At 71.0% G+C, this 57,207-nt stretch carries 47 protein-coding genes (2 of these 47 only partly in view); 17 read left to right on the forward strand and 30 right to left on the reverse strand.

Annotation, left to right across the window (positions count from 1 at the left end; translation table 11 throughout):
- Both edd and JR065_RS01005 read left to right on the forward strand, forming a co-directional pair.
- Nucleotides 1-1,607 carry the 3' portion of a phosphogluconate dehydratase gene (gene edd, locus JR065_RS01000; protein WP_206231450.1) on the forward strand. Its footprint begins 310 nt before the window's first position, so only the last 1,607 of its 1,917 coding nucleotides appear in the window; its start codon lies off the left edge, out of view; its stop codon occupies nt 1,605-1,607.
- Between the two features lie 75 nt (nt 1,608-1,682).
- A complete protein-coding gene (locus tag JR065_RS01005) occupies nt 1,683-2,342 on the forward strand; it encodes a bifunctional 4-hydroxy-2-oxoglutarate aldolase/2-dehydro-3-deoxy-phosphogluconate aldolase (protein ID WP_206231451.1) in 660 nt (219 codons plus the stop codon).
- A gap of 257 nt (nt 2,343-2,599) precedes the next feature.
- Here the strand turns inward: JR065_RS01005 and JR065_RS01010 are convergent, their stop codons facing one another.
- The 11 genes from JR065_RS01010 to JR065_RS01060 all read right to left on the reverse strand — a co-directional run bounded on the left by JR065_RS01010 (nt 2,600) and on the right by JR065_RS01060 (nt 17,109).
- Nucleotides 2,600-3,445 carry an ABC transporter permease subunit gene (locus tag JR065_RS01010; protein WP_206231452.1) on the reverse strand — a complete coding sequence of 282 codons (846 nt, stop codon included), beginning with the start codon at nt 3,443-3,445 and terminating at the stop codon, nt 2,600-2,602.
- Complete coding sequence (locus JR065_RS01015; RefSeq protein ID WP_206231453.1) at nt 3,442-4,416, reverse strand: ABC transporter permease subunit; 975 nt, start codon at nt 4,414-4,416, stop codon at nt 3,442-3,444. Before JR065_RS01015 ends, JR065_RS01010 begins: the two co-directional genes overlap by 4 nt.
- A complete protein-coding gene (locus JR065_RS01020) occupies nt 4,413-5,552 on the reverse strand; it encodes an ABC transporter ATP-binding protein (protein ID WP_206231454.1) in 1,140 nt (379 codons plus the stop codon). Before JR065_RS01020 ends, JR065_RS01015 begins: the two co-directional genes overlap by 4 nt.
- 228 nt (nt 5,553-5,780) lie before the next feature.
- The gene (locus tag JR065_RS01025) at nt 5,781-7,238 is read right to left on the reverse strand and encodes an efflux transporter outer membrane subunit (protein ID WP_429001827.1); all 1,458 of its coding nucleotides are present in this window, start codon (nt 7,236-7,238) and stop codon (nt 5,781-5,783) included.
- A gap of 76 nt (nt 7,239-7,314) precedes the next feature.
- Nucleotides 7,315-8,895 (reverse strand): MDR family MFS transporter, encoded by a 1,581-nt coding sequence (locus tag JR065_RS01030; RefSeq protein WP_206231455.1) that lies wholly within the window; start codon nt 8,893-8,895, stop codon nt 7,315-7,317.
- Nucleotides 8,892-10,112 carry an HlyD family secretion protein gene (locus JR065_RS01035; protein WP_241093273.1) on the reverse strand — a complete coding sequence of 407 codons (1,221 nt, stop codon included), beginning with the start codon at nt 10,110-10,112 and terminating at the stop codon, nt 8,892-8,894. The genes JR065_RS01030 and JR065_RS01035 overlap by 4 nt, the downstream gene beginning before the upstream one ends.
- 198 nt (nt 10,113-10,310) lie before the next feature.
- Nucleotides 10,311-11,441: a polyamine ABC transporter substrate-binding protein gene (locus tag JR065_RS01040; protein ID WP_206231457.1), complete on the reverse strand. Its 1,131-nt coding sequence runs from the start codon at nt 11,439-11,441 to the stop codon at nt 10,311-10,313.
- Between the two features lie 168 nt (nt 11,442-11,609).
- Entirely contained in the window at nt 11,610-12,752 is a 1,143-nt protein-coding gene (locus JR065_RS01045; RefSeq protein ID WP_206231458.1) for a polyamine ABC transporter substrate-binding protein, read from the reverse strand.
- Between the two features lie 72 nt (nt 12,753-12,824).
- Nucleotides 12,825-14,204 carry an aspartate aminotransferase family protein gene (locus JR065_RS01050; RefSeq protein WP_206231459.1) on the reverse strand — a complete coding sequence of 460 codons (1,380 nt, stop codon included), beginning with the start codon at nt 14,202-14,204 and terminating at the stop codon, nt 12,825-12,827.
- Between the two features lie 754 nt (nt 14,205-14,958).
- Nucleotides 14,959-16,344 carry a glutamine synthetase family protein gene (locus tag JR065_RS01055; RefSeq protein ID WP_206231460.1) on the reverse strand — a complete coding sequence of 462 codons (1,386 nt, stop codon included), beginning with the start codon at nt 16,342-16,344 and terminating at the stop codon, nt 14,959-14,961.
- A 9-nt stretch (nt 16,345-16,353) separates the two neighbouring features.
- On the reverse strand, nt 16,354-17,109 hold the full coding sequence (locus tag JR065_RS01060) for a gamma-glutamyl-gamma-aminobutyrate hydrolase family protein (RefSeq protein WP_206231461.1): 756 nt from the start codon (nt 17,107-17,109) through the stop codon (nt 16,354-16,356).
- A gap of 298 nt (nt 17,110-17,407) precedes the next feature.
- On the opposite strand from JR065_RS01060, the gene JR065_RS01065 reads away from it, so the two are divergent.
- Both JR065_RS01065 and JR065_RS01070 read left to right on the forward strand, forming a co-directional pair.
- Nucleotides 17,408-18,787 carry a glutamine synthetase family protein gene (locus tag JR065_RS01065; protein ID WP_206231462.1) on the forward strand — a complete coding sequence of 460 codons (1,380 nt, stop codon included), beginning with the start codon at nt 17,408-17,410 and terminating at the stop codon, nt 18,785-18,787.
- A gap of 153 nt (nt 18,788-18,940) precedes the next feature.
- Nucleotides 18,941-20,140, forward strand: a complete 1,200-nt coding sequence (locus JR065_RS01070) for an NAD(P)/FAD-dependent oxidoreductase (protein WP_429001828.1) — start codon at nt 18,941-18,943, stop codon at nt 20,138-20,140.
- A 27-nt stretch (nt 20,141-20,167) separates the two neighbouring features.
- Here the strand turns inward: JR065_RS01070 and JR065_RS01075 are convergent, their stop codons facing one another.
- The 6 genes from JR065_RS01075 to JR065_RS01100 all read right to left on the reverse strand — a co-directional run bounded on the left by JR065_RS01075 (nt 20,168) and on the right by JR065_RS01100 (nt 27,157).
- Complete coding sequence (locus tag JR065_RS01075) at nt 20,168-21,448, reverse strand: MFS transporter (protein ID WP_206231464.1); 1,281 nt, start codon at nt 21,446-21,448, stop codon at nt 20,168-20,170.
- On the reverse strand, nt 21,445-21,741 hold the full coding sequence (locus JR065_RS01080) for a hypothetical protein (RefSeq protein ID WP_206231465.1): 297 nt from the start codon (nt 21,739-21,741) through the stop codon (nt 21,445-21,447). Before JR065_RS01080 ends, JR065_RS01075 begins: the two co-directional genes overlap by 4 nt.
- A 296-nt stretch (nt 21,742-22,037) precedes the next feature.
- Nucleotides 22,038-22,286: a hypothetical protein gene (locus JR065_RS01085; RefSeq protein ID WP_206231466.1), complete on the reverse strand. Its 249-nt coding sequence runs from the start codon at nt 22,284-22,286 to the stop codon at nt 22,038-22,040.
- Nucleotides 22,276-24,624, reverse strand: coding sequence for an FdhF/YdeP family oxidoreductase (locus tag JR065_RS01090; protein ID WP_206231467.1), 2,349 nt, complete (start codon nt 24,622-24,624; stop codon nt 22,276-22,278). Before JR065_RS01090 ends, JR065_RS01085 begins: the two co-directional genes overlap by 11 nt.
- On the reverse strand, nt 24,621-25,469 hold the full coding sequence (gene fdhD / locus JR065_RS01095; protein WP_206231468.1) for a formate dehydrogenase accessory sulfurtransferase FdhD: 849 nt from the start codon (nt 25,467-25,469) through the stop codon (nt 24,621-24,623). Before fdhD ends, JR065_RS01090 begins: the two co-directional genes overlap by 4 nt.
- 5 nt (nt 25,470-25,474) lie before the next feature.
- The gene (locus JR065_RS01100; protein ID WP_206231469.1) at nt 25,475-27,157 is read right to left on the reverse strand and encodes an OFA family MFS transporter; all 1,683 of its coding nucleotides are present in this window, start codon (nt 27,155-27,157) and stop codon (nt 25,475-25,477) included.
- A 163-nt stretch (nt 27,158-27,320) separates the two neighbouring features.
- Here JR065_RS01100 and JR065_RS01105 point away from each other — a divergent pair, with 163 nt between their 5' ends.
- The 3 genes from JR065_RS01105 (at nt 27,321) to JR065_RS01115 (ending at nt 30,080) form a co-directional block, all read left to right on the forward strand.
- Entirely contained in the window at nt 27,321-28,394 is a 1,074-nt protein-coding gene (locus tag JR065_RS01105) for a substrate-binding domain-containing protein (protein ID WP_206231470.1), read from the forward strand.
- 408 nt (nt 28,395-28,802) lie between these two features.
- Entirely contained in the window at nt 28,803-29,393 is a 591-nt protein-coding gene (locus JR065_RS01110; protein WP_206231471.1) for a hypothetical protein, read from the forward strand.
- Between the two features lie 216 nt (nt 29,394-29,609).
- On the forward strand, nt 29,610-30,080 hold the full coding sequence (locus tag JR065_RS01115) for a DUF1203 domain-containing protein (RefSeq protein ID WP_206231472.1): 471 nt from the start codon (nt 29,610-29,612) through the stop codon (nt 30,078-30,080).
- 236 nt (nt 30,081-30,316) lie between these two features.
- Here the strand turns inward: JR065_RS01115 and JR065_RS01120 are convergent, their stop codons facing one another.
- The 3 genes from JR065_RS01120 to JR065_RS01130 form a co-directional block, all read right to left on the reverse strand.
- Nucleotides 30,317-31,237, reverse strand: a complete 921-nt coding sequence (locus JR065_RS01120; RefSeq protein ID WP_206231473.1) for an SMI1/KNR4 family protein — start codon at nt 31,235-31,237, stop codon at nt 30,317-30,319.
- A gap of 154 nt (nt 31,238-31,391) precedes the next feature.
- Nucleotides 31,392-32,894, reverse strand: a complete 1,503-nt coding sequence (locus JR065_RS01125) for an aldehyde dehydrogenase (protein WP_206231474.1) — start codon at nt 32,892-32,894, stop codon at nt 31,392-31,394.
- A gap of 94 nt (nt 32,895-32,988) precedes the next feature.
- Nucleotides 32,989-33,534 (reverse strand): cupin domain-containing protein, encoded by a 546-nt coding sequence (locus JR065_RS01130; protein ID WP_206231475.1) that lies wholly within the window; start codon nt 33,532-33,534, stop codon nt 32,989-32,991.
- 278 nt (nt 33,535-33,812) lie between these two features.
- Here JR065_RS01130 and JR065_RS01135 point away from each other — a divergent pair, with 278 nt between their 5' ends.
- The 5 genes from JR065_RS01135 (at nt 33,813) to JR065_RS01155 (ending at nt 38,702) form a co-directional block, all read left to right on the forward strand.
- Entirely contained in the window at nt 33,813-35,186 is a 1,374-nt protein-coding gene (locus tag JR065_RS01135; protein WP_206231476.1) for an aspartate aminotransferase family protein, read from the forward strand.
- A 76-nt stretch (nt 35,187-35,262) separates the two neighbouring features.
- The gene (gene ald, locus JR065_RS01140; RefSeq protein WP_206231477.1) at nt 35,263-36,375 is read left to right on the forward strand and encodes an alanine dehydrogenase; all 1,113 of its coding nucleotides are present in this window, start codon (nt 35,263-35,265) and stop codon (nt 36,373-36,375) included.
- A 23-nt stretch (nt 36,376-36,398) separates the two neighbouring features.
- Nucleotides 36,399-37,898, forward strand: a complete 1,500-nt coding sequence (locus JR065_RS01145; protein WP_241093274.1) for a CoA-acylating methylmalonate-semialdehyde dehydrogenase — start codon at nt 36,399-36,401, stop codon at nt 37,896-37,898.
- A gap of 60 nt (nt 37,899-37,958) precedes the next feature.
- Nucleotides 37,959-38,312, forward strand: coding sequence for a hypothetical protein (locus JR065_RS01150; RefSeq protein WP_206231478.1), 354 nt, complete (start codon nt 37,959-37,961; stop codon nt 38,310-38,312).
- Nucleotides 38,313-38,387: 75 nt separating this feature from the next.
- Complete coding sequence (locus JR065_RS01155; protein WP_206231479.1) at nt 38,388-38,702, forward strand: EthD family reductase; 315 nt, start codon at nt 38,388-38,390, stop codon at nt 38,700-38,702.
- A gap of 52 nt (nt 38,703-38,754) precedes the next feature.
- On the opposite strand, the gene JR065_RS01160 is transcribed toward JR065_RS01155, so the two are convergent.
- Both JR065_RS01160 and JR065_RS01165 read right to left on the reverse strand, forming a co-directional pair.
- Nucleotides 38,755-39,414 (reverse strand): hypothetical protein, encoded by a 660-nt coding sequence (locus JR065_RS01160; RefSeq protein ID WP_206231480.1) that lies wholly within the window; start codon nt 39,412-39,414, stop codon nt 38,755-38,757.
- Nucleotides 39,411-39,806, reverse strand: coding sequence for a DUF2809 domain-containing protein (locus JR065_RS01165; RefSeq protein ID WP_206231481.1), 396 nt, complete (start codon nt 39,804-39,806; stop codon nt 39,411-39,413). The genes JR065_RS01160 and JR065_RS01165 overlap by 4 nt, the downstream gene beginning before the upstream one ends.
- Before the next feature lie 205 nt (nt 39,807-40,011).
- Here JR065_RS01165 and JR065_RS01170 point away from each other — a divergent pair, with 205 nt between their 5' ends.
- From JR065_RS01170 to JR065_RS01185, 4 genes are all read left to right on the forward strand, one after another.
- Nucleotides 40,012-40,866 carry a plasmid replication/partition related protein gene (locus tag JR065_RS01170; RefSeq protein ID WP_206231482.1) on the forward strand — a complete coding sequence of 285 codons (855 nt, stop codon included), beginning with the start codon at nt 40,012-40,014 and terminating at the stop codon, nt 40,864-40,866.
- A gap of 427 nt (nt 40,867-41,293) precedes the next feature.
- Complete coding sequence (locus JR065_RS01175; protein ID WP_206231626.1) at nt 41,294-42,535, forward strand: DUF445 domain-containing protein; 1,242 nt, start codon at nt 41,294-41,296, stop codon at nt 42,533-42,535.
- A gap of 194 nt (nt 42,536-42,729) precedes the next feature.
- Nucleotides 42,730-46,842 (forward strand): CHASE domain-containing hybrid sensor histidine kinase/response regulator, encoded by a 4,113-nt coding sequence (locus JR065_RS01180; protein WP_206231483.1) that lies wholly within the window; start codon nt 42,730-42,732, stop codon nt 46,840-46,842.
- A gap of 55 nt (nt 46,843-46,897) precedes the next feature.
- Nucleotides 46,898-47,941 carry an HD domain-containing phosphohydrolase gene (locus JR065_RS01185; RefSeq protein WP_206231484.1) on the forward strand — a complete coding sequence of 348 codons (1,044 nt, stop codon included), beginning with the start codon at nt 46,898-46,900 and terminating at the stop codon, nt 47,939-47,941.
- Nucleotides 47,942-47,997: 56 nt separating this feature from the next.
- On the opposite strand, the gene JR065_RS01190 is transcribed toward JR065_RS01185, so the two are convergent.
- The 6 genes from JR065_RS01190 to JR065_RS01215 all read right to left on the reverse strand — a co-directional run bounded on the left by JR065_RS01190 (nt 47,998) and on the right by JR065_RS01215 (nt 54,940).
- The gene (locus tag JR065_RS01190; RefSeq protein ID WP_206231485.1) at nt 47,998-48,927 is read right to left on the reverse strand and encodes an IS110 family transposase; all 930 of its coding nucleotides are present in this window, start codon (nt 48,925-48,927) and stop codon (nt 47,998-48,000) included.
- Between the two features lie 302 nt (nt 48,928-49,229).
- Nucleotides 49,230-51,410 (reverse strand): bifunctional 23S rRNA (guanine(2069)-N(7))-methyltransferase RlmK/23S rRNA (guanine(2445)-N(2))-methyltransferase RlmL, encoded by a 2,181-nt coding sequence (gene rlmKL / locus JR065_RS01195; RefSeq protein WP_206231486.1) that lies wholly within the window; start codon nt 51,408-51,410, stop codon nt 49,230-49,232.
- 181 nt (nt 51,411-51,591) lie between these two features.
- Nucleotides 51,592-53,205 (reverse strand): ATP-binding cassette domain-containing protein, encoded by a 1,614-nt coding sequence (locus JR065_RS01200; RefSeq protein WP_206231487.1) that lies wholly within the window; start codon nt 53,203-53,205, stop codon nt 51,592-51,594.
- 166 nt (nt 53,206-53,371) lie between these two features.
- Nucleotides 53,372-53,881 carry a GNAT family N-acetyltransferase gene (locus tag JR065_RS01205; protein ID WP_206231488.1) on the reverse strand — a complete coding sequence of 170 codons (510 nt, stop codon included), beginning with the start codon at nt 53,879-53,881 and terminating at the stop codon, nt 53,372-53,374.
- Nucleotides 53,882-53,924: 43 nt separating this feature from the next.
- Entirely contained in the window at nt 53,925-54,452 is a 528-nt protein-coding gene (locus JR065_RS01210; RefSeq protein ID WP_206231489.1) for an alpha/beta family hydrolase, read from the reverse strand.
- A complete protein-coding gene (locus JR065_RS01215; protein ID WP_206231490.1) occupies nt 54,449-54,940 on the reverse strand; it encodes an MOSC domain-containing protein in 492 nt (163 codons plus the stop codon). The genes JR065_RS01210 and JR065_RS01215 overlap by 4 nt, the downstream gene beginning before the upstream one ends.
- A gap of 22 nt (nt 54,941-54,962) precedes the next feature.
- Between JR065_RS01215 and JR065_RS01220 the strand changes: the two genes are divergently transcribed.
- Entirely contained in the window at nt 54,963-55,535 is a 573-nt protein-coding gene (locus JR065_RS01220) for an N-acetylmuramoyl-L-alanine amidase (protein WP_206231491.1), read from the forward strand.
- Between the two features lie 9 nt (nt 55,536-55,544).
- Here JR065_RS01220 and JR065_RS01225 read toward each other — a convergent pair whose 3' ends face one another.
- Nucleotides 55,545-56,549 carry a DUF1684 domain-containing protein gene (locus JR065_RS01225; RefSeq protein ID WP_206231492.1) on the reverse strand — a complete coding sequence of 335 codons (1,005 nt, stop codon included), beginning with the start codon at nt 56,547-56,549 and terminating at the stop codon, nt 55,545-55,547.
- A 10-nt stretch (nt 56,550-56,559) separates the two neighbouring features.
- Nucleotides 56,560-57,207, reverse strand: partial view of a sulfurtransferase gene (locus JR065_RS01230; RefSeq protein ID WP_206231493.1) — the 3' portion only. 216 nt of this gene lie beyond the right edge of the window; the window shows 648 of its 864 coding nt (coding positions 217-864); the start codon falls outside the window, past its right edge; the stop codon is at nt 56,560-56,562.

Raw genomic sequence — 57,207 nt, forward strand, 5'->3', positions numbered from 1 at the left:
CGCAGGTCGCCGGCGGCGTGCCGGCGATGTGCGACGGCGTCACCCAGGGCCGCGCCGGCATGGAGCTGTCGCTGTTCTCGCGCGACATCATCGCCCAGGCCACCGCGATCGGCCTGAGCCACGACATGTTCGATACCACGATCTACCTGGGCGTGTGCGACAAGATCGTGCCCGGCCTGCTGATCGGCGCGCTGGCCTTCGGCCACCTGCCGGCGGTGTTCGTGCCGGCCGGGCCGATGACCCCGGGCATCCCCAACAAGCAGAAGGCCGAGGTGCGCGAGCGCTACGCCGCCGGCCAGGCCACGCGCGAGGAACTGCTCGCCGCCGAGTCAGCCTCGTACCACGCGCCGGGCACCTGCACGTTCTACGGCACCGCCAATTCCAACCAGGTGCTGCTCGAAGCGATGGGCGTGCAGCTGCCGGGCGCCTCGTTCGTCAACCCGGGCACGCCGCTGCGCGACGCGCTGACCCTGGAAGCCACCGAGCGCGCGCTGCGCATCACCGCGCTGGGCAGCGATTTCCGCCCGCTGGGCCGGCTGATCGACGAGCGCGCGATCGTCAACGCCGCGGTCGCGCTGATGGCCACCGGCGGCTCCACCAACCACACCATCCACTGGGTGGCGGTGGCGCGCGCGGCCGGCATCGTGCTGACCTGGGACGACCTGGACGCGCTGTCGCAGATCGTGCCGCTGCTGGCGCGCGTGTACCCCAACGGCGAGGCCGACGTGAACCACTTCGCCGCGGCCGGCGGCATCGGCTACGTGTTCCGCGAACTGATGGACGCCGGGCTGATGCACGACGACCTGCCCACCATCGTGCCCGGCGGCATGCGCGCCTACGGCGACGAGCCGTGCGTGCAGAACGGTGCGCTGGCCTACACCCCGAGCCCGGCCAAGAGCGCCGACGAGACCGTGGTGCGCCCGGCCTCGAACCCGTTCGAGGCGCAGGGCGGGCTGCGCCTGCTGCGCGGCAACCTGGGCAAGTCGCTGATCAAGCTGTCCGCGGTCAAGCCGCAGTTCCGCACCATCGAAGCGCCGGCGGTGGTGATCGACGCGCCGCAGGCCCTGAACAAGCTGCATGCCGCCGGCGTGCTGCCGCACGACTTCGTGGTGGTGCTGCGCTACCAGGGCCCGCGCGCCAACGGCATGCCCGAGCTGCATTCGCTGGCGCCGCTGATGGGCCTGCTGCAGAACCAGGGCCGGCGCGTGGCGCTGGTCACCGACGGGCGCCTGTCCGGCGCCTCGGGCAAGTTCCCGGCGGCGATCCACGTCACCCCGGAGGCGGCGCGCGGCGGCCCGATCGCGCTGGTGCGCGAAGGCGACATCGTGCGCCTGGACGGCGAAGCCGGCACGCTGGAAGTGCTGGTCGATGCCGCCGAATGGGCCGCGCGCACCCCGGCGCCGAACACCTCGCCGGCCGCCAACGACATCGGCCGCAACCTGTTCGCGGTCAACCGCCGCGTGGTCGGCCCCGCCGACCAGGGCGCGATGTCGATTTCCTGCGGCCCGCCGTCGGCCACCGGCGACGTGTGGGACTACGACGCCGAATACGAACTGGGACACAACCCGGAAGCGGCCGAGGCGCCGCATGAGGAAAAGGACGCCTAGCCCCGCGTGCCCCCGCACGGCGCCGGCGCCCGAACGCCGGCGCGACCCGACCCACACCGCGAACCCGAGACCTCCATGACCATCGCAGAACACCAGAACAAAGCCGAACAGCTCTTGCGCGCGGCCGGCATCCTGCCGGTCGTCACCGTCCACAGCCTGGACGAGGCGCGCCGCGTTTCCGCCGCGCTGCTCGAAGGCGGCCTGCCCGCGATCGAACTGACCCTGCGCACGCCGGTGGCGATGGAAGCGCTGGCCATGCTCAAGCGCGAGCTGCCGGACATCGTGATCGGCGCCGGCACCGTGCTCAGCGAGACCCAGCTGCGCCAGTCGATCGACGCCGGCGCCGATTTCATCGTCACCCCGGGCACGCCGCCGGCGCTGGCCGATGCGCTGGCGCAGGCGCCGCTGCCGGTGGTGCCGGGCGCCGCCACGCCGACCGAGCTGCTGTCGCTGATGGCGCGCGGCTTCCGCGTGTGCAAGCTGTTCCCGGCTTCGGCGGTGGGCGGGCTGGCGATGCTCAAGGGCCTGGCCGGGCCGCTGTCGGAACTGAAGCTGTGCCCCACCGGCGGCATCGGCGAGAGCACCGCGGCCGAGTACCTGGCGCAGCCGAACGTGGTCTGCATCGGCGGCTCGTGGATGGTGCCAAAGGACTGGCTGGCCAACGGGCAGTGGGACAAGGTGCGCGACAGCGCGGCCAAGGCCGCGGCGATCGTGGCGCAGGTGCGCGCGGCCTGATCGCCGCCATCGTCAGGCAAAAAGACGGCAGCGCGAGCTGCCGTTTTTTCGTCTGCTGAGAAGCTTCCGAGCGCGGTGGCCAGAGCATTGCGACCTGGGTTTCAAGCAGCGAAGCCCTGGATGGCCACTTCGTGAAGCGCGGACCTACAGCCGCGGCAGCTCCATCGTGCAAGGCCTGACGCGCCTAATGGCGCAGGCCACCCGCACGCAGCCGCTCCACCGAGGACCGGTCGCAGGCAAACGGACCAGGGAAACGCCTAGCCGCCGTTCTGCAGCGCCAGCTGGATGTCGCGCTGGCGCCGGCGTTCGGTGCGCGCCATCAGCCACCAGCCGACGAACGCGGCGATCGACACCGCCAGCACCATCAGCGTGGCCAGCGCGTTGATCTTCGGCTTCAGGCCCATCCGCACCGACGAGAACACGGTCATCGGCAGCGTGGTCGAATTGGGCCCGGCGACGAAGTTGGCGATCACCACGTCGTCCAGCGACAGCGTGAACGCGAGCAGCCAGCCGGACACCAGCGCCGGGGCGATGATCGGCAAGGTGATCAGGAAGAACACCTTGAGCCGGTTCGCGCCCAGGTCCATCGCCGCCTCCTCCAGCGAGCGGTCCAGTTCCTGCAGCCGCGAGGACACCACCACGGTGACGAAGGACAGGGTGAAGGTCACGTGCGCGGCCCAGATCGCGGTCACGCCCTTGGGCGGGATGCCGATCATGCCGCCCATCGACACCAGCATCATCATGATCGACAGGCCGATGATCACCTCCGGCATCACCAGCGGCGCGGTGACCAGCGCGCCGAACAGGCTCTTGCTGGGGAAGCGGCGGAAGCGGGTCATCACCATCGCCGCCAGCGTGCCGATCACCATCGCCGCGGTCGCGGTCCAGAACGCGACCTTCAGGCTGATCCACGCCGCCTGCAGGATCTGCCGGTCGCGCAGCAGCTCGCCGTACCACTTGGTCGAGAACCCGGCCCATACCGTGGCCAGCTTCGAGGAATTGAACGAATACACCATCAACAGCAGGATCGGCAGGTACAGGAAGGCGAAGCCGCCGCTCAGCACCGCCCAGCCGAACACGCGCCCGCCGCGTCCGCCGCTCATGTCAGCGTGCCTTCGAGCTGGCGCTGCTGGTAGCGGTTGAACACCAGGATCGGCAGCATCAGCAGCGCCAGCATCGCGATCGCCACCGCCGAGGCCGCCGGCCAGTCGCGGTTGTTGAAGAACTCGCCCCACAGCACCCGGCCGATCATCAGCGTGTCCGGCCCGCCGAGCATTTCCGGGATCACGAACTCGCCCACCGCCGGGATCATCACCAGCATGCAGCCGGCGACGATGCCCGGGCGCGACATCGGCAGGGTGATGGTCGCGAACGCCTTCCACGGCCGCGCGCCCAGGTCGTAGGCGGCCTCGAGCAGGCGGTGGTCCTGCTTGACCAGCGTGGCGTACAGCGGCAGCACCATGAACGGCAGGTAGCAGTAGACGATGCCGATGTAGGCGGCGATGGGCGTGTACAGGATCCGCAGCGGCGCGTCGATCAGCCCCAGCGCCAGCAGCGCCCGGTTGAGGACGCCGTTGCTGTCGAGGATGCCGATCCAGGCGTAGACGCGGATCAGGAACGAAGTCCACGACGGCAGCACCACCAGCATCATCGCGATGTTGCGCGCCGCCGGCGACATGCGCGCGATCACGTAGGCCATCGGATAGCCGATCAGCAGGGTCAGCGCGGTGGAGATCGCGGCGATCTTGATCGAACCCCAGTAGGCGGCGATGTACTGGTTGTCGCGCACCAGCGCCAGGTAGTTCTGCAGGGTGAACTTCAGCGTCAGCACGCCGTCGGTGTAGTCCAGCAGCGAGGTGTACGGCGGGCTGCTGATCGCCTGCTCGGCGAAGGAGATGCGCAGCACGATCAGGAACGGGATCGCGAAGAACAGCAACAGCCACAGGTACGGCGCGGCGATCACCGCCCAGCGCGCGCCGGGCAGGCGGCGCAAGCGGCGCAGGCGCTGCGGCAGGGAGCGCCGCGGCGCCACGGATGGCGCGGCAGGCGCGGCCGGGGCGGCGGGCGCGCTCATGCGGTCAGCACCACGCCGTCGTTGTCGCCCCACCACACCCACACCGCGTCGCCCCAGGTCAGGTTGTCGCTGGCCCAGCGCTGCTGGTTGGTGAAGTTGGCCATCAGCTTGACGCCGCTGGGCAGGCGCACGTGGTACACCGAATGGCTGCCGAAATAGGCGATGTCCTCGATCGTGCCCTGCGCCTTGTTGTGCGGCTGCGCCGGCGCGTCCTTGCCGATGCCCAGCTTCTCCGGGCGCACCGCGAACGACACCGGCTGGCCGGTGATGCCGGTGATGCCGTGGCCGACGTAGATGCTGTCGGCAAACGCGCCGGCGCGCAGGGTCACGTAGTCCGGCAGGTCCTCATCGATGACCGCGTCGATCAGGTTCACCGAGCCGATGAACTCGGCGGCGAAGCGGTTGGCCGGCTGCTCGTAGATCTCGTCCGGGGTGCCGACCTGCTGGATCCAGCCGGCATCCATCAGCGCGATGCGCGTGGCCATGGTCATCGCCTCCTCCTGGTCGTGGGTGACCATCACGCAAGTCACCCCGGAGGTCTCGATGATGTTGACCAGCTCCAGCTGCATCTGCGAGCGCAGCTTCTTGTCCAGCGCGCCCATCGGCTCGTCCAGCAGCAGCAGCTTGGGCCCCTTGGCCAGCGAGCGCGCCAGCGCCACGCGCTGCTGCTGGCCGCCAGACAGCTGGTGCGGCTTGCGCTTGCCGAGCTTGTCCAGCCGCACCAGTTCCAGCATCTCGCCCACGCGCCTGGCGATGGCCGCGCGCGACAGCCCGTCCTGCTTCAGCCCGAAGGCGATGTTCTGCTCCACGCTCATGTGCGGGAACAGCGCGTAGGACTGGAACATCATGTTGAGCGGGCGCTCGTACGGCGGCAGCTCGTTGAGCACCTGCCCATCGAGGGTGATGCGGCCCCGGGTCGGGGTCTCGAAGCCGGCCAGGCAGCGCAGCAGCGTGGACTTGCCGCTGCCCGAGCCGCCGAGCAGCGCGAAGATCTCGCCCTTGCGGATCTGCAGGCTGACGTCGTCGAGCGCGACGAAGCCGTCGAACTCCTTGCGCACCTCGACGATCGACAGGTAGGCCTCGCCGCCTGCGCTCGCTGCCGGGACGCGCTCCGGCCTTGCCTCGATCACTGACATGGAACTCCCCGTCGGTTGCCTGCCCGCTTGCGCAGCGGGCCGTGGCGCAGGCCTGCCGCCGCTGCCGTGCTGCCGGCGCGTGCATGCATCATGGCAAAAAGCCGGCGCCATGTGCAGCGCCGTGGCCGTGGCGGCCGCCGGCGGCGATGGCGCGGGCGCATCGGCCGCGTGCCGGGCTCGCGGGCGCGCCCGGCGCGTGCCGCGGCGCCGACGCCCGGCCGCGGTCGCTCACCGCCGCACCGGCTCGCCCCAGCCCAGTCCCAGGCTCTTCTGCAGCGCCACGTAGTTGACCAGCAACTGCACCTGCGCCTGCACCGCGCCGTCCTGCGCGGCCAGTTGCTGGCGCTGCACGTCCAGTGCGTCGATCAGCGAGGCCGCACCGGCGTCGCGGCGCTGCTGCATCAGCGCCGCCGAGCGCGTCGCCGAACCCTCGGCCTGCCGCGCCACCAGCAGCTGGCGCCGCGCCGAACCGAACCGCGACAGCGCGCCGTTGGCGTCCTGCAGCGCGGCCAGCACCTTGCCCTGGTAGGCCGCCGCGCGCGCGTCGGTGCCCGCGCGCGCCTGCTCCACGCGCGCGCCGGTGCGGCCGAAGTCGAACACCGACCAGCGCAGGAACGGCGCCACCAGCGCGGTCAGCGCGTCGGAGTCCAGATCGCCCGGCGACGTGGCGACCATGCCCAGGCTGCCGAGCAGCGTGACCTGCGGGAAGTAGGCCGACAGCGCCTGGCCGATCTGCGCGTTGGCGGCGGCCAGCTCGCGTTCGGCCTGGCGCACGTCCGGACGGCGCCGGATCAGCGCCGCGGCGTCGTCCACCGGCACCGCCGCCGGCAGCTGCGGCAGCGGCCGGGGCGTGGCCAGCAGCGCGTCCAGCGCGCCGGGCTCGCGCCCGACCATCAGCGCCAGCTGGTCCATCGCCTCCTGCGCCTGCGCCAGCAGCGGCAGGCGCTGCGCTTCCTGCTGCCGCAGCTGGGTGGCGGCGCGCTCGACCTGCAGGTCCGAATCGGCGCCGCGTTCGCGCCGTTGCCGGGTCAGCGCCAGGGTCTGCCGCGCCTTGTCCAGGTTCTGCTCGGCGATCGCCAGGCGCGCCTGCAGCCCGCGATAGTTGAGGTAGACCTGCCCGACCTCGGCGGCCAGCTGCACCTGCGCATCGGCCAGTTGCGCCTGCGCCGCCTCGGCCTCGGCCGCGGCCTGCTCGGCGGCGCGGCGGCGGCGCCCGAACAGGTCCAGTTCCCAGCTGGCGTCGAAGCCGACGTTGTACAGCTCGGCGTGGTCCAGGTCGAGGTCGCCGAAGGCCTGGCGCACCTGTTGCGCCGCCGCGTCGCCGCCGGTCTGCTGCGCGGCCTGGGTGGCGCCTTCGACCGCGCCGTCGACCGCGTTCTGCACCGACTCGGGCGGCTGCGCGTAGACGTACGCGGCGCTGGCGCCGACCTGCGGCAGCCGCTCGGCGCGGCGCTGGCGCGCCAGCGCGCGGTTGGCGCGCAGCCGCGCCTCGGCCGCGCGCAGGTCCGGGCTGTCGGCCAGCGCCTGTTCCACCAGCTGGGTCAGCGTGGGATCGCCCAGGCCATCCCACCAGCGGTTCAGCGGTGTGGCGCGGACCACCTCGGCCTCGCCGGCACGGTGCAGCGCCGGGGCCCGCAGCGCCGGCTCGGCCACCGCCGGCGGCCTGACGTAGTCCGGACCGAGCACGCAGCCGCCGAGCAGCAGCGCGCACAGCGCCGCCAGCGGCGCCCGGTGCGGGATGGACGTTCGAAACGCGGTGGCGTCAGTGCATCGCAAGGTGGGTCCCCTTCGGCAACGGCTTGAGCAGGAAGGCCAACGGGATGGTGCAAACCACGATCACCCCGAAGATCCAGAACAGGTCGCTGTAGGTCATCACCAGCGCCTGCTGCCGCACGACCTGCGCCAGGCGCGCGCCGGCCTGCGCCGCGGCCTCGCCGCCGGCGCTGCCCTGCAGCTGCGCGGCCAGCCCGCCGAGGAATTCCTGCGCGCGCACCGAGTTGGCGGTCACCGCGCTGCCGATCATCTCGGTGTGGAAGGTCATGCGCCGCTCCTGGAACGTGGAGATCAGCGCCAGGCCGACCGAACCGCCGAGATTGCGCCCGGCGTTGAACAGCCCCGACGCATCGCCCGCCAGCTCCGGCGGCACCGAGGAGATCGCGGCCTGGTTCAGCGCCATCATCGCGAATGCCAGCCCGCAGCCCTGCAGCAACTGCCCGGCCACGAAGTGCTTGCCCACGGTGTCCGCGCTCAGCGACAGGTTGACGAAGCAGGCGCCGGCGAAGCAGCACAAGCCGCCGATCACCAGGATGCGCACGTCCACCACGTCCAGCAGCTTGGGCATCATCGGCATCAGCAGCACCGTCGGCAGCCCGGCCAGCAGCAGCACGTAGCCGGCTTGCTCGGTGTTGTAGCCGGAGATCGTGGCCAGGAACTGCGGGATCATGTACATGACCCCGAACAGGATCATGCCCACCGCCATCACCATCACGAACACCGCGCCGAAGCTGCGCTGCAGCAGCACCGACAGGCGGATCACCGGCGCGCGGCGGCGGAACTGCCCGGCCACCAGCGCGACGAAGCCGGTCAGGGCGATCGCGCTGAGCACGTTGATCTGGGTGGACTCGAACCAGCGCTCGCGCTGGCCTTCCTCCAGCACCACGGTCAATCCGCCCAGCCCGGCGGTCAGCCCGTAGATGCCCAGCCAGTCGGCGTCCAGCAGCCCGCGCCAGTCGGCCTTCTCGTGCTCCAGGCCGAGCAGCAGCAGCGCCACCAGCCCGGCGCAGATCGGCACGTTGATGAAGAACGCGTAGTGCCAGCTGACGTTCTCGGTCAGCCAGCCGCCGAGCAGCGGGCCGATCACCGGGCCCATGATCACGGTCATGCCGAACAGCGCGGTGCCGGTGGTCTGCTGCGCCGGCGGCAGCCGCGTGGCGACGATGGTCAGCGCGGTGGGGATCAGCGCGCCGCCCGCCAGGCCCTGGCCGACGCGGCCGACGATCATCATCGGCAGCGAGGTCGACAGCCCGCACAGCACCGAGAACGCGGTGAACATCAGCGCGCAGATCAGCAGGAAGTTGCGCAATCCCAGGGTGCGCACGAACCAGCCGGTCAGCGGGATCATCACGATCTCCGCGACCAGATACGCGGTCGAGATCCAGGTGCCTTCGGTGCCGCTGGCGCCGACCTCGCCCTGGATCGTCGGCAGCGCGGCGTTGACGATGGAGATGTCCAGCGTCGCCATGAACGAGCCGATCGTGCCGGCGGCCACCGCCAGCCAGGCGCCGGCGTCGGCCTTGCGTGCGCTGCCGCCGGCAGGTTCGCCGGCGACCGCGGCCGCGCTCATCGTGACGGCTCCCTGCGCGCCTGCAGCCGCTCGGACTCGTCCTCGGCGCGCGCCTTGGCGTCCCTGGCCGAACGCGTGTCCACGGTGACCTCCACCGACATGCCCGGCACCAGCACCTTGCGCGCCTCCTCGCCCACCAGCAGGCGGATGCGCACCGGCACGCGCTGCACGACCTTGGTGAAGTTGCCGGTGGCGTTCTCCGGCGGCAACAGCGCGAACTGCGAACCGGTGCCCGGCGACAGGCTCTCGACCTTGCCGTGCAGCGTCACCCCGGACAGCGCGTCCACTTCGATCTGCGCCGGCTGCCCGGGACGCATCAGCCCGACCTGGGTCTCCTTGAAGTTGGCGACCAGGTACAGCGCGTCCAGCGGCACGATGGTCATGGTGCGGGTGCCGGCCGACAGGAACTGGCCGACCTGCACCGTTTTGTCGCCGACGCGGCCGCGGATGCGGCTGCTCAGCACGGTGTCCTCGACCGCCACGCGCGCCTGGTCGGCGTCGGCCTGGGCCTGCTTCAGCCCGGCCTGGGCCTGCTCCAGCTGCGCGCTGCCGGCCTGGATCTGGCTTTCGGTGCCGGCGACCTGGGCCAGCGCCGCGTCGTGCTGCGCCCTGGCCCGCTCCAGGTCGTGGCGCAGGCTCTCCTGGTGCTCGTGGGTGTCGGCGCCGGACGCGGCCAGCGGCGCGAAGCGCTTCACCTCGGCCTGGGCGAAGCGCAGGCTGGCGGCCGCCGCGGCGACCTGGGTGCGCGCCTGCGCCAGCTGCGCGCGCTGCGCGGCCACGTTGGCCTGCGCGGCGGCGATGTCGGCCTGGCGCGCGGCGACCGCGGCCTCGGCCTGCTGCAAGGTGGCGGTGTAGGTGCGCGGATCGATCTGCAGCAGCCGCTGCCCGGCCTCGACGATCTGGTTGTCGCGCACGTGCACGGCGGTGACGTAGCCGTTGACGCGCGGGGCGACGGCGACCGAATCGGCCTGCAGGTAGGCGTTGTTGGTGTCCTGCAGGTAGCGCCCGACCCGCAGGTAATAGGTCAGCCACGCCAGCAGCGCGAGCGCGACCAGCACGCCGATCGCGATCAGCGTCCACTTGACCTTCGGGTTCTTCAGCGGCGACGGCTTGTCGTCGGCGCCAGCGTTGGCCTCGTCCGGCGGGCGCCGCCGCCCGGGGTCCGGTTCCGGCTGTCGGGGGGAGGAAGGCGGTTGATCGTCGTCGCGCTCGCTCAACGGCGGCTCCTTTACGCGTCTCGGGGGGAGTGCGTGCCCGGTCTGTCCCGGGACAATGCGCATGCGTATCGTAGGATACCGAGCCGCCACTTCCACGCCGCGTGAACGGCGCCGCACGCGGCCGCGCTGCGGCCGGCGCGCACGCGCAGGCCGGCGTACACGCCTGAACGCGCGCCGCCGGCCCGGATTGGACAGGATTCAGCGCCCGGTCTTGAGCTCGGTCCACAACCGCGTGTACTGGCGATCCACCGCCGGCGGCATCACCGCCAGCGCGAACAGCTTGGCCTGCACCTCCGGCGGCGGATAGATGGTGCGGTCGCCGCTGATCGCCGCGTCCACCATCGCCGTGGACGCCGGCACCGCATTGGGATAGCTGACGAAATTGGTGTTGGCCGCGGCCACGTCCGGGGTCAGCAGGTAGTTGATGAAGCGGTGCGCGTTCTCCGGATGCTTGGCGTCCTTGGGGATCGCCAGCATGTCGAAGAACTGCAGCGCGCCTTCCCTGGGGATCGAATAGGCGATGCGCACGCCGTTCTTGGCCTCCTCGGCACGGTCGCGCGCCTGCAGGATGTCGCCGGACCAGCCCACCACCAGGCAGGTGCTGCCCTTGGCCAGCGCGTCGATGTACTGCGAGGAATGGAAGTTCTGGATGTACGGGCGCAGCTCCTCGAGCTTGGCCGCGGCCTTGGCGATCACCTTCGGATCGGTGCTGTTCGGGTCCTCGCCGAGGTAGTGCAGCACCGTGGGCACGATCTCCGAGGCGGTATCGAGGAAGGTCACCCCGCAGCCCTTGAGCTTGGCCAGGTTCTCCGGCTTGAACACCAGGTCCCAGCTGCCGACGACCTCGGTACTGCCGAAGGCGGCCTGGATCTTGTCCACGTTGTAGCCGATGCCGGTGGTGCCCCACAGGTACGGCACGGCGTAGGCGTTGCCCGGGTCCTGCTGGGCGATGCGCCGCATCATCGCCGGGTCCAGGTTGGCCAGGTTGGGGATCTTGCGCTTGTCCAGCGGCTGGAACACGCCTGCCTGGATCTGCCGGCCGAGAAAGCTCAGCGACGGCACCACCACGTCGTAGCCGCTGCCGCCGGCCAGCAGCTTGGCCTCCAGCAACTCGTTGCTGTCGAACACGTCGTAGGTGACGCGGATCCCGCTGTGGCGCTCGAAGCCGGGCACCGTGCCTTCGGCGATGTAGTCGGACCAGTTGTAGACGTTCAGCTGCTTCGGCTCGTCCGCCGCGGCGGCCGCGGTGTCCGCGCCGCCCTGCCCCGCATCCCCGCACCCGGCCAGCATCAGTACCGCCAACGCTGCCGCCACCGTCCGCTGCTTCATCGTCGTCTCCATGCCGTCATCGCGACGGCGGTTGGCGGGACGCCTGCCTCGCGCATGCGTCCCGAAGGCCCTCCCCTGGGCGGCCGCGCATGCGCGGCCGTACTGCCGGCACACGCCGCGTCTGCGGCGCGTGCCTTGGTCCTGACGAAGAAAGCATCGCCGAACGGCTCAACGGCCGGTCTTGATCTCCGTCCACAGCCGCGTGTACAGCTTGTCCACTTCCGGCGGATTGATCGAATAGGTGAACATCTTCGCCGACACCTCCGGCGGCGGGTAGATGGTCGGGTCGTTGCGGATCGCCTCGTCCACCAGCGCGGTGGCCTTGGGCACCGGGTTGGCGTAGTGGATGAAGTTGCTGTTGGCCGCGGCCACCTCCGGCGCCAGCAGGTGGTTGATGAACTTGTAGGCGTTCTCCGGATGCTTGGCGTCCTTGGGGATGGCCAGCATGTCGAACCACTGCGGCGCGCCTTCCCTGGGGATCGAATAGGCCACCTGCACCCCGTTCTTGGCTTCCTCGGCGCGGTCGCGCGCCTGGATGATGTCGCCCGACCAGCCCACCGCCAGGCAGGTGCTGCCGTTGGCCAGCGAGGTCACGTACTGCGAGGAGTGGAAGTTCTGCACGTACGGGCGGATGGCCTTGATCAGCGCGGCGGCCTTCTCGATCTTGGCGGTGTCGGTGGTGTGCGGATCCTCGCCCTGGTAGTGCAGCGCGATCGGGATCAGGTCCGACGGGGTGTCGAGGATGGTGACGCCGCAGTCCTTGAGCTTGGCGATGTTCTCCGGCTTGAACACCAGGTCCCAGCTGTTGGCGATGTCGGTGCTGCCGAACGCGGCCTTGACCTTGTCGACGTTGTAGCCGATGCCGGTGGTGCCGACCATGTACGGCACGCCGTACTTGTTGCCCGGATCCTGCTGCGCGATGCGCTGCATGATCTGCGGGTCCAGGTTGGCCAGGTTGGGGATCTTGCTCTTGTCCAGCGGCAGGAACACGCCGGCCTGGATCTGCCGGCCGAAGAAGTTCAGCGTCGGCACCACCACGTCGTAGCCGCTGCCGCCGGCCAGCAGCTTGGTCTCGACCATCTCGTCGCTGTCGAACACGTCGTAGGTGACCTTGATGCCGCTGGCCTTCTCGAAGTTGGGGATGGTGTCCTCGGCGATGTAGTCCGAATAGTTGTAGACGTTGAGCACCTGTTCCTCGCCGGCCGCCGGCTTGCCGCCCTGCCCGTTGCCGGAACCGCCGGAGCCGTCGGAACCGCCGCAGGAGGCGAGCAGCGCCGCGGAAAGGGAAAGAGTGAGCAGTCGCAGCTTCATCGCAGGTCTCCGCAGGTCCATGGGGGAAGATCGGAAGATACACGCCGCGCGGTCCCGCGGCCCGCGCCCAGACTACCCAGCGCCGGCGGCTTTGCCCAGCGCCGCGGCGGTGTCGTCCAGCGCCCGCCAGGCCTTGTCGAACAGCTCGTCGACCTGCTCGCGGGTGATGATCAGCGGCGGCGACAGCAGCATCGCGTCGTGGGTCGCGCGCAGGATCAGGCCGTGGCGCAGCGCGTTGTCCCGGCACAGCGCGCCGACCCGGCCGCGATCGGCGAAGTAGTGCCGGCGCGGCTTGTCCGGCACCAGCTCCAGCGCCCCGATCATGCCGACGATGCGCGCCTGGCCGACCAGCCGGTGCTCGCCCAGCTCGGCCCAGCGCTGCGCCAGGTAAGGCGCGATCTCGCTGCGCGCGCGCTCGACGATGCCTTCGTCCTGCAGCAGGCGCAGGTTCTCCAGCGCCACCGCCGCGCACACCGGATGCCCGGAATAGGTGCAGCCGTGCGCCAGCTCGCCGCCCTGCTCCTTCAGCACGGTGGCCACGCGCCGGTTGAACATCGCCGCGCCCAGCGGGATGTAGCCGGAGGTGATGCCCTTGGCGATGGTCATCACGTCCGGCTGGAAGCCGAAGTGCTGCGAGCCGAACCATTCGCCGGTGCGGCCGAAGCCGCAGATCACCTCGTCGGCGACCAGCAGCACGTCGTAGCGGCGGCAGATGCGCTCGATCTCCGGCCAGTAGCTGCGCGGCGGGATGTACACCCCGATCGCGCCCATGATCGGCTCGCCGATGAACGCGGCCACGCGCTGCGGGCCCAGTTCCAGGATCTTGTCCTCCAGCCGGCGCGCGGCCAGCAGCCCGTATTCCTCCGGGTCCAGCTCGCCGCCGTCGCCGAATGGGTATGGCGGGTCGATATGGTGGATGTCGGGAATCGGCAGCCCGCCCTGGCGGTGCATGCCCTTCATGCCGCCGAGGCTGGCGCCGGCCATGGTGGTGCCGTGGTAGCCGTCGTGGCGGCCGATGAAGATGGTCTTCTGCGGCTGGTCCTGCACCGCCCAGAAATGCCGCACCAAGCGCACGATGGTGTCGTTGGCCTCGGAGCCGGAGTTGGTGAAGAACGCGTACTCCAGGTCGCCGGGGGCCAGCTCGGCGAGCTTGGCCGACAGGCGGATGGTGGGCTCGGTGGTGCACTGGAAGAAGCTGTTGTAGTAGGCCAGCTGTTCCATCTGCCGTGCCGCGGCCTGGCCCAGTTCCTTGCGCCCGTAGCCGACGTTGACGCACCACAGCCCGGCGAAGGCGTCGAGCAGCTTGTTGCCGTCGGCGTCCCATACGTAGGCGCCTTCGCCGCGGGTGAGGATGCGGGTGCCCTTCGCCGCCAGCGCGGCGTTGTCGTTGAACGGGTGCAGGTGATGCGCGGCATCGAGCTGCTGCAGGGCGAGTGTGTCTATCCGATCCATATCGACTCCATAGGTGCGCCGCTGTTGCCGTGCTGTTGCTGTTGTTCTAGCATTTTCCCTGGCTGTTGCTGTTGCCCTGGCTGTTGCTCTCGCCGTTGCTGTTGCTCTCGTTGTTGCTTGTTGCTTTTGACTTACCGGGTTCCCTTCCGTAGCGGCGAACCGGGCGGGAAAAACCCGAAGGGCGGCGCACAGGGATGTGCGCCGTCCGCGGCAGGGGCAGGATGCCCCTTCCGCGGATCCCGTCCGGTTCGCGGACCCGGAGCGCGCAGCGCGGAGGGCGCGAAGGCAGGGTGTGCTTTCTTTTGGTTACTTTTCTTTGCACAAGCAAAGAAAAGTGACCCGCGTCAGCGGAAGCTGTTGCTGTTGCTGTTGCTCAAGGCTTAAAACAAATCAATGCAAAAGCTTTCGCCCTAACGGGCGAGTTACTTTTCTTTGCTCGTGCAAAGAAAAGGTAACCAAAAGAAAGCACGCCCTGTCCTCGCGCCTTCCGCGCTGCGCGCTCCAGGTCCGCGTCCGCGGCGGGGATTCGCGGAAGGGGCATCCTGCCCCTGCCGCGAACGGCGCACATCCATGTGCGCCGCCCCTGCGGGGTTTTTCCCCACCACGGCCGCCGCTGCGGAAGGGAACCCGGTAAGTCAAAAGCGACAAGCAACAGCCAGAGCAACAGCACCAGCAACAGCAACAGCAACAGCAACAGCAAATGCTGGTGAGATGGCGCTCTCTTTCAAGCCGCCACCACTAGCCGATGGCGGCCTCACACGTTCAGCAGCAGGAACTCTCGCTCCCACGAGCTGATCACCCGGAAGAACGTCTCGTACTCTTTGCGCTTGACCGAGATGTAGGCGCGCACGAAGCGCGGCCCGAGCAGCTCCTGCATCGGCTTGCAGCGCTCCAGCTCGTCCAACGCCTCGCCCAGCGAGCGCGGCAGGTTGTAGCCCATCTCCTTGCCGCTGCCGGTGGTCGGCGCGGTCGGCTCCAGTTTCTCGCGCATGCCCAGCAGGCCGCAGGCCAGCGTCGCGGCCATCGCCAGGTACGGATTGGCGTCGGAGCCGGCGAAACGGCTCTCCACGCGCATGTTCTCGATCGTGTCGATCGGCACCCGCAGCCCGCAGGTGCGATTGTCGAAGCCCCACAGCACGTTGCTCGGCGACACCTCGCCGAACATCAGCCGCCGGTACGAGTTGACGTTCGGCGCGAAGAACGCCATCGCCATCGGCACGTACTTCTGCAGGCCGCCCAGGTAGTGCGCGAAGACGCGGCTGTACTCGCCGGCGCGGCGGCCGCTGAACACGTTCTTGCCGCGCTTCAGGTCGACCAGGCTCTGGTGGATGTGCATCGCGCTGCCCGGCTCGTTCTCCATCGGCTTGGCCAGGAACGTGGCGTAGACGCCATGACGCATCGCCGCCTCGCGCATCGTGCGCTTGAACAGGAACACCTGGTCGGCGCGCGACAGCGCGTCGGCGTGGGTGAAGTTCACCTCCAGCTGCGCCGCGCCGGATTCGTGGATCAGCGTGTCCACGTCCAGTTCCATCGCGTCGCAGTAGTCGTACATCAGGTCCAGGATCGGGTCGAACTCGTTGACCGCGTCGATCGAATACGACTGCCGCGCGGTCTCCGGCCGGCCCGAGCGCCCGGCCGGCGGCAGCAGCGGGAAATCCGGGTCGGTGTTCTTCTGCACCAGGAAGAACTCCAGCTCCGGCGCCACCACCGGCTTGTAGCCCAGCTCGGTGTAGGCCTCGAGCACGCGCCGCAGCACGTTGCGCGGCGCCAGTTCGTGCGGCTGGCCCTCCTTGGTGTAGCAGTCGTGGATCACCTGCGCGGTGGGGTCGGCGGCCCATGGCACCATCCGTACCGTGTCCGGGTCCGGGCGCAGCTGCATGTCCGAATCCGACGGCGAGGTCAGTTCGTAGTAGTCGTCCGGGTAGTCGCCGGTGACGGTGGTGGCGAAGATGCCCTCGGGCAGCCGCGTGCCGTAGTCGTGCGAGAACTTGGCCGCGGGGATGATCTTGCCGCGCGCGTTGCCGGTGATGTCCGGCACCAGGCACTCGACTTCGGTGATGTGCCGGTCCTTCAGCCATCGCCGCAGCGAGCTTTCCTGCTGTTCGGGCGTGTTCTTGCGGGAGCGCGATCGGGTGGCCATGGGGGACTTCTAGGGTTTGCGGCGGGCCGCGTAATGGCGACAGGCGTCGCCGAAGGTCTGGAAGATGCCCAGATAGAATGCGTCGTCGAGCACGCGCCATTCCGGGTGCCATTGCACGCCGAGCAGGAAGCCCGGGCCGATGCCGCGGAACGCCTCGATCAATCCGTCCGGCGCCCACGCCTCGACGATCAGGTCGCCGCCGAGCCGGGCCACGCCCTGGCCGTGCAGCGAATTGACCCGCGCCCGCTCGGCGCCGGCGATCTCGGCCAGCCAGCCGCCGGGGCTGAGGATCACCTCGTGCGCCGGCCCGTACTGCCGGTCCAGCGGCGCCTGCGGATCCTCGCGGTGGTCGGCCAGGCCGGCGACCTCATGCACCTTCTGGTGCAAGGCGCCGCCGAGCGCGACGTTGACTTCCTGGAAGCCGCGGCAGATCGCCAGGATCGGCACCCCCATCGCGATCGCCTGCGGGATCAGCTCCAGCGCGTTGATGTCGCGCGCCGGATCATGCGGGTTGCCGGCCCAGCTGGGTTCGTCGCTGTAGTGGTGCGGTTCGATGTTGCTGGTCGCGCCGGTCAGCAGCAGCCCATCCAGGCGCGTCAGCCAGTCGCGCGCCAGGACCGGCGGCTGCAGCGACGGCAGCAGCACGGGGGCGACGCCGGCGCCGTCGATCGCCGCGCGCAGGTATTTTTCCCCGGTCACCAGGAACGGATGCGCGCCGATGGATGTGCGGTCGGTAGGCAATCCGACCAGGGGCGATACGGCCATGCGAAGTACTCGTGTGGCGTCGCGGCAACTTACTCCGGGCGTTTTATTTTTACAACACGCAGCGTCGCTGGCGCGGGCGTTCATGTGCGTGGCGAGCGCGGCCGCGGTGCCGTTGGAGCCGCCTTGGCGCCTGCCAGGCCGCGGATTTGCAGGCGCCCGCCGCCGCGCCGGGCCGATGTCCGCGCGCGCCTGCACCGCCACCGATCGGCCCGTGCCACCCCGCCTGCGCGCCGCTGTTGAGTATTCTTGACGCAGGCACGGCTCTGCTAAGCTCGGGCCACTCCCGCAGGCCGCTGCCATGACCCGCACGCACGACGCCACGCCCCTGCCCCCGGACGACGCCCTGACCCTGCAGCGGATCGATGGCTGCGAGCAGATCGACCTGCTGCTGCCGGACGGCAACGGCCTGCTGCGCGGCAAGCGCGTCACCCGCGAGGCGCTGGACAAGGTCTACCGCGACGGCGTGTGCCTGCCGATGTCGCTGATCGCCACCGACATCACCGGCAATACCGTCGAGGAGACCGGGCTGGGCTATGCCATCGGCGACGAGGACCGGCTGTGCTTCCCGCTGCCGGGCACGCTGCGGCCGGTGCCGTGGGCGCCGGTGCCGTCGGCGCAACTGCTGCTGGCGATGGGCGACGGCGCCGGCGGCCGCCTCGATTTCGCCCCGCGCGAGGTGCTGGCACGGGTGCTGGCGCGGCTGCGCGCGCGCGGGCTCACCCCGGTGGTTGCGGTGGAGCTGGAGTTCTACCTGTTCGACCCGCGCGCCGACGCGCATGGCCGACCGCAGCCGCCGCTGCAGGCGCACACCGGGCTGCGCAACGACAGCACCCAGGTCTACTACATGCAGGAGCTGGACGACCAGCGCGGTTTCACCGACGCGGTCGCGCAGGCGTGCCGCGCGCAAGGCATTCCCGCCGACACCGCGGTGGCCGAGTACGCGCCGGGCCAGTTCGAGATCAACCTCAAGCACCGTGACGACGCGCTGGCCGCGTGCGACGACGCGCTACTGCTCAAGCGCGCGATCAAGGCCATCGCGCAGCAGCAGGGCCTGCTCGCCAGCTTCATGGCCAAGCCGTTCGCCGAGCAGTCCGGCAGCGGCTTGCACCTGCACGTGAGCCTGCTCGACGAAACCGGCGGCAACGTCTTCGCCGGCACCGAACAGGCCCCGGCCGACGCCCTGCGCCATGCCATCGGCGGCCTGCAGCGCAGCGCCGACGACAGCCTGCTGCTGTTCGCCCCGCACGCCAACAGCTACCGGCGCTTCGTGCCCAACGCCTTCGTGCCGCTCAACGACAGCTGGGGCTTCAACAACCGCACCGTGGCGATGCGCGTGCCGCACAGCGACCCGGCCAACACCCGCATCGAACACCGCATCGCCGGCGCCGACGCCAATCCCTACCTGGTCGCCGCGGCGGTGCTGGCCGGCATCGAACTGGGCCTGCGGCAGCGCCTGGACCCCGGCGCGCCGGTCAGCGGCAACGCCTACGCGCAGACCACGCCGCGCGAGCCGGACTGGCGCGGCGCGATCCAGCGCTTCCTGTCCAGCGCGTTCGCCGCCGAGCACTTCGGCGAACGCTTCCGCCACGTCTACGGCCAGCAGAAACGGCGCGAGATGCTGGATTTCCACGCGCAGGTGAGCGACCTGGACTATCGGTGGTATTTGCGGACGGTGTGAATGTTGAGCCGGGACCGGGGACCAGGGACCGGGGGGGCTGGACGCGCGTTGCAACTCATCGTGACGATCGGACATGGCGCTCAGGTTCTCGGCTCCTCGTGGTACACCGACAGCGCCGCCCCGTTTCCGCCGCAGCCGCCGCTGCGTGGCGAGGTGCAGGCCGACGTGTGCATTCTCGGCGCCGGCTACACCGGGCTCAGCGCGGCGCTTGCGCTGGCCGAGGCCGGCTACCGGGTGGTGGTGCTGGAGGCCCAGCGCGTGGGCTGGGGCGCGTCCGGGCGCAACGGCGGCCAGGCCATCGTCGGCTACGGCTGCGACCAGCACGTGCTGGAACGGCTGCTCGGCGCCGACGAGGCACGGATCCTGTTCGACTACTCGCGCGACGGCATGCGCCGGCTGCGCCAGCGCATCGAGCGCCATGCCATCGCCTGCGACTGGCGCGACGGCCATGCCCACGTGGCGATCAAGCCGCGCCAGGAACGCGCGCTGCGCGCGGGCATCGTGGAGATGGCGCAGCGCTACGACTATCCGCTGCAATGGTGGGACCGCGCGCAACTGCATGCGCAGCTGCCGAGCGAGCGCTACATCGGCGCGATGTACGACCCGGCCAGCGGCCACCTGCATCCGCTGGACTACGCGCGCGGCCTGGCGCGCGCGGCGCTGGCCGCCGGCGTGCGCATCTACGAACAATCGCCGGTGCTGGAACTGGTGCGCGGCCCGCGTCCGCTGCTGCGTACCGCGCTGGGCCAGGCGCGCGGCGAGTTCGCCGTCGTCGCCGGCAACGCCTGGTTGCGCGGCATCGCCCCGGAACTGGAATCGCGGATGATGCCGGTGGGCACCTACATCGGCGCCAGCGCCCCGCTGGGCCCGGCGCTGGCGCGCGCACTGATCGGCAACGACATGGCGGTGGCCGACGTGAACTGGGCGCTGGACTATTTCCGCCTCAGCCGCGACCACCGCCTGCTGTTCGGCGGCCGCGCCAGCTATTCGTCGCTGCCGCCGCGCGGCCTGCGCGAGGTGATGACCCGGCGCATGCGCCGGGTGTTTCCGCAACTGGCGAAGGTGGAGCTGGACTACGTGTGGGGCGGCTATGTCGACATCACCCGCAACCGCGCCCCGCACTGGGGCCGGCTGGGCAGCAACGTGTACTTCGCGCAGGGATTCTCCGGCCATGGCGTGGCCGCCACCGGCCTGGCCGGCGAGGTCATCGCCGAGGCCATCGCCGGGCAGTCGCAGCGGCTGGACCGCTTCGCGCGGATCCCGCATGCCGCGTTCCCGGGCGGGCGCTGGCTGCGCATGCCGCTACTGGTCGCGGCGATGTCCTGGTACAAGCTGCGCGATGCGCTGTGGTGAGGCCGCCGCGGCGCCGCCGCCGGCCACTCAGCGGCGCGCGGCGCGGATGGCCAGCAGCGCCAGCAGGGTCAGCGCCGCCGCCGCGCTGAGGTAGTAGCCGACCCAGGCCAGGCCGTAGGTCTTGGCCAGCCACGTGGCCACGTACGGCGCCGGCGCCGCGCCGAGGATGCCGGCCAGGTTGAACGACAGCGACGCGCCGGTATAGCGCACCGGCACCGGGTACAGCTCGGCCAGCAGCGTGCCGCACGGGCCATAGGTCAGGCCCATGAAGAAGAACCCCAGCGACAGGAACGCCAGCACCTGCCACGGCTGCCCGGCCTGGAACAGCGGCGCGAACCCCAGCCCGAACAGCACAATCGCCACGCTGGCCACGATCATCGCCAGGCGCGTGTTGCGGCGGTCGCCATAGGCCGCCGACAGCGGGATCCCGGCGGCGAAGAACAGGATGCCGAGCATCTGCAGCAGCAGGAACTGCTCGCGGCTGTAGCCGAGCACCGACGTGCCGTAGCCCAGCGCGAACACGGTCATCAGGTAGAACAGCACGAACGTGGCGAACACGCCCAGCGTGCCGAGCAGCAGCGCGCCGGCGTGGCGCGAAACCACCGTCCACATCGGCAGGCCGACGCGCTCGTTGCGGTCCAGCGCGCGCTGGAAATCCGGGGTCTCGTGGATGCGCAGGCGCACCCACAGGCCGACGAACACCAGCAGCGAACTGGCCACGAACGGGATCCGCCAGCCCCAGGCCATGAACTGCGCGTCGCTGAGCAGCGCATCCAGCAGCAGGAAGATGCCCGACGACAACAGGAACCCCAGCGGCGCGCCCAGCTGCGGGAACATGCCGTACCACGCGCGCTTGCCCGGCGGCGCGTTCTCGGTGGCCAGCAGCACCGCCCCGCCCCACTCCCCGCCCAATCCCAGGCCCTGGCCGAAGCGGCACAGCGCCAGTAGCGCCGGCGCCAGCACGCCGATGCTGGCATAGCTGGGCAGCAGGCCGATCGCCACCGTGGACAGGCCCATCGTCAGCAGCGCCGCCACCAGCGTGGCCTTGCGGCCGATGCGGTCGCCGAAGTGGCCGAACAGCGCCGAGCCCACCGGGCGGGCGACGAAGGCCACGGCGAAGGTGGCCAGCGACTGCAGCGTCGCCGCGCTCGGGTCGCCGGACGGGAAGAACAGCGTCGGGAACACCAGCACCGCGGCGGTGGCGTAGATGTAGAAATCGAAGAACTCGATGGTGGTGCCGATCAGGCTGGCCAGCAGCACGCGGCGCGGCGAATTGGATGGCGTGGCGGAAGATGCGGCAACGGTCATGTGCGCGGGTTCGGACGGAAAGCCGGCCGATTCTGGCAGATCGGCAACGGCGCCGCATCGCGCGCATCGCCAGTGCGCGCGATGCGCGCGACGGTTGCCGGTGCAACCATGGCGCCTTCTTGCGCCGCGGTGGCGCAGGCACTTGCGCGTGCCATCGACGTCCGATCGCTGGCCGGGGCTCGCGCTGCCTGGATGGCGATCCGTGGATGCAAGGCCATGTCCACGACGCCGATGCGCGCCGCGCCGGCGCGCAGCGGCAGGCGCGTGCAGCTACGCTTCATCACCACCAGCACGGCACAGCGCTGGGCGCGCGAGGCGCTGTCGCAAAAGCGACTTCTCTCATCCGCCTACGGGTGGCGAGAACCTTTTTGAAGCGCGCCGGGGCAGCTGCGGGTCGATCGCGGCAGCTTCGCCGGCCTGTCGCGACCGATGGCCGAAGGCCGTCGGGAGCCGCTCGCACGACGTGGCCGGCCTTCATCTTGCGCAGCAGCGGCGCCCACTGCGCCGCACGGCCCGGATCGCTTGGCGACTCGGCGCGTTTTCGATGCACGGAAGGCTCGAGCAGCGCACCTGGCGCCGCCCGCGACGCTCAACGCGGCAGCTGCGCGCGCCCGGCCGCGGTCAGCGTCGCCACCTCGCGCTCGCCGCGCTGCTCGACGCGGATCCAGCCCGGCCCGGCCCGCCCGTCCAGGGTCGCATCGCCCAGCCAGGCCAGCGTGCGCAGCAGCACGCTCATGCGCACGCCCAGGCGCTTGCACAGCCGCGCCAGCGACACGCCTTCCGGCTCGCGCGCCAGCGCGTCGAGCAGCGCCTGGGTCAGCGCCGGGTCAGCGGACAAGCGCCACACCGATGTCGCGCGGCGACGCGTCGGCGACCTCGGCCAGGTGCGGCGTCACCACCACCGGGATCGACTTGGAGGTGGGCGTGCGCGCCTCGTCGGCGAAGCTGGACAACGGCACCAGCGCGTTGGTCTCCGGGTAGTAGGCCGCCAGGCAGCCGCGCGGGATGTTGTATTCGACCAGCAGGAAGCGCTTGGCCTGGCGGCGCACCTGGTCCTCGCACAGGCTTTCCAGGTCCACCCAGTCGCCGGCGCGCATGCCCAGTTCGGCGATGTCCTCGGCGTTGATGAACAGCACCCGGCGCTCGCCGAACACGCCGCGGTAGCGGTCGTCCAGGCCGTAGATCGTGGTGTTGTACTGGTCGTGCGAACGCGTGGTGGCCAGGGTGAACACCGGCTGCGCGCCGCGCGCCTGGCGCGCGCGATGGATCGGATTGTCGGTGGGCACCGCGTGCGCCTTGAACACCGCGCGCCCTTCCGGGGTGATCCACTGGCGATCGCGCGCGGTGTTGGACAGGCGGAAGCCCCCGGGCACGCGCACGCGCCGGTTGAAGTCGGCGAAGTCGTCGAACACCTGCGCGATCAGGTCGCGGATGCGGTCGTAGTCGCCGACCAGCCAGCGCCAGCGGATCGCGCTGCGCGCGCCCAGCGTGGCCTCGGCCAGCCGCGCCACGATCGCCGGTTCGGACAGCAGCTCCGGCGATGCCGGCGGATTGATGCCGGCCGACAGGTGCACCATGCTCATCGAGTCCTCCACGGTGACCGCCTGCGGCCCGGCCTGCTGGATATCGATCTCGGTGCGCCCCAGGCACGGCAGGATCAGCGCGTCGCGCCCGTGCACCAGGTGGCTGCGGTTGAGCTTGGTGGTCACGTGCACGGTGAGATCGCACCTGCGCAGCGCGCGGTGCGTGGCCTCGGTGTCCGGCGTGGCGGTGGCGAAATTGCCGCCCATGCCGAAGAAGGTCCTGGCGCGCCCGTCGAGCATTGCCTCGATCGCCCCCACCGTGTCATAGCCGGGCTCGCGCGGCGGCGCGAAGCCGAACACCTCCTGCACGCGGTCCAGGAACGCGGCCGGCGGCTTTTCGTAGATCATCATCGTGCGGTCGCCCTGCACGTTGCTGTGCCCGCGCACCGGGCAGGCGCCGGCGCCGGGGCGGCCGAGGTGCCCGCGCAGCAGCAGCAGGTTGGTGATCATGTGGATCGTCGCCACCGAATGCTTGTGCTGGGTGATGCCCATGCCCCAGCAGGCGATCAGCCGCTCGGACTTCAGGTAGATCTCCCCGGCGCGGCGCAGCTCGGCCTCGCTCAGCCCCGATTCGGTGACGATGACCTCCCACGGCTCGGCGATCACCTCGGCGGCGAACGCGTCGAAGTTGGCGGTGTGCCGGGTGATGAACTCCAGGTCCAGCAGGCGCGGCTGCGCCTGGCGCGCGGCCTCGGCGTCGCGCTCGAGCACGTGCTTGATGATGCCCTTCACCGCCGCCAGGTCGCCGCCGATCTTCAGCTGGAAATAGTCCGAGGAGATCCGCGTGGAGCCGTTGTGCAGCATCTGCAGCTTGTCCTGCGGGTCGGCGAACTTCTCCAGCCCGCGCTCGCGCAGCGGGTTGAACGAGACGATCGCCGCGCCGCGCTTGGCCGCCTGGCGCAGCTCGCCGAGCATGCGCGGATGGTTGGTGCCCGGGTTCTGGCCGAAGATGAAGATCGCGTCGGCCAGTTCGAAGTCGTGCAGCGACACGGTGCCCTTGCCCACGCCGATCTGCGACTTCAGCGCGGTGCCGGACGGCTCGTGGCACATGTTCGAGCAGTCCGGGAAGTTGTTGGTGCCGAATTCGCGCACGAACAGCTGGTACAGGAACGCCGCTTCGTTGCTGGTGCGCCCGGAGGTGTAGAAGATCGCCTCGTCCGGCGAGGCCAGCCCGTTCAGGTGGCCGGCGATCAGCGCGAACGCCTCGTCCCAGCCCACCGGCACGTAGTGGTCGCTGGCCGCGTCGTAGCGCAGCGGATGGGTCAGCCGGCCCTGCCCTTCGAGCCAGTAGTCGCTGTACTTGGCCAGCTGCGCGACGCTGTACTGCGCGAACAGTTCCGGCGTGGCGCGGCGCGCGGTGGATTCGGCGGCCACCGCCTTGGCGCCGTTCTCGCAGAATTCGAAGGTCGAGGTGTGGTCGCGGTCGGGCCAGGCGCAGCCGGGGCAGTCGAAGCCGTCGGGCTGGTTGGCGTGCAACAGGGTCTTGGCCCCCTGCACCGCCACGTCCTGCTCCATCAGGTGCCGGGCGACGGCGCGCAGCGCGCCCCAGCCCCCGGCGGGGTTGTTGTAAGGCTGGATGGTCTTCTTGCTCATGCGGGCTCTCCGGCGTGCTCGGCCTGGTTCAGGCGCTGCGGATGGCTGTAGACGACGTAATCGTGGTCGCGGGCGAAGCCGACCAGGGTCAGGCCGGCGCTGTCGGCCAGCGAGATCGCCAGCGCGGTGGGTGCGGAAATGGCCGCCAGCAGCGGGATGCCGGCCTGCGCGGCCTTCATCGCCATCTCGTAGCTGGCGCGGCTGGTGACCACGGCGAAGCCGCTGCGCGGGTCGATCGCAGCGACCGCCATCGCGCCGATCAGCTTGTCCAGCGCGTTGTGCCGGCCCACGTCCTCGCGCACCAGCCGCAGCCGCCCGTCGGCATCGGCCCAGCCGGCGGCATGGGTGGCGCCGGTGAGCGCATTGAGCGGCTGCTGCCGGCGCAGCTCGCGCAATGCGCGCGCCAACGCCGCCGCCGCCACCGCGGGGCCGCCGGCGACCTGCGCCGGCGCGCGCAGCACCGCCTCGATCGACTCGCTGCCGCACACCCCGCAGCCGCTGCGCCCCTGCAGGTTGCGCCGCCGCGCCGCCAGCGCCGCGGCCTGCGCCGCGGGAATTTCCAGCTCCAGCGACACGCCTTCCAGATAGGTATCGACCGAGACCACGCGCAATTGAGCCGGCGCCGCGACGATGCCCTCGCTGAGGCTGAAGCCCAGCGCGAAATCCTCCAGGTCCTCGGGCGTGGCCATCATCACCACGAACGGCGCGCCGTTGTAGGCGAACGCCACCGGCACCTCGGCCGCGATCAGGTCCTGCGCCGACGCGCCGCGCCCGCCGCGCTGGCGATGGACGCCGCGCGCGACGGCGCCGGGACGGGAACGTGCGGGAGGATGCGCGGTGGCCATGACGATCAGTGGAACAGCACGAACGCCTTCTGCAAGGTGATCCAGATACCCCAGGCCATCGGCACGCCGACCGCCAGCCAGGCCAGCGCCACCAGCAACGGGTTGCCGCCGTGGCCGATCAGCGCCATCTGCTCGGCCGGCAGCGCCGACTGTCCGCTGCTGCCGACCTTCTCGTGCGCCAGGCGCTTTTCCTCGGCCAGTTCTTCCGCCGTCATGAAGTGCTTGGCCGCGACCGGCCGCACCAGCAGGTTGCAGATCAGGCCCAGTACCAGCATGCCGGCCAGGATGTACATCGTGGTGTTGTAGACCTGTGACGGCGGCAGGCCCAGGCCGAGCTGGTATTCGCGCATGTAGCCGACCACCACCGGGCCGAGGATGCCGGCGGTGGCCCAGGCGGTCAGCAGCCGGCCGTGGATCGCGCCGACCATCTGCGTGCCGAACAGGTCGGCCAGGTAGGCCGGGATGGTCGCAAAGCCGCCGCCGTACATCGACAGGATCACGCAGAAGATGCCGACGAACAGCGCGATGCCGCCGGCGTTGCCGGCCCACGGCGCGGCCGAGTACAGCGCGATGCCGAGCAGGAAGAACACGGTATAGGTGTTCTTGCGCCCGAGCTTGTCGGACATGCTGGCCCAGAAGAAGCGCCCGCCGATGTTGAACAGGCTCAGCAGGCCGGTGAAGCCGGCGGCGATGGCCGCGATGCTGGCCAGCTGCGCGGTGTCCAGCCCGCCGAAGCCGGCGTCCACGCCGATCAGGCGCCCGCCGAACACCTCCTGCAGCATCGGCGAGGCCATGCCGATCACGCCGATGCCGGCCGACACGTTCAGGCACAGCACGCCCCACAGCAGCCAGAACTGCGGGATGCCCCAGACCCGCTTCACGTGCACGTGGTGGGCGGTGATCATCGCGTTGCTGCTCGCCGCCGGAGCGGTCCAGCCGGCCGGGGTCCAGCCGCTCGGCGGCACCCGGTAGCCGAACGCGCCGGCCATCATGAACACGAAATACAGCGCGGCCATGGTCAGGAACGTCTCCATCACCCCGACCGAATCCGGGCCGGCGAAACGCCGCATCAGCGCATCGGCCAGCGGGCTGCCGATCATCGCGCCGCCGCCGAAGCCCATGATCGCCATGCCGGTGGCCATGCCGCGCCGGTCCGGGAACCACTTGATCAGCGTCGACACCGGCGAGATGTAGCCCAGGCCCAGGCCGATGCCGCCGATCACCCCCGAACCCAGCCACAGCATCCAGATCTGGTGGAAATGGATGCCGATCGCCGAGATCACCAGGCCGCCGCACCAGCACAGCGCCGACACCACGCCGGCCTTGCGCGGGCCGGCGCGTTCCAGCCAGCCGCCCCAGATCGCCGCCGAACAGCCCAGCAGCACGAAGAACAGCGTATACATCCACTGCAGTTCGCTGATCTTCCAGTCGCAACTGGCCGAGACGATGCGGGCGAAGAAGCCCATGTCGGCCGGGCAGGCCAGCGACTGGGTGATGCCCACGGCCTTGGACAACGGCAGCCAGAACACGCTGAAACCGTAGGCCATGCCGATGCACAGGTGGATCGCCAGGGCGGCGGGCGGCACCAGCCAGCGGTTGAAACCGGGCCTGGCGATGATGCGTTCCTTCGACAGCAGCCCGCCCTCGACGGCCTGCACGGACCCTGCTGTACTACCCGAATTGACCATTCCCGTCTTCCCCCTGGCGATATGTCGTCTTTTTGCGTGATCGAGCGCCTGCCCGCGTACGGTGCGCGGCGAGAGTAGTACGAACGGGGTATGCCGCCGAGCGGCGAATGGTCTAATAATCGGCTATTGAAAGCCTATTGCCGGGGACGCCACGCGGATCGCCATGTACAAGGTCACGATCCAGCCGCAGTGGGAACTGCAGACCGCCGCCGGCGAGCGCCTGCCGCCGCGGCTGGTGGAGCTGCTGATGGCGATCCGCGGCAGCGGCTCGCTGGCCGAGGCCTGCCGCCGCACCGGCCTGTCCTACCGCTACGCCTGGGGCATGCTGCGCGAGGCGCGGCGCCTGTTCGGGCAGCCGATGCTGCGCTCCTCGCGCGGGCGCGGCGCGCAGCTGTCGCCGATCGGCGAGCGCCTGGTCTGGGCCGAGCAGCGCATCGCCGCGCGCCTGTCGCCGACCCTGGAGAGCCTGGCCACCGAGGTGGAGGCGGAACTGGAACGCGCCTTCTGCCAGCAGGCCGCGCCGCTGCGCCTGCACGCCTCGCACGGCTTCGGCGTGGAGACGCTGCGCCGCTTCATGGTGCTGGCCGGTGCGCCGCTGGACCTGAAGTACCGCAGCCCCGACGACGCGGTGGTGGCGCTGCGCAACGACGCCTGCGACCTGGCCAGCCTGCATCTGCCGATCGGCGAACTGGAGGCCGAGCTGCTCGCGCACTACCGCGACCGCCTGGACCTGCGCGGCGACTGCGTGCTGCACCTGGCCACCCGTTCGCAGGGCCTGGTGCTGGCGCGCGGCAATCCCAAGCGCATCCTCGGCCTGTCCGACCTGATGCGCGAGGACGTGCGCTTCATCCACCGCCAGCCCGGTTCCGGCACCCGCCTGCTGCTGGAATGCATGCTGGCGCGACAGGGGCTGTCACTGGCCGGTGTGCGCGGCTGCGACGTCGAGGAACTGACCCACGCCGCGGTCGCCGCCTACGTCGCCAGCGGGCTGGCCGACGCCGGGCTGGGCCTGGAACCGCCGGCCAGGCGCTACGGCCTGGACTTCATCCACATCACCAGCGAGCGCTATTTCTTCCTGTGCCGTCGCGACAGCCTGGACAGCGGCCGCCTGGCGCCGATCGTCGACCTGCTGCGCAGCGAGGCCTTCCAGCACGAGCTCGGCCTGCTGCCCGGCTACGACGCGCGCGACTGCGGGCGGGTGCAGGGGTTGGCGGAGGCGTTCGTGTCGTTGCGGTGAAGCCGGGATTGAGGATTTCGGGACTCGGGACTCGGGACTCGGGACTCGGGACTCGGGACTCGGGACTCGGGACGGCAGGATGATGTCCCGGGGCAAATCGCTGTCAAGCGATCTGATGCAAAAGGGCCGCCTTTTTTTCAGAAGAGCAGCTTTTCTTTTGCGGTTCAGGCGCAACCGCTTTTCTGTAGGAGGGGCTTCAGCCCCGACGCACTACCGGTAGCGCCGGTGATGGACTCCTCCCACGACCGCGCCGAGCCTTCGGCGCACAGAACGCTGTCTTGCCCATCGCGCCCCCCGGCACCGGAAACACCGGTTTGAGCCGGATACCGCACGCGGCGCGCCATCGATCCCGCCATTCCCGCGCCGCGTCGGTTAGGCTTGCGGCCCCCTCGCATCCGAAATGCTCCCATGCCGCTTCCGTTCCGCGTCGGCGCCGCCACGCTCCTGCTGCTCGCCGCGCACGGCGCATGCGCCGCCGACCTGCCCGCCGACGTGCTGCGCCAGCTGCCGGCCGGCTACCTGCCGCTGGCACAGATGCGCGCCGACCTGGACGCCGACGGCCGCGCCGACTACCTGGTGGCGCTGCAGCAACGCGGCGAAGCCGAGCGCGACCCTGCGCCGGCACGGCCGCTGCTGATCTTCGTGCAGCAGGCCGACGGCCGCTACCGGCTGGCCGCACGCAACGACCACGTGGTGCTCAAGCACGACGACGGCGGCCAGTGCGACCCGTTCACCGACAGCGAAGAGCCGTTCGCGGTCAAGGGCAAGTTCTTCACCGTGCAGAACAGCGTCTCCTGCGGCCAGCACTGGAGCAACTACATCACCTTCCGCTACGTGCCCGAGCGCAAGACCTGGCTGTTCCACAAGCGCATCCGCCAGCGCTGGGAACTGAATCCGGATCAGGGACCGGATGCCGAAGCGCTGGTGAAGGACGCCGACCGCGTGGACGCCGCCGACCCCAGGCACCCGGTCAGCTTCGCCGACTACGCGCCGCGCTGACGCGGATCCGGCCGCGCGATCGCTGCGCATCGGCACCGCCGTTGCCACGGCGGCGCGGTCAGCAATCGATTTCGGGAACCGCCAGCAACGCCAACCGCCGCGCTGGCAGGGGCCGGTGCCGTGGGGGTGACAACTCTCCGCTGTGGCGTCCGGATCCGGCCAGCCGGCCGCGCCGGCGACCGGCATGCTCCGCGCTTTCCCACCCGGAGCACCCGCATGTCCGCTTTCGTCTGCGTCGGCCTGTCGCCGGCACCCTTCGCCCCGCTGTTCGCCCTGTCCGATGCCGAACTGCACGCGCGGTGCGCGCGCCGCGTGATCGCCGACCAGGCGCGGGGCTTCCCGTGCCGGGTGAGCCTGCAGGACGCCGCGCTCGGCGAGGAACTGCTACTGCTGCACTACCCGCACCTGCCGGCGGACTCGCCGTATCGCGCCGCGGGCCCGATCTACGTGCGCCGCCACGCGCAGCCCGCCGCAACGGTGCCGGGCCAGGTACCCGATTCGATCCGCGCGCGGCTGATCTCGCTGCGCGGCTACGATGCCGCCGACATGATGGTCGCCGCCGACGTGCACCCCGGCGAGGCGATCGCTGCCGCGATCGAACGTGCGTTCGACGATCCGCAGGTGCGCTACCTGCATCTGCACAACGCGCGCCAGGGCTGCTTCGCCTGCCGTGTCGAGCGGGTTTGAGCGGGACTCGGGACGGCAGGAGTGATGTCCGGGCGCCAATCGCTGTCAAGCGATGCGATGCAAGCGCCATTTATTTCAAGAGAAGCAGCGCTTCCCGGCAGCTGCGGCACGACGGCATTCTGTTGGAGGCCGACGGTCCCGAGACGATATCCACCTGGCATTGCTTTCCGTGTCGCCCCGCACCACCGCCTCAGGGGCGTCCGGCATCTCGTCGTTCTCTCGCTCGGGCCCGCCGATCACTCGTTCTCTTCCAGCGCGCGTACACCGCGCATTCTCCGCCCGCTTCGCGCATCGATTGCGTGGCGCCTGAGTCCCGCGAAAAAGCTCGCAAAATCCGCCGCCGCATATTCGAAGACGTTCTTGCCCGACCGATCGCCCTGGGTGTCGTCGAACAGCACGACCTTCGGCTCCTGCCTGCCATCCCGATAGTCTAGGCACAGCCAGATATCGAAGCCGTGGTTGCTGATGGAAACGAAGCGGTCGATCTCGGGAAGGTAGTTGCGCCAGGATTCGTCGTCGTCGCCGAAATCGGTGGCATCGGAGAAATGCCCAAGCGTCTCCAGATTCTCGAGCGGCACGATGTCCATTCCCGGCAATACGTCCATCCAGACGTCGTAGGCCTGGCGGATGACTGCGCCCTGCGTCCCCACGAACTCGTACGGCGGGTCGCTGTCGCGGCTTGCAAGAAAAAAATCCGTGTGGCCGCCATTCTGACGAGCATAGAGATCGCGCAGGGGCTGAGGCAACGCCAGTCCCAACCGCGCTTCGGCCGATCGGATCGCGGCCTCGCGCCGCTCTGGGTCCGATGGCTGGCCGCTGTTCGAGTAATGCGGCGCATAGAAAAAGTTCGCCAGCGTAGGGCCATCGCGCTCGATAGCGATTCGGTCCTCTGCCGCGATAGCCACACCCGGCTCCTTCAGCGCAACGAAACGTTCTGCCAGGACATCGCCGACCTGGCCGAGTCGTGCATTGAGCCGGCCGAAAACCTCGCCAGGCAGAAATGCCCCGGGCTTGGCGCCATACCACTCCTCGCTGAGCCGGTCCCGCAACGATTCGATTTCGGAGGTCGTCGTCGCGGCCTTCGCCTTGGCTTGGGCATCATCGAAAACGGCCGTGATATGGGCCTGAAAACTTTCTGTCGTCCAGTCTGCCGCCATGACCCTCTCCTTTCGCAAACAAACAAGAGACGCATCGGCAAGGCCAGCAGGCGTCGAGCGTCGCGCAACCTGGCCCTGTCGCGAACGCGGTGCTCGAGCGAGCATGCCGAACTCGTCGGCTGGGCCCTCCAACCGCGCCGCACCGAAAAGGAATTCAACCCGCCAGATTGATCCACGTCGCCTTCATCTCGGTGTACTTGTCGAACGCATGCAGCGACTTGTCGCGGCCGTTGCCCGATTGCTTGTAGCCGCCGAACGGGGCGGTCATGTCGCCGCCGTCCCAGTAGTTGACCCACACGCTGCCGGCGCGCAGCTTGCGCGCCACGCGGTGCGCGCGGCCGATGTCGGAGGTCCACACGCCCGCGGCCAGGCCGTAGTCGCTGTCGTTGGCCATGCGCAGCGCATGCGCCTCGTCGTCGAAGGCGATGACCGACAGCACCGGGCCGAAGATCTCCTCGCGGGCGATGGTGTGCTCGTGGCCGACCTCGTCGAAGATGGTCGGTTCGACATAGCATCCGCCGGCGACCACGTCCACGCGCTTGCCGCCGAGCAGCAGCCGCGCGCCTTCCTCGCTGCCGCGGGCGATGTAGCCGAGCACGCGCTCGGTCTGCGCTTCGTCCACCAGCGCGCCCATCGCCGCGTCCTCGTCGAACGGATGCCGCGGCTGCAGCCTGCGCCCGGCGGCCACCACGCGGGCGACGAACGCGTCCTTGATCGAGCGCTCCACCAGCAGCCGCGACGCGGCGGTGCACACCTCGCCCTGGTTGTAGAAGATCGCGCTGGCGGCGGCCTGCGCCGCCTGCTCCAGGTCCGGCGCGTCGGCGAACACCAGGTTCGGGCTCTTGCCGCCGCATTCCATGTACGCGCGTTTCATGTTCGACAGCCCGGCGCATTGCAGCAGCCGGCGGCCGACCGCGGTGGAACCGGTGAACACCAGCCCGTCCACGTCCATGTGCAGCGCCAGCGGCTCGCCGGCGCGCTTGCCGAAGCCCGGCACCACGTTGAACACGCCGTCGGGGATGCCGGCCTCGGCGACCAGCTCGGCCAGGCGCAGCGCGCTCAGCGGCGACTTCTCCGAGGGCTTGAGCACCACCGAATTGCCCGCGGCCAGGGCCGGGGCGATCTTCCAGGCGGCCATCAGCAGCGGAAAGTTCCACGGCACGATCGCGCCGACCACGCCCAGCGGTTCGCGGGTGATCAGGCCCAGTTCGTCCTGGCCGGTGGGCGCGACTTCGCCGTAGAGCTTGTCCAGCGCCTCGCCGGTCCAGGCGATGCAGCGGACCGTGGCGGCCACGTCGACGCTGCGCGCGTCGCGCACCGGCTTGCCCATGTCCAGCGACTCCAGCAGCGCCAGTTCGTCGGCATGCTGCTCGACCAGCTGCGCCAGCTTCAGCAGGATCCTCTTGCGCTGCACCGGCTTGGCCTGCGCCCAGCGCCCGGCGTCGAAGCTGCGCCGCGCCGCGGCGACCGCGCGCTCGATGTCCTGCGCGTCGCCGTCGGCGACCTGGCCGAGCACGCGGCCGTCGATCGGGCTGATGCAGGCGAAGGTCTTGCCCGAGGCGGCATCGACGTAGCGGCCGTCGATGAAGGCCTGGGTGCGCAGCGACAAGGCGTCGGCCTGGGCCTGCCAGTCGGCGCGGGTGCGGGGTGCGTTCATCGTGGGATCCCGGGAAGCAAGGAACGAAGCGGAGGCTGCGCGGCCGGCGCAGCGCGTTTTTCCGGCGCGCGCGCGGCGCGTCCGGGTGTGCGGCTCAGAACGTGGCCGGCGTGTTCGCGCTGACGATCACCGCATCGTCCGCGCCGACGTTGCGGAAGCGGTGCGGTACGCGGCTCTCGAAATAATAGGCGTCGCCGGCGCGCAGCACGCGTACCTGCGCGCCGACGCTGACCTCGACCTCCCCGGCCACCACCACGCCGCCCTCCTCGCCCTCGTGCGCCAGCATCGTCGCGCCGGTGTCGCTGCCCGGCGGCATCACCTCGCGCAGGATGCACATCTGCCGCTGCGGACGGTACCGCCCGACCAGGAAATAGTGGATGCCGTCGTTGCCGACATCGGGCAGTTCCTCGGCACGGTAGAACGGCGCATCCGGCGCGATGTCCAGGTCCTGGGTGAAGAAATCGGCCAGCGAGATCGGAATGCCGTCGAGCACCTTCTTCAGCGAACTGACCGACGGGCTGACCTTGTTCTGTTCGATCAGCGAGATGGTGCTGTTGGTCACCCCGACCCGCTTGGCCAGCTCACGCTGGCTCAGGCCGTGGGCGGTGCGGACCCGTTGCAGGCGTGCGCCGATATCCATCGCGTGCGTGACGAGAGCCTGGCCAGTGTTGCCGGATACTTTACACGCCCCGTCCCGGCGGTCAATTTGCCGGCACGCCGCCGGCACGGCGGGCAACACTCCGCGCGTCCGCAGCCGCTCGGCGCCGTGGGCGGCACGCTCTTCACACGGCCCTGCGCCGCGGAATCGCCTTGCGCCGGTACCGATGCGCCCGCGCCCATCGGCTGCGGCCCGACAGGCGCCAGCGAGGCGCGGTTGGTGTAAAGTTTTTTCAACACCCCTGTCGCGCGGAGCCTGTGATGAGCCCTCAGCCCCCCTCCTCCCAGGCGCTGGCCGACCACTACGCCGCCCAGGCCACGCGGGCGCCGGAGGCGATGGACGCGTTCTGGATGCCGTTCACCGCCAACCGCCAGTTCAAGGCGCGGCCGCGGATGCTGGTCTCGGCCGAGGGCATGCACTACCGCAGCGCGGACGGGCGCCGCATCCTGGACGGCACCGCCGGCCTGTGGTGCTGCAATGCCGGGCACGCGCGGCCGCGCATCGTCGAGGCGGTATCCCGGCAGATCGCCACGCTGGATTTCGCGCCGACCTTCCAGATGGGCTCGCCGCTGCCGTTCGTGCTGGCCGAGCGCCTGGTGGAACTAGCGCCGCCGGGCCTGGACCACGTGTTCTACACCAACTCCGGCTCCGAGTCGGTGGACACGGCGATGAAGATCGCGCTGGCCTACCACCGCGCGCGCGGGCAAGGCCAGCGCACGCGGTTCATCGGCCGCGAGAAGGGCTACCACGGGGTCGGCTTCGGCGGCATCTCGGTCGGCGGGCTGCCGAACAACCGCAAGTGGTTCGGCCCGCTGCTGCCCGGCGTGGACCACCTGCGGCACACCCTGGACATCGGCCGCAACGCGTTTTCGCAGGGCCTGCCGGCGCACGGCGCGGAACTGGCCGAGGACCTGGAGCGGCTGGTCGCGCTGCACGACGCCTCGACCATCGCCGCGGTGATCATCGAACCGATCTCCGGCTCGGCCGGCGTGGTGCTGCCGCCGCACGGCTATCTGCAACGCATCCGCGAGCTGTGCGACAGGCACGGCATCGTGCTGATCTTCGACGAGGTGATCACCGGCTACGGCCGCGTCGGCAACGCCTTCGCCGCGCAGCGATTCGGCGTCACCCCGGACCTGATCACCACCGCCAAGGGCCTGACCAACGGCTGCGTGCCGATGGGCGCGGTGTTCGTCTCGCACGCCATCCACGATGCCTTCGCGCATGGCCCGGACGGGGTCATCGACCTGTTCCACGGCTACACCTACTCCGGCCATCCGCTGGCCTGCGCCGCGGCGCTGGCGACGCTGGACACCTACGCCGAGGAGAACCTGTTCGAGCGGGCGATCGAGCTGGGCGACTACTGGCAGCAGGCGATCCACGCGCTGAAGGGCCTGCCGCACGTGGTGGACATCCGCAACTTCGGCCTGATCGGGGCGATCGAGCTGGCCCCGCGCGACGGCGCGCCCGGCGCGCGCGCCTACGAGATCTTCGAGCGCTGCTTCCACGACGCCGACCTGCTGATCCGCGTCACCGGCGATACCATCGCGCTGTCGCCGCCGCTGATCGTCGAGCGCGAGCACATCGACCGCATCTTCGCGGTGCTGGCGGACATGATCGGCAGCACGCCCTGATTCGCCCCGACACCGCCTCTTTCCCAACCACCCCGTCGCGTTCCCCACGCGCGCCGTTTGCCTGGAGTGACAGCTCATGCTGATCGGCGTTCCGAAGGAGATCAAGAACCACGAGTACCGGATCGGATTGACCCCGGCCGGGGTGCGCGAACTGGTGCTGCGCGGGCACCAGGTGCTGGTGCAGCGCGACGGCGGCCAGGCGATCGGCCTGACCGATGCGGCCTACGAGCGCGCCGGCGCGCGCATCGCCGACGATGCCGCCAGCGTGTTCGCGCAGGCGCAGATGATCGTCAAGGTCAAGGAGCCGCAGCCGGACGAATGCGCGATGCTGCGCCCGGGACAGCTGCTTTTCACCTATCTGCACCTGGCGCCGGACCCCGCCCAGGCCACCGCGCTGCTGCGCTCGGGCTGCACCGCCATCGCCTACGAGACCGTCACCGACGGCCACGGCGGGCTGCCGCTGCTGGCGCCGATGAGCGAGGTGGCCGGGCGCATGTCGATCCAGGCCGGCGCGCATGCGCTGGAGAAGGCGCAAGGCGGCTCCGGCGTGCTGCTCGGCGGCGTGCCGGGGGTCAAGCCGGCGGAGGTGCTGGTGATCGGCGGCGGCGTGGTCGGCCTCAACGCCGCGCGCATGGCGATGGGCCTGAACGCGCGGGTGACCGTGCTCGACCGCTCGCTGGACCGGCTCAAGTACCTGGACGAGCTGTACGGCCACCAGCTCACCACGCTGTATTCGACCCAGGACGCGATCGAGGAACGCCTGCCGCATACCGACCTGGTGATCGGCGCGGTGCTGATCCCCGGCGCGGCCGCGCCCAAGCTGGTGTCGCGCGCGCAGCTGGCGCTGCTGCGTCCCGGCTCGGTGCTGGTCGACGTGGCGATCGACCAGGGCGGCTGCTTCGAGACCAGCCGCGCCACCACCCACCAGGACCCGACCTACGAGGTCGACGGCATCGTCCACTACTGCGTGGCCAACATGCCCGGCGGCGTGGCGCGCACCTCCACCTTCGCCCTGACCAACGCCACCTTGCCGTTCGTGCTGCAGCTGGCCGAACACGGCCTGCAGGCGCTGCGCGACGACCAGGACCTGCGCAACGGCCTCAACGTGCACGCCGGCACGCTCACCCACCGTGCGGTGGCGCAGGCGCTCGGGCAGGAGTTCGTGCGGCCGCTGGACGCGCTGGGCTGAGCCTCTTTCCAGGAGCTTCGACGATGACCCGCCATACCCTCACCCACTGGATCGGCGGCCGCCGCGTCGATGGCGACGCGCGCGGCGCGTTCGCCGACGTGTTCGACCCGGCCACCGGCGCGGTCGCGCGGCGCGTGCCGATGGGCGGCCATGCCGAAGTGGACGCCGCGGTCGCCGCCGCGGCGCAGGCCCTTCCGGCCTGGGCCGCGACCCCGCCGCTGCACCGCGCGCGGGTGATGTTCCGCTTCCGCGAGCTGCTCGAGCGCCACGCCGACGCCCTCGCCCGCTGCATCAGCGCCGAGCACGGCAAGGTGCTGTCCGATGCGCGCGGCGAGGTCACCCGCGGGCTGGAGGTGGTCGAGTTCGCCTGCGGCATCCCGCACCTGCTCAAGGGCGAGCATTCGATCGACGTCGGCCGCGGCGTGGATGCGTGGAGCGAGTACGCGCCGCTGGGGGTGGTCGCCGGCGTCACCCCGTTCAACTTCCCAGCGATGGTGCCGCTGTGGATGCTGCCGGTGGCGCTGGCCTGCGGCAACAGCTTCGTGCTCAAGCCGTCCGAGTGCGATCCGTCGGCGTCGCTGCTGCTGGCGCAGTGGCTGCACGAGGCCGGCCTGCCCGACGGCGCGTTCAACGTGGTCCACGGCGGCAAGGCGGCGGTGGACGCGCTGCTCGAGCATCCGCAGGTGCAGGCGCTGAGCTTCGTCGGCTCCACCCCGGTGGCCGAGGCGCTGTACGCGCAGGGCAGCGCGCGCGGCAAGCGGGTGCAGGCACTGGGCGGGGCCAAGAACCACCTGGTGGTGCTGCCCGACGCCGACCTGGACGACGTCGCCTCGGCGCTGCTCGGCGCCGGCTATGGGTCGGCCGGCGAGCGCTGCATGGCGATCTCGGTGGCGGTATGCGTGGGCGACGCCGTCGCCGACGCGCTGGTCGCCCGGCTGGCGCCGCGCGTGGCCGCATTGACCCTCGGCGCCGGCGGCGACGAACCGGACATGGGCCCGCTGGTCAGCGCCGCGCACCGCGAACGGGTGCGCGGCTACATCGACAGCGGCGTCGCCGAGGGCGCCACGCTGGCCGTCGACGGCCGCGGCGCGCAGGTGCCGGGGCACCCCGACGGCTTCTTCCTCGGCGGCAGCCTGTTCGACCACGTGCGCAGCGACATGCGCATCTACCGCGAGGAGATCTTCGGCCCGGTGCTGTGCGTGGTCCGCGTGGCCGACGCCGAGGCGGCGCTGCAACTGGTCGACGCGCACGAGTACGGCAACGGCGCGGCGGTGTTCACCCGCGACGGTGGCGCGGCGCGCGCCTTCGCCCATCGCGTGCGCGCCGGCATGGTCGGGATCAACGTGCCGATCCCGGTGCCGATGGCGTTCCACAGCTTCGGCGGCTGGAAACGCTCGCTGTTCGGTCCGCTGCACGTGCACGGCCCGGACGGGGTACGCTTCTACACCCGGCTCAAGACCGTCACCGCGCGCTGGCCCGACGCCGCGCGCGGCGCCGAATTCGCGATGCCGACGATGCAATGAGCCGCGTCGGTGCCCACTCGCGGCGCGCCGTGCATTCGCCGGTCCGCGCCAGCAACCGCCATGCCACAGGAGCGTCGACAGTCCATGGATGAGCAAGCCATCGCGTATGTGGAAAAGGCCGACGACGCCTGGATCCGGGTCAGGGCGCCGGAGCGCCGGCTGCACGCCGCGCTGGCGGCGCTTGGATTCGCCGCGCAGGCACGCGAGGACGAATGGTCGCTGGCGGTGCCGGACGACGCGCACAAGGCGCGCGCGTTCGCGGCCTTGCGCGAGCTGGGCGTGGCCTTCGCCGACGGCAGGGAGTGGTGCCCGGCGGAAGTGTTCGCGTACCTGCGCGACATCGGCCTGCTGCACGGCAGCTTCCTCCGGATCTCCTGGGCCGGCCCCGGCCAACACCGGCTCGCCCCGGCCTGACACGGCACTTATCGGCACCGGCGGCCGGTGCTAGCCTTGCGCCACCTTCGCGGTACCACCGACAGGAGCAGCGGCATGATCAAGGTGAGCGTGATGTATCCGTACACGCCGGGCGCGCGTTTCGACCACGACTACTACCGCGACACGCACATGCCGCTGCTGCAGGCGCGCATGGGCCAGGCCTGCAAGCGCTACACGGTGGACAAGGGGCTGTCGGGCGGGACTCCCGGCAGCGATCCGACCTACGTCGGCATGTGCCACATCTTCAGCGACTCGGTGGAAGCGTTCCTGGCCGGCTTCGGCCCGCACGCCGAGGAGATCCTCGGCGACATCAAGAACTACACCGACCTGAGCCCGGTGATGCAGATCAGCGAGGTGGTGGTCGACTGAACGGTGCAGCCGCGTCGCGCCGGCGCGGCGGCCCCACCCTTCTGATCGCCGCTCAGAGGTTCAGGTACTGGTAGAACAGCGCGAGTTCCTTGGGGTCCGCGACGCGCTGCTGCAGGTACGCGTATTTTTCCGCCAGTTCCCGGTCACGGCCCTGGCGCTTGAGCAGGTACAGCGCCGGCAGTTCGGCGTTTTCGATGATCCATTCCCGGGTACCGGCCTGTTCGAACCAACGCACGGACAGTTCGATACTGGTGGACAGCTGTTCGCGCCAGTCGGCCCGTTCTCCGATTTCGTCGAACGCATGCAACCACAGCGAAAAGCGGCCATTGAAGTCCTGCGGGCTCTCGCCTGCGTTTCTCAGTTCGCGCCAATCGGTCAGCCCGGCCACGACCTGGTTGCGGATCCGGCAGGCCTTGGTTGCCTCCACGATCTCCCGCGACCAGTTGTCCGGATAGTCGTAGGCGTCGTCGTCCAGCACCCGCGCCAGGATGCGGTTCACCTCGGCCATCAATGCCCGGTCCAGCACCTCGAGCGTCAGGTGCAACGAGTGCCAGCCCTTTCTTTTCGAGAGGTTGACGTTGTAGCGATACAGCAGGCCGTCGGCACCGGCTTTCTCGAACGAGCGGCCGCGCTTCAACGCAAACCCATGCGTCGCGAAGCCGGCGGCCAGCGCGTCGGTGATGGTTTTCCTCGGATCGTTGACCGCGTTCATCGGCGCGCGCAGCGCCGGTCGAGGCCCGCGCCGGCGGCCACGCCCACCGCATAGGCGAACAGGTCCATCCACACGAACGTCGAGCCCAAGGCCAGGTGCCCGAGCGCGGTGGCGCGCAACGCAACGATCCAGGGCGCGCGGTACAGCTGCGAAGCTTCCACCAGCCAGCACGCGGCCAGCGCCACCGCCGCCAGCGGCAATGGCCGCGCCCGTGGCGCGAGCAGCGCCAGGCCCAGGTACACCATCAGCGCCCACAATGCGTCGCCGGGGAACTTGCCCAGCCACGCCGGCAACAGCCACGGGAACTGCCGCGACGCCAGCCCGGCGGCGATCGTGGCCGCGATCGCGGCGAGCAGGCACCCACGGCGGCGGGCTGTTGCGGAAACGGGCATGGCGAGGTTCGGCGGCAAGGGTCGCGCATTACAACAGACCCGGCATGGCACCGGCCCACGACGCCGTGGCCGGTAGCACCGGTCGGTCCCGGCGCGACGCCGAACACTGCTCCCGGCGCAGCGTCGACGGCGCAGCGCCGGACGCATTGGCGCGCGCAAGTCACTACAATGCCGCCCCCGCTGCAACCTCGTGCCGTGCCCGCTGATGAACATCGTCGTCCAAGAAGACCTCCAGGCCTACATCGATCCGCTCACCGCCGACGAGTACGCGGCGCTGGAGCGCAGCCTGCTCGCCGAGGGCTGCCGCGATGCGTTGGTGCTGTGGGGCGACATCCTCGTCGACGGCCACAACCGCTATGGCATCTGCCAGAAGCACGGGCTGCCGTTCCACACCGTGCAGAACAGCCGCTTCCGCAGCATCGAGGACGTGCACCTGTGGATGATCGACCAGCACCTGGGCCGGCGCAGCGTGTCGGACTTCCAGCGCGGCGTGCTCGCGCTGCGCAAGCGCGAGATCCTGGGCGCGCGCCGCAGCCGCGCCGACGCGCCGGTCGCGCACGACGATGCCAGGGACGGAGACGAGGCGCCCTGGGCCGCGGCCGACGCCTCGGCCGCCCGGGACGGCACGGCCGAGGCGGCCCCGGCCGTCGCGCCGCTGAGCCGCGCCGAGCTGGCGCGTGCCGCACGCCTGAGCAACAGCCAGGTGGTGCAGATCGAGAAGATCCAGAAGCAGGCCGCGCCGGAAGTGGTGGCGGCGGTCAAGTCGGGGGCGATCTCGATCAATGCCGCCGCCGCGGTGGCCAGCCTGCCCGAGGCGGAACAGCGCGCCGCGGCGATGGCCGGCAAGGACGAACTCAGGCAGGCGGCCAAGCGCGGCCGCGAATCCAGGCGCAGGCCGCGCCAGGCGCCTGCGGCCGATGCCGATGCCGCTACCGCTTCCGATACGCACGAGGCCGGCGACGAACTGCAGGCGCTGCGTCGGCGCGTGGACGAACTGACCGCCGAGAACCAGGCGCTGCGTGCCGAGCTGGCACAGCTGCGCGAAGGGCTGCCCGCTTGATCGTGGCGGCGGATCCCTGTGCGCGGGCCGGAACGGCGTGCGCACTGGCGCGCCGGTGAACCGCGTCGCGCTGCAGCTGGTCGGGCGATCCGCGTCATGCGGCTGGGCCGGAACGACGTAGCGGCATGTCGCATGGCGCGCTGCGTCGCATCGGCACCCGGTAGCGCCAGCGCGGGCACGGCCAATCCGCGCAGACCGCGTTGCGCCATATCAGGAGGTACGTTCCCCTGCCCTCCCGCAAGCGGGAGGAGCGTGCGAAATGCGCAGTGCCTTCCAACGGCCGTAGACGGCCCTGCCCCGTCGCGGCGGGCCACGCATGCGCTGCCGCCATGAAGCCGCGCTAACGGCCGTTGCGTACACTTCGCGCATGAGCGCTTCCTCCGATTTCTCCACGCCGCCCGATCCGCGCCGTGCGCAGCTGCGGCGCATGAAACTGCTCGCCGCGCTGCTGTTGCTGGCGATGCTGGCCGGCTTCCTGCTCAGCCACCTGATGGGCCAGCAAGGCGCGTGGGCCTGGGTCGGCGCGTTCTGCGAGGCGGCCACCGTCGGCGCGCTGGCCGACTGGTTCGCGGTGGTGGCGCTGTTCCGCCATCCGCTCGGCCTGCCGATTCCGCACACGGCGATCATTCCGCATGGCAAGGCGCGCATCGCCGACAGCCTGGCGGTGTTCGTGCGCGACCACTTCCTGGAACCGGCCACGCTGCTGGCCAAGCTCAAGCTGTTCGACCCGGCCGCGCGCCTGGGCCAGTGGCTGGCCGAACCGGTGCAATCGCGGATGCTGGCCGAAATGGCGCGCGGCTGGGCGCTGCAGGCGCTGGACCTGCTCGACGAAGCGGCGGTGCGGCGCGGCATCCAGGGCTTCGTGATCGGCCGCCTGCGCGAATGGAACGCCGCCGCCACCGCCGGGGAGATCCTGGGCCTGCTGACCGCCGACGGCCGCCACCAGGCGCTGCTCGACGAAGCGCTGACCCGCCTGGCGCGGCATCTGGACGACGAGGCGGTGAAGCAGCGGGTATCGGCGATGATCGTCAAGTACGCGCGCCGCGAATGGCCCAAGCTGGTCGGCACGGTGGAATGGGTCAAGCCGGTCGAGGGCATCGCCGACACGCTCGCCGAGCGCCTGGCGCGCGCCATGCTCGAGGAACTGCACGACGTGCTGTCGCAGCCGCAGCACCCGCTGCGCCAGGACTACGAGCGCTGGCTGGGCGGCTACATCGAACGCCTGCGCCACGATCCGGCCACCGCCGACAAGCTGCAGGCGATGAAGCAGCGGCTGATCGAGCATCCCGGCCTGCAGGACTACGTGCAGGGCCTGTGGGACCAGATCCACGCCAGCCTGCGCCTGGATCTGTCGCGCCAGGACGGCGTGCTGGTGCAGCATCTGCAGCGCTCGCTGACCGCGCTGGGCCAGTCGCTGGGCCAGGACAGCGGCCTGCGCGAGGCGCTCAACCAGCACATGCTGGCCGGCGCGGAAAAGCTCACCCAGCGTCTGCGCAGCGGCGTCACCGAACACATCGCGCAGACCGTGAAAGGCTGGGACGAGCGTCACCTGGTCGAGCAGTTGGAACTGAGCGTCGGCCGCGACCTGCAGTACATCCGCTTCAACGGCACCCTGGTCGGCGGTCTGATCGGCCTTGCGCTGCACGCGGCCGTCACGGCGCTTCCGTAAAGGTCGCAGCGTCGCCGCAGCAGACGATGGGTCGCCCACCGTGCAGCGCATCACCGGGGCTGGTGCATGCGGATGGATCGCGCTAGCGTGAAGCGCCTCGGTGAACGCCGGGACATTCGCCGCGCGGACGTCGCAGCGCGAACCGGAGCGCCTGGGTTGCGCGCGGCGGCACCGTTGGCCAAAGGAAGCGGCACATGTCGAAAAACCGCTGGACCCCGACCCTCGGCAGCGCCCGTTCGGCGACCACCGCGGCGGCGCTGGTGCTGGGCATCGGGCTGCTGGCCGCGCTGCTGCTCGGGCTGAGCCTGCACGAACACAACCGCCAGCAGCGCCAGGACCGCTTCCAGCAGCTGACCGCGCACGTGGCGCACGAACTGCAGCAACGCCTGGACATCTACGAGCACGGCCTGCGCGGCGCGCGCGGCGCGGTGATCGCCGCCGCCGGCGACAACATCTCCCGCCAGCGTTTCGAGCAGTACAGCTACTCGCGCGAATACCACCGCGAGTTCCCGGGCGTGCGCGGCTTCGGCTACGTGCGCCGGGTGCCGCGCGCCGAGGAAGCGGCGTTTCTGGAAGCGGCGCGGCGCGACGGCGCGCCGGAGCTGCGCGTGAACGAACTGCAGCCGCACGACGGCGACCGCTTCGTGATCCTGTACATCCAGCCGGCCGGGCGCAACAGCCCGGCACTGGGCTTCGACATCGCCTCCGAGCCGACCCGGCGCCAGGCCGCGATCGAGGCGGCGATGTCCGGCAAGCCGACCATCAGCCGGCCGATCCGGCTGGTGCAGAACCCGGGCTCGGGCCATCGCGGCTTCCTGCTGCTGCTGCCGATCTACCGCGAAGGGCTGCCGTTGCAGACGCCGGCGCAGCGCTGGCAGGCCACCACCGGCTGGGCCTATGCGCCGTTGAGCATCGACGACGTGCTGGCCTCCTCGCCCGACCACAGCGGCGAACTGCTGCTGACCCTGGCCGACCGCCAGACGCCGGACGCGCCGTTCTACCGCGGCAGCGAGCAGGCCTCGCGCCGCGTGGTGCCCGGGCTGCAGGCCGAGCGCGTGCTGTCCCTGTACGGCCGCCAGTGGCTGTTCCGCGCCCAGGCCACGCCGCGTTTCGTGCAGTCGCTCAACCAGATCTCCCCGCCGCTGGCGGCGCTGCTGGTCGCGGCGATCGCCGCGCTGCTGGCGGCGCTGCTGTACCTGTACCTGACCGGGCGCGCGCGGCACCTGCAGATCCTGCGCGAGCAGACCCAGCTGGCGGCGCTGGTCGGCAACTCCAGCGAGGCGATCGTCGCCGAGGACCTGCAGGGCCGCATCACCCACTGGAACCCCGCCGCCCAGCGCATCTTCGGCCACGCCGCGGCCGATGCGATCGGCCAGCCGCTGCAGGAGTTGCTCGGCGCGCAGGTGCGGCACACGCGGACCGACGGCAGCGGCAGCGGCGGTTCGCAGGTGCGGCAGCTGCGGCACCGCGACGGGCATCTGGTCAGCGTGCTGGCCAGCGCTTCGCCGATCCTGGACGACGCCGGCAATGGCGTGGGCCATTCGCACCTGCTGCACGACGTCTCCGACCGGGTCCGCGCCGAGGCGCGGATCCTGGAACTCAACGCCACGCTGGAGCAGCAGGTCGCGCAGCGCACCAGCGAGCTGGTGACCTATTCGGCGCTGCAGCGCGCGATCCTGGCGCATGCCGGCTACGCGATCATCGCCACCGATCCGGAGGGCACCCTGACCCTGTTCAACCCCGCCGCCGAGAACATGCTTGGCTATGCGGCGCACGAGATGATCGGGCGCAAGGCCACGCGCCTGTTCCTGGACACGGAAGAGCTGACGCGCCGCGCCGAGGCGATGGCCTCGCAGTCGGGCATGAGCGTGGCGCCGTCGTTCGAGGCGGTGGTGGCGCTGTCCACGCTGGGACGCAGCGACACCAAGGAGTGGACCTACGTCAGCAAGGACGGCCGGCGTTTCCCGGTGCTGCTGACGGTGAGCACGCTGCGCGACGACAACGAGCAGGTGATCGGCTACCTCGGCATCGCGGTGGACCTGTCGGAACAGAAGCGCCGCGAGCGCCAGCTGCGCCTGGCGATCGACGCGGCCGAGACCGCCAACCAGTCCAAGAGCGATTTCCTGGCCAACATGAGCCACGAGATCCGCACGCCGATGAACGCGATCCTGGGCATGCTCTACCTGCTGCAGCGCAGCGAGCTGCCGCAGGCGGCCAAGGACATGATCCAGAAGATCGACCTGTCGGCGCGCTCGCTGCTGGAGATCATCAACGACATCCTGGACTTCTCCAAGATCGAGTCCGGGCGCATCGACCTGGAATGCGAGGCGTTCGACCTGAACCAGCTGCTTGACAACATCGCCGCGCTGATGACCTCCTCGATCAACGCCAAGCCGGTGGAGATGATCGTCGAGCCGCTGCCGCCGGGCTGCCGCTGGCTCAAGGGCGATGCGCTGCGCCTGAACCAGGTGCTGATCAACCTGGTCGGCAACGCGATCAAGTTCACCGAGCGCGGCGAGATCGCGCTGTCGGTGCGCCGCTTCCAGAGCGGCGAGAGCGGCAAGATCAAGCTGTTCTTCTCGGTCCGCGACACCGGCATCGGCATCGCGCGCGACAAGCAGAGCGTGATCTTCTCGCCGTTCCTGCAGGCCGACACCTCCACCAGCCGCCGCTACGGCGGCAGCGGCCTGGGCCTGACCATCAGCCGGCGGCTGGTGGAACTGATGGGCGGGCAGCTGGAGGTGGAAAGCGCGCCGGGCCGCGGCAGCGATTTCTACTTCGCGATCAACTTCGAACCGGCGCCGGCGCCGAGCGCCGAGACCGAGGCCAGCGAGCCGCGCCGGGTGCTGATCGCCGACGACCACGACCTGGTGCGCAGCAACCTGGCCACCATCGCCAGCGGCTTCGGCTGGCAGGTGGAGGCGGTGGCGTCGGGCCAGGCCGCGATCGCCGCGGCCGGCCCGGAGCGCGACGGCTTCGACGTGATCCTGCTGGACTGGCGCATGCCGGACATCGACGGGCTCAGCGTGGCCCAGCGCATCCGCGAGCAGACCGCGCCGGGCCGGCAGCCGATCATCGTGATGGTCACCGCCTACGAGCGCCGCCTGCTGGAACAGCAGCCCGGCCACAGCCAGGTCGATGCGGTGATGACCAAGCCGGTGACCGCCTCGGCGCTGTCGCGCACCATCGCCGCGCTGGCCGCGCGCCGCCGCGGCGACGGGCCGCCGCCGATCGTCAGCGGCGACGGCTCCCCGCGCCTGGCCGGCGCGCGCCTGCTGCTGGTCGACGACAGCGAGATCAACTGCGAAGTGGCGCAGCGCATCCTGGAAGGCGAAGGCGCGCTGGTGGAACTGGCGCACGACGGCGAACAGGCGCTGGCGCGGCTGCAGCGCGATCCCAGCCGCTTCCAGCTGGTGCTGATGGACGTGCAGATGCCGACCCTGGACGGCTACGAGGCCACCCGCCGGCTGCGCGCCGATCCGCGCCTGGCCGACCTGCCGGTGATCGCGCTGACCGCCGGCGCGTACCGCCAGCAGCAGGAACAGGCGCTGGCCAGCGGCATGAACGGGTTCGTGGCCAAGCCGTTCCAGGTCGAGGAACTGATCGCGATCATCCGCCAGTTCCTGCCGTTGTCGCTCGCCACGGCGATCGACGTGGCCGCAGCGGCCCCGCTGCCGGTGGCGCCGCCGGCTGCATCGCCGGACCCGGCGCAGTGGCGCAGCGATGCGCCCGAACTGCTCGACGCCGGGCAGGCGCAACGGCTGTGGGGCGAACGCGAGCCCTACCAGCGCTATCTGCTCAAGCTGCTGCAGGAAACGCCGCGGCCGGCGGACGAGATCGGCGAGCTGCTGCGCGGCGGCGAGCAGGCGCGCGCGATCTCCTATGCGCACAAGCTGCGCGGCTCGGCCGGTTCGCTGGCGCTGCCGGCGCTGACCGCGGCGGCGCAGCGGGTGGAGGAACAGCTGGTCGAGGATCCGCAGCGCGGCGCGGCGGCGCTGGCCGCGCTGGGCGATGCGATGGCCGCCACCGCCGAGGCGATCCGGCGCTTCGCCGCCGCCGCGCCGCAAGCCGCCGCCGAGGCGCCGGCGCCGCAGGCGGCGTCCGCCGTATCGCTGCATGCGCGGCTGCAGCAGCTGCTCGAGGTGCTGGACAGCGACGACCCGGACCGCATCGAGCGGGTGCTGCACGCGCTGGCGCCGACGCTGCCCTCGGCGATGGTCGGCGAACTGCGGCGCCTGCTGGACGGCTTCGCGTTCCGCGAGGCGGAGATTAAAGTTAGGCAATGGCAGGCCGATCAGACCCCATAGCGCACCGTACATGCCGGTGCCAACGACGACGGTCGCCAACGGACGAGAGAAGACGATGCCTCATCAGCTCATCCTGTGCGTCGACGACGAGCCGAGCAATCTGGCGCTGATCCGGCAGATCCTGCGCGAGGATTACGCTCTGGCGTTCGCCACCAACGGCCACGAGGCGCTGCGCGGCGCGCTCAAGCACCGCCCGGCGCTGATCCTGCTCGACGTCGACCTGCCGGACCTGGACGGCTACAGCGTCGCGCGCGCGCTCAAGGCCGATCCGCGCACCGGGTCGGTGCCGATCATCTTCGTCACCGGCAAGGACAAGGCCACCGACGAGAGCATCGGCTTCGACGCCGGCGGCGTGGACTACATCACCAAGCCCTACTCGCCCAGCATCCTGCGCGCGCGGGTGCGCACGCACCTGTCGCTGGTCAGCGCCGCCAGCCTGGCCAGCAGCTACCGCGACGCGATCCACATGCTCGGCATGGCCGGCCACTACAGCGACACCGACACCGGCGGCCACATCTGGCGCATGGCGTCCTACGCGCGCGCGTTGGCCGAAGCCGCCGGCTGGCCGCGCGAGGACGCCGAACTGCTGGAGCAGGCCGCGCCGATGCACGACACCGGCAAGATCGGCATTCCCGACGCGGTGCTGAAGAAGCCCGGGCCGCTGGACGCCGACGAATGGCAGGTGATGCGGCGCCATCCGCAGATCGGCTACGACATCCTCAGCCACAGCGACGCGCCGCTGTTCAAGCTGGCCGCCGAGATCGCCCTGTACCACCACGAGCACTGGGACGGCAACGGCTACCCCGCCGGGCTGGCCGGCGAAGACATCCCGGAGTCGGCGCGGATCGTGGCCGTGGCCGACGTGTTCGATGCGCTGACCACGCAGCGCCCGTACAAGGACGCGTGGCCGCTGGCGAAAGTAATGGAACTGTTCCAGCAGCGGGCCGGCACCCAGTTCGAGCCGCGCCTGGTACGGCTGTTCACCGGGATCCTGCCGCAGATCCTGCAGATCCAGGACTACTGGCGCGGACCCGAGCCGGGCGGCGAGGTGCAGCCGCGCGCCACCACACGCACCGTCGCGCAGCACAGCGACAGCTGAGCCTCCGCACCACGCGCAGCAGTTTCGCCTGCCGGCACCCCTGTAGGAGTCAACTGTCATGCAGGAGCGATCCCAGGAGGGGCATAAGGCGCTCGATCACGCGCGATGGCGTTGAGCCATCGCAGGTACTTGTGCATGCACGCCACGATGGCGACCTTGGCCGGTTTGCCTGCGGCGGTCAGGCGGGCGTAGACGTGGGACAGCGGGGAGCCGGCGCGGATCGAGGCCCAGGTGGCCATGTACAGCACCCGCCGCACGTCGGCGCGGCCGCCCTGGATGCGCCGTTGGCCGCGCCAGCGGCCGCTGTCGCGATTGAACGGCGCCAATCCGACCAGGGCGGCGATCTTGCGCGGATGCACGCTGCCCAACTCAGGGAGCCGAGCGGCCAGGGTCGCGCGCAGGATCGGGCCCAGCCCGGGCAGTTTGGGCAGGTCCGAACAGCTTGCGCCGGCCTGGGCGATCTGCCGGGACACGTCACGGATGCGCTGTTGCAGCAGCGCGATCATCTCCCCCCATTGGCGGCGCACTGCCTCGCAGGTGGCGTGGGCCAGGCATTTGCGCTGCGCATCGCGCTGGGCGACCAGGGTGCTGCGCAGGTGGAGCAGTTCGCGCAGCGCCTGTAGCGGCGCAGGGAGCGTGGTGGTGGGTGCGGCGCGGATGCACTGGGCCGCCACAGCCAGCAACCGCGCATCCAGGGCATCGGTCTTGGCCTTGAGCCCCAACGCGTGCGCCAGCGCCCGGGGACGATGAGCAGACAGCCGCACCACGGGCAGGCCGGCCTGCGCCAGCACCTGCAATATCGCCCGTTCGTAGCCGCCGCTGGCCTCCAGCACGATCCGCTCGCATCCCAGCAAGGCCAGGCGTTCGGCCAGGCGGGCGTGCCCCTCGGGCGTATTGGCCTGAGTCCAGGCCAGCCCCTCCGGCAAGACGTGAATGACCAGCTCGGCCTTGGAGACATCGATCCCGACAAAGCGCTGCATAGACATAGGCGTTCTCCGCAGTAAACTCAGGGACGAGAGATCTCCTGCCGATGCCCATGCTTGTAGGTTCGAGCTCGTGGCTCAGGCAACTGTTCGGGCTGGTTGGCAGGAGAAACGGAGTGCGGCGGCCCTGACTCCTACTCGTGCTCGTGAGGCACTGCGACTTAGCGGCCTGCCGCACTCCGCTCTCACCTCAACGGTATACCCGCATAAGACACAAGCGGCTTCAGCCGCGACCCGGCGTTACCGGTAAACCCGGTCGCGGCTGAAGCCGCTCCTACACCTACAGGAAGCGGCCCCGCCCGGCTTCAGCGACGCATCAGCCGCCACGCGCGGTGGATGCGCGGGTTGCGCTCGAAGTCCGGTGCGATGGTCTGCGCGGTGATCTCCTCGCACACGGCGAATTCGGCCAGTGCGTTCTCCTCCAGCTTGAAGCGGCGGAAGTTGTTGGAGAAATACAGCACGCCCTCGGGCATCAGCCGCGCCACCGCCGCGCGCAGCAGGCGCACGTGCTCGCGCTGGATGTCGAAGTCCTCGGCGCGCGCGGAATTGGAGAAGGTCGGCGGGTCGCAGAAGATCACGTCGTAGCGGTTCTTCTCCGCTTCCAGCCAGGTCAGCGCGTCGGCCTGCACCAGCCGGTGCTGGGCGCCGCCCTTGCCGTTGAACGCCAGGTTGTCGGCGCACCACTGCAGGTAGGTGCCGGACAGGTCCACGCTGGTGGTGGAATCGGCGCCGGCCACCGCCGCCTGCACGCTGGCCACGCCGGTGTAGCAGAACAGGTTGAGGAAGCGCTTGCCGCGCGCCTGCTGGGCCATCGCCCCGCGCAGCGGGCGGTGGTCCAGGAACAGGCCCGTATCCAGGTAATCGAACAGGTTCACCCGCAGCAGCGCGCCATGCTCGCGCACCACCAGGAACTCGCCGCGCTGCTCGAACCTGCCGTACTTGCTGCCGCCCTTGCCGCGCTCGCGCGACTTCAGCGCCACCCGCTCGGCCGGCACCTGGAACACCTCGCGCGCGGCCGCCAGCAGCTCGTTGCGGCGGCGGCGCACGTCGGCGTCGGGAATCTCCTCCGGCGCGGCGTACTCCTGCACGTGCAGGTAGGTGCACGCCTGGCCGCCGTCTTCCTGGTACACGTCGATCGCCGCGGCGTATTCGGGCAGGTCGGCGTCGTAGGCGCGAAAGCAGCTGACCTGCTCGCGCGCGCGCCAGTTCTTGAACTTGCGCAGGTTCTTGCGCAGCCGGTTGGCCACCATCTGCGCGCCGTCGCTGAGCGCGCGCGGCGCTTCGGCCGGCTCGCGCTGGGCCACCGCGATCGGATCGCAGACGATCAGCGGGCATTCCAGCGCGCCGTTGAACATCTGGTACTTCTTGCTCGCACGCAGGCCGGTGGCATAGGCCAGGTCGGCATTGCCGCACAGCAGGCTGGCGCGCCATTGCGGCACCGCGCGCTTGAGCGCCTCGCCCAGGCGCCGGTACAGCGCGGTGTCGGCGGCCAGGCGTTCGTCGTAGGGCGGATTGCACACCACCGTGCCCAGCGCCTGCGCCGGCGCGCGCAGGTCGGCGACGTCGCGCAGCTCGAACACGATCGCCTCGGCGACGCCGGCCGCCTGCGCGTTCTGACGCGCGGCGCGGATCGCGTGCGGGTCGATGTCGCCGCCGTGGATCACCGGCTGCAGCGCGGCGCGTCCGGCGGCCTCGCGCTGCCGCGCCTCGGCCACCAGCGCGCGCCAACCGTCCTGGTCGAAGCCCAGCCAGCGGCTCGGCGCGGCGCTGAACTGCGACGGCGCCGCCGCGTCGCGGCGCGCGGCGGCGACATCGCCTCGCAGCAGCCCCGGCGCCACGTCGGCGGCCATCAGCGCGCCTTCGATCAGCAGCGTGCCGCTGCCGCACATCGGATCCAGCAACCCGCCGCCCTGCTTGTACAGCTGCGGCCACTGCCCGCGCAGCAGCACCGCCGCGGCCAGGTTCTCCTTCAGCGGCGCCTCGTTCTGCGCCTGGCGCCAGCCGCGCCGGTGCAGCGAGCCGCCGCCCAGGTCCACCGACAGCGTGGCGCGGCCCTTGCGCAGCGACAGGTTCAGCCGCAGGTCCGGCTGCTCCACGTCCACCGACGGCCGCTCCAGGCCTTCGCCGCGCAGCGTGTCCACCACCGCGTCCTTGACCCGCTGCGCCGCGTAGCGCGCATGGGTGATCGCGGTGCCGGACACGTGCGCGTCCACCGCCAGCGTGTGCTGCGAGGTGAGGTGCTCGCGCCACGGCAGCGCGGCGACGCCGGCGTACAGCGCGGTCTCGTCCGGGCAATCGAACTCGTCCAGTGGCCACAGCACGCGGCTGGCCAGGCGCGACCACAGCACCGCGCGCTGCGCGTCGCGCAGTTCGCCTTCGGCATTGACCCCGGACACGGTGGCGGTGGCGGCGGTCGCGCCGAGCGCGAGCAGCTCGTCGACGAGCAGGTATTCCAGGCCTTTGGCGCAGGAGACGAAGAATTTCACGGGATGGCGGACCGAAGGAAGGAAATGCGGGAACGCGGCCGCGGGCACCGGGCCTGCGCTGCGCCTCTGGGATCGGCGCGGCGCTCCAGGCGGAACGCGGCGCTGCGATGGGCGGGATGCAAATGGTCGGGCATCGGGCCGGGCTTTACCAGCCCGCCGCGCCGGCCGTGCCCGGCCGCGGTCACCACGGGCTCAGCCGCCAGCGGTCCGGATCCGCCTGCAGACGCGCGTCCAGGCCCAGTTCGGCCAGGAACGCCTCGTCGTGCGAGACCACCAGCAACGCCCCCGGATACTGCCGCAGCACCTGTTGCAGCGCGGCCAGCGCGTCCAGGTCGAGGTGGTTGCCGGGCTCGTCGAGCAGCAGCAGTTCGGCCGGACGCTCGCGGTACAGCGCGCAGGCCAGCGCCGCCTTCAGCCGCTCGCCGCCGCTGAGCCGCCCGCTGGGCACGCCGATGCGCGCCGCATCCAGGCCCAGCAGCGCCAGCCACGTGCGCAGCTCGGCCGCGCCGGCGGCGGCGTTGGCCGCCTGCAGCTGCGCCAGCACCGGCAGCGCCGGGTCGAGCAGCCGCAGCGACTGGTCCAGGTAGGCGCTCGGCACCCGCACCTGGCAACGGCCGGCCACCGGCGCGAGCTGGCCGTCGAGCGCCCGCAACAGGGTCGATTTGCCGCTGCCGTTGGGCCCGACCACGCCGATCCGCTGCCGCCCGCCGATGCGCAGGTCGAGCGCGGCACGGCCGGGCGGCGCGTACGGCAGCCGCAGGCCGTGCAGCTCGGCGACCCGGCGTGCCGCCGCCGCGGCCGGCAGCGGCGCGAACAGCGCCACCGGCGGCGCGGCATCCACCTCGAGCGCGGCCTCGCGCACCTGCGCGGACAGCCTTTCGTGCGCGGCGGCCCGCTGCTGCTGATGCTTGCCGGCGCTGTGCTCGCTGCGCTGCTTCTGCCGGCCGAGCAGGATCGGCGCCTGGTTGGCGTCCTGCGCCTGGCGGCGGCCGCGCGCGCTGCGCCGCTGCTGGCGCTCGTGCTGCTCGCGCAGCGCATCGCCGTGGCGGCGGCGCGCGTGCTTGCGCCGTTCCAGTTCGGCCAGCGCGTGCTGCTGCTCCTGCGCCTTGCACCGGGCGTAGAACCCGTAGCCGCCGCCGTAGTCGCGCAGGCCGAGCGCGGACAGCTCCACGGTGCGCTGCAGGTTCTGCAGCAGCGCGCGGTCGTGGCTGACCACCAGCAGCCCGTTCGGCCAGCGCTGCAGTTGCCGCTGCAGTTCCCGGCGCTGCGCCAGGTCCAGATGGTTGCTCGGCTCGTCGAGGATCAGCACGTCGGCGTCGGACAGCCACGCGCCGAGCAGCGCCACGCGCACCGCCTCGCCGCCGCTGAGGCCGGTCGCCGACCGCTGCGGCGACAGGTGGCCGAGCCCGTGCAGGTCCAGTTCCGCGCGCAGGCGCTGGGCGATGTCCCAGCGCTCGCCCAGCACGTCGAAATCCGCCGCGTCGGTGCTGCCGGCCTCGATCCGCGCCAGCGCCTCCAGCGCCGGAGCGACCCCGGCCAGCGACGCCACCGTCGCCCCGGGTGCCGGCGCGACCTGCTGCGGCAGGTAGTGCACCCGGCCGCGGCGCACGCAGCGTCCGGCGCTGGGCGCCAACTCGCCGGCGAGCAGGCGCGCGAGCACGCTCTTGCCCACGCCGTTGCGTCCGACCAGGGCGGTGGTGCGCGCATCGAGCGCGAAATCCAGATCGGAGAACAGGGTCCTGCCGTCGGGCAGGACATAGCGGGCGCCTTCCAGCGCGAGGAAGCAGTTCGTCATGCGTACTCCATGCAGATGCCAGGCACTCCCGCCGCACGATCGGCAGGGAACACGGGCCGTCGAAGGACGGCGGCATCAATGGCGCATTGGACGAAACTCCTGAATCACGCGAAGCGGCAAGTGTAGCGCGGGCATGCGCCCGCGCGGCCGCGCACGCGGCCGCCGCTCAGCCGGCGGACACGAACGCTTCGTGGTACTCCACTTCGGCCACCGGCACCAGGCGGTCGCCGAAACCGATCGCCTGGAAATACTCCGCCGGCACGCCAGGCAGCACCGGCCCCGGTTCGGCGTGGAAGCCGAAGCGGTCGTAGAAGTCCGGCTCGCCCAGCACCACGCAGCCGGCCGCGCCAAGCGCCTGCAGCCGCGCCAGCGCCTCGCGCACCAGCCGCGAGCCCAGGCCCTGGCGCTGGTGCCCCGGACCCACCGACAGCGGGCCCAGGCCGTACCAGCCGCGGCTGCCGTCGGACAGGCGCACCGGCGATACCGCCACGTGGCCGACGACGTAGCCGTCGTGCTCGACCACCAGCGACAGGGTCAGCGCGTCGGCCGCGCGCAGCGCCTCGATGATGCGCTGCTCGTCGTGGCGGCTGTGCGCGACGCGGAAGAATGCGACCAGGGTCAGCGCCTCGATCGCCGCATGGTCGGCCTGGGTCTCGTCGCGGATCTTCAGTTCCATCGATGCCTCCCGGCAACACGGCGCGCGCCATCCGGCGCCGCGGTCACAGCGTGCCCAGCAGGTCGGCGAACGCCTGCGCCGATGCCTCGACGTGGTCGCCGAGCCGGTGGCCGTCGTCGACCAGCAGCAGCCGCGCCCTGCGCGGCTGCGCCCAGGCGATCACCTCGGCGGCGGGGATCAGTTCGTCGCGCCAGGCATGCACGATCGAGATCGGCACCGCCGCCGCGTCCAGCGCCGGCAGCCGGCCCATCCGCGTCGGCGGCACCATCAGGAACAGGCCGCGCACCGGCACCTGCAGCGACACCTGCGCGGCGATGTACGCGCCCAGGCTGGACCCGGCCAGCACCAGCGGCCCGCGCGCGGCCGCCGCCTGCGACCGCTGCAGCAGGCGCTGCAGGCGCGCCGGCACGTCGCCGAGCTCGCTGACCTGGCGGCACGCGTCCAGGTCGGTGTAGTCGGGCCGCTCGTGGCTCCAGCCCAGCCGCTGCGCGACCTCGGCCAGCGCGGCGACCTTGACCGCGTCCGGGCCGCTTTCGAAGCCGTGCGAAAGGATGCAGTGGCCGCGGCTCACAGCGCCACCACCGCATCGCCGAGGCGCAGCGTGCCGCCGCGCACGATCCGCGCGCACAGTCCGCCATGGCCGCGCATCGCGTTGTAGCCGCCCGGCCCCAGCGCGTCCTCCATCCGCGAACACGGATCGCACGGCGCGACGCCTTCCAGCTCCACCTCGCCGATGCGGAAGCGGCGCCCCTTCAACGCGATCAGCGGGATGCCGGAGACCACCAGGTTGCGGCGCAGGATCGCCGGCGCCAGCGCCGCGCGGCCGGCCAGCGCGGCGATCGCCGGCAGGTGCTCGGCCTGGATCAGGGTCACGCCGCGCTTGCCGTTGCGTCCGGCGTAGCGATCGCCGGCCAGTCCGCGCTCGGCCTGCGCATCGGCCTGCGACACTTCGCGCATCGGCATCTCGCGCGACGGGCGCAGGCCGATCCAGTCCACGCGTCCTGCGCGCGGCAGCGCGGCGAGCAACGCCGCCAACGGGCTTTCGGGGTTCAAGGTCATGCCCGAATGCTAGCATCCGCGCATGCCGCACGCCCCGTCACCGCTGCCGATCCGCCGCGATCCATTGCCCTACTGCGAACGCCTGCCGGCGCGCGCGCCGCAGGACATCGACCTGGCGGTGATCCACTGCACCGAGCTGCCGGACCTGGCCACCGCGCGCGACTACGGCGAGCGCGTGCTGTATCCGTCGGGCACCGGCAACAGCGGCCACTACTACATCGACCGCGACGGCAGCCTGCACGAATACGTGCCGCCGCAGCGCGTGGCGCACCATGTGCGCGGCTACAACCCGCGTTCGATCGGGATCGAGCTGGTCAACCGCGGGCGCTATCCGCACTGGCTGGATTCGCGGCACCAGGCGCTCACCGAGCCCTACCCCGCCGCGCAGATCGCCGCGCTGATCGCGCTGTTGCGGCAGCTGTGCGAGCAGTTGCCGAACCTGCGCCTGATCGCCGGCCACGACGCGCTGGACCGCGATTGCGAGGCGGCCAGCGACGACCCGGCGCAGCAGGTGCGGCGCAAGCTCGATCCGGGCCCGCTGTTCCCGTGGACCCAGGTGCTGGACGCGGTACCGCTGGCGCCCTACGCCGGCTGAGCGCGGCGCTCAGTGCGCGGCGAAGTAGCTCTTCTCGCCCGCCGTCACCGCCAGGTCCAGGCGGTTGCCGACCGGCGCGATCGGGCACACCACGTGCGCGGTGAACGCGCACGGCGGATTCTGCGCGCGGTTGAAGTCGAGCACGATGCGTTCGCCGCGCGGCGGCGGGTCCACGAACAGGTAGCGCGCGCCGCCGTAGGTCTCGCGGCCGCTGGTGCGGTCGGAGAACGGGAAGAACAGCCGACCGGTGCTGTCCTCGCGCAGCGCATGCAGGCGGTAGCTGCGTCCGTCGATCTCGAAGCGCGCCTCGCCGGCCACCGGCAGCGACTGCGGCGTGCCGATCGAGGTCAGCAGGGTCATCCGTTGCGGCGCCGTCGCCGGGCGCCAGTCGGCGACCACGCGCCAGCCGCGGTCGACCGGGAAATAGTCGATGCCGCGGAACGCTTCGCGCGCCTGCGCCGCGGGATCGCGGAAGCGCCAGCCGAAGCCGGCGCCGGTGTCGACCACGTAGAACTCGTCCTCGCCCACCGACAGCCGCGTTTCCACGCCGTGCATCGCGTCGGTGTTCAAGGCCCCGCGCACGAACGGGCGCCCGCGCAGCATCACCGCCGCGCCCGGCGCGGCCTCGAAGCCGACCGCGCCGTCCTCGCCGATCTGCAAGGTGCCCAGCTGCGCCGGGCCGCCGGGCAGCACCACGTCGTTGTCCTGCGCGCTGCCGACGCGGTAGGTGCCGGCGCGCAGCCGCCCCGAACCGGTGTAGCTCAGCCACCCCATCGGCGCGCGCAGCAACGCCACGCGCTGCGCGCGCCAGCGTTCGATTTCCTCGCGGTAGTGGCTGCCGGCCTGCGCCGCCGGCGAGGCATCGGCGCCGGGCGCGCGCGCGGCCGCGTCGCGGCCTCGGTCGCAGGCGGCCAGGCCGAGCAGCAGCGCCGCAACGCACAGTGCGCGCCCACGCCTGCCCGCGCCGGGCGCCGACCGGCCTGGTCCCGCTGCGCGGCCGCCACACGCCGTCATCGCCCTGGCCTCAGCCGCTCGCCCGCGGACGCGCCGGATCGGCGATCCAGCCGCTCCAAGACCCTGCGTACACGCGCGCGCCGGGCAATCCCGCATGTTCCATCGCCAGCAGCAGATGGCAGGCGGTGACGCCGGAGCCGCACATCAGCACCACCTCGCGCGGATCGCGCCCGCGCAGCAGCGGCTCCAGCTCGGCGCGCAGTTCCTGCGCCGGACGCAGGCGCCCGTCGCGCAGGTTCTCGCCCAGCGGCCGGTTCACCGCGCCGGGCACGTGCCCGGCGACCGGGTCGATCGGTTCCACCTCGCCGCGGAAGCGCTCGCCGGCGCGCGCGTCGAGCAGCCAACCGGGCGCTTCGTGCAGGCGCGCGGCCACTTCGTCGGCCTCGGCGATGCGCGCGGCGTCGAAACGCCCCGGATACGCCGGCAGCGCCACCGGCGCGACGGCCTGCGCGCTTTCCGGCAACCCGTGCGCGCGCCACGCCGCCAGCCCGCCATCGAGCACGGCCACGCGCCGGTGCCCGAGCAGGCCAAGCATCCACCACAGCCGCGCGGCGGCCATGCTGCCGTCGCCGGCGTCGTAGACCACCACCTGGGTCTGCGGATCGATGCCCCAGCCGCCCAGCGTGCGCGCGAACGCGTCGGCATCGGGCAACGGGTG

This window comes from Xanthomonas sp., from assembly GCF_017163755.1.
Lineage (GTDB): Bacteria > Pseudomonadota > Gammaproteobacteria > Xanthomonadales > Xanthomonadaceae > Xanthomonas_A.

Bases quoted from the DNA above. Each gene is read 5' to 3' on its own strand.
- JR065_RS01005 (WP_206231451.1), top strand. From the start codon at position 1,683: ATGACCATCGCAGAACACCAGAACAAAGCCGAACAGCTCTTGCGCGCG.
- JR065_RS01010 (WP_206231452.1), bottom strand. From the start codon at position 3,445: ATGAGCGGCGGACGCGGCGGGCGCGTGTTCGGCTGGGCGGTGCTGAGC.
- JR065_RS01015 (WP_206231453.1), bottom strand. From the start codon at position 4,416: ATGAGCGCGCCCGCCGCCCCGGCCGCGCCTGCCGCGCCATCCGTGGCG.
- JR065_RS01020 (WP_206231454.1), bottom strand. From the start codon at position 5,552: ATGTCAGTGATCGAGGCAAGGCCGGAGCGCGTCCCGGCAGCGAGCGCA.
- JR065_RS01030 (WP_206231455.1), bottom strand. From the start codon at position 8,895: ATGAGCGCGGCCGCGGTCGCCGGCGAACCTGCCGGCGGCAGCGCACGC.
- JR065_RS01040 (WP_206231457.1), bottom strand. From the start codon at position 11,441: ATGAAGCAGCGGACGGTGGCGGCAGCGTTGGCGGTACTGATGCTGGCC.
- JR065_RS01045 (WP_206231458.1), bottom strand. From the start codon at position 12,752: ATGAAGCTGCGACTGCTCACTCTTTCCCTTTCCGCGGCGCTGCTCGCC.
- JR065_RS01050 (WP_206231459.1), bottom strand. From the start codon at position 14,204: ATGGATCGGATAGACACACTCGCCCTGCAGCAGCTCGATGCCGCGCAT.
- JR065_RS01055 (WP_206231460.1), bottom strand. From the start codon at position 16,344: ATGGCCACCCGATCGCGCTCCCGCAAGAACACGCCCGAACAGCAGGAA.
- JR065_RS01060 (WP_206231461.1), bottom strand. From the start codon at position 17,109: ATGGCCGTATCGCCCCTGGTCGGATTGCCTACCGACCGCACATCCATC.
- JR065_RS01065 (WP_206231462.1), top strand. From the start codon at position 17,408: ATGACCCGCACGCACGACGCCACGCCCCTGCCCCCGGACGACGCCCTG.
- JR065_RS01075 (WP_206231464.1), bottom strand. From the start codon at position 21,448: ATGACCGTTGCCGCATCTTCCGCCACGCCATCCAATTCGCCGCGCCGC.
- JR065_RS01090 (WP_206231467.1), bottom strand. From the start codon at position 24,624: ATGAGCAAGAAGACCATCCAGCCTTACAACAACCCCGCCGGGGGCTGG.
- fdhD (WP_206231468.1), bottom strand. From the start codon at position 25,469: ATGGCCACCGCGCATCCTCCCGCACGTTCCCGTCCCGGCGCCGTCGCG.
- JR065_RS01100 (WP_206231469.1), bottom strand. From the start codon at position 27,157: ATGGTCAATTCGGGTAGTACAGCAGGGTCCGTGCAGGCCGTCGAGGGC.
- JR065_RS01105 (WP_206231470.1), top strand. From the start codon at position 27,321: ATGTACAAGGTCACGATCCAGCCGCAGTGGGAACTGCAGACCGCCGCC.
- JR065_RS01110 (WP_206231471.1), top strand. From the start codon at position 28,803: ATGCCGCTTCCGTTCCGCGTCGGCGCCGCCACGCTCCTGCTGCTCGCC.
- JR065_RS01115 (WP_206231472.1), top strand. From the start codon at position 29,610: ATGTCCGCTTTCGTCTGCGTCGGCCTGTCGCCGGCACCCTTCGCCCCG.
- JR065_RS01120 (WP_206231473.1), bottom strand. From the start codon at position 31,237: ATGGCGGCAGACTGGACGACAGAAAGTTTTCAGGCCCATATCACGGCC.
- JR065_RS01125 (WP_206231474.1), bottom strand. From the start codon at position 32,894: ATGAACGCACCCCGCACCCGCGCCGACTGGCAGGCCCAGGCCGACGCC.
- JR065_RS01130 (WP_206231475.1), bottom strand. From the start codon at position 33,534: ATGGATATCGGCGCACGCCTGCAACGGGTCCGCACCGCCCACGGCCTG.
- JR065_RS01135 (WP_206231476.1), top strand. From the start codon at position 33,813: ATGAGCCCTCAGCCCCCCTCCTCCCAGGCGCTGGCCGACCACTACGCC.
- ald (WP_206231477.1), top strand. From the start codon at position 35,263: ATGCTGATCGGCGTTCCGAAGGAGATCAAGAACCACGAGTACCGGATC.
- JR065_RS01145 (WP_241093274.1), top strand. From the start codon at position 36,399: ATGACCCGCCATACCCTCACCCACTGGATCGGCGGCCGCCGCGTCGAT.
- JR065_RS01150 (WP_206231478.1), top strand. From the start codon at position 37,959: ATGCCACAGGAGCGTCGACAGTCCATGGATGAGCAAGCCATCGCGTAT.
- JR065_RS01155 (WP_206231479.1), top strand. From the start codon at position 38,388: ATGATCAAGGTGAGCGTGATGTATCCGTACACGCCGGGCGCGCGTTTC.
- JR065_RS01160 (WP_206231480.1), bottom strand. From the start codon at position 39,414: ATGAACGCGGTCAACGATCCGAGGAAAACCATCACCGACGCGCTGGCC.
- JR065_RS01165 (WP_206231481.1), bottom strand. From the start codon at position 39,806: ATGCCCGTTTCCGCAACAGCCCGCCGCCGTGGGTGCCTGCTCGCCGCG.
- JR065_RS01170 (WP_206231482.1), top strand. From the start codon at position 40,012: ATGAACATCGTCGTCCAAGAAGACCTCCAGGCCTACATCGATCCGCTC.
- JR065_RS01175 (WP_206231626.1), top strand. From the start codon at position 41,294: ATGAAACTGCTCGCCGCGCTGCTGTTGCTGGCGATGCTGGCCGGCTTC.
- JR065_RS01180 (WP_206231483.1), top strand. From the start codon at position 42,730: ATGTCGAAAAACCGCTGGACCCCGACCCTCGGCAGCGCCCGTTCGGCG.
- JR065_RS01185 (WP_206231484.1), top strand. From the start codon at position 46,898: ATGCCTCATCAGCTCATCCTGTGCGTCGACGACGAGCCGAGCAATCTG.
- JR065_RS01190 (WP_206231485.1), bottom strand. From the start codon at position 48,927: ATGTCTATGCAGCGCTTTGTCGGGATCGATGTCTCCAAGGCCGAGCTG.
- JR065_RS01200 (WP_206231487.1), bottom strand. From the start codon at position 53,205: ATGACGAACTGCTTCCTCGCGCTGGAAGGCGCCCGCTATGTCCTGCCC.
- JR065_RS01205 (WP_206231488.1), bottom strand. From the start codon at position 53,881: ATGGAACTGAAGATCCGCGACGAGACCCAGGCCGACCATGCGGCGATC.
- JR065_RS01215 (WP_206231490.1), bottom strand. From the start codon at position 54,940: ATGACCTTGAACCCCGAAAGCCCGTTGGCGGCGTTGCTCGCCGCGCTG.
- JR065_RS01220 (WP_206231491.1), top strand. From the start codon at position 54,963: ATGCCGCACGCCCCGTCACCGCTGCCGATCCGCCGCGATCCATTGCCC.
- JR065_RS01225 (WP_206231492.1), bottom strand. From the start codon at position 56,549: ATGACGGCGTGTGGCGGCCGCGCAGCGGGACCAGGCCGGTCGGCGCCC.